Consider the following 55,058-nt stretch of genomic DNA (forward strand, 5'->3'; position numbering starts at 1 on the left):
TATCCGGATGAGAAGGCTTACTTGCCGCGGTTGTTGATGTCGTCGTAGGGGATTCGGAAGACCTTGTCGTCCATCGGGATGCCGTTCTTGACGTTGAAGATCATCACCGACGTGTCCTTCTTCTGCGCATCGGTGATCGTCCACTGGCGCAGGTCGTAGGTCTTCGGATCGAACATCAGGGTGATCGTCGAATCGCCGAAAACGCTGCGGTCACCGAGCACGATGGTGATCAGGTCGGCCTCTTCCTTGACGTCGCGTACCATCTTGCCGGTGAGGTCGATTTCATCGGACAGCAGCAACTTCAGCGGTGTCTTGGACAGCGGATAGATGTCCCAGGTCTTCATTTTCTGATTGCCGATGACGACTGACTTGCCGTCGGCGATCACCCGCATCGGCGAGGGGGCGTCATAGTTGAAGCGGATCTTGCCGGGGCGGCTGATGAAGAACTTGCCGCCGGTCTGCTCGCCGCGCGGGCCGAACTGGACGAACTCGCCGCTCATGGTCTTCACCGAGGCGAAATGATCGGCGATCTTCTGGGCGACGGCCGTCTGTGCCCGGGCGGGTTCCAGCGGCAGGCCGATGACGGCAAGCGCTGTCACAACCGCGAGACCACCGACAAAGGCGCGGCGCGACAGGGGCGCAAGCGTGCTGTCCTGTCCAAGGTGGCCGTTTACGGTGTCTGTCATCGCGATCTCCTTCATTTCCAGTGTGATGTGGAGCGCAAGTGCGGCGCCTTCAAGGCGTGACTTGCGCACTTCTTTGCGATTGCCGGTAAGTTCAGCACCCGCTGCCGGGCCGGGCTTGCCGACCGGATATGCCTCCGATGGGGCGGCTGGTCGTGGTCAGTGGTCGCTTTCGGTGGGGACGAGGATCTCGCGCTTGCCGGCATGGTTGGCGGCGCTGATGATACCTTCCTGCTCCATACGCTCGATCAGCGATGCCGCACGGTTGTAGCCGATGCCGAGGCGGCGCTGGACATAGGAGGTCGAGGCCTTGCCGTCGCGCAGCACGACGGCCACCGCCTGATCATAGGGATCGTCGGATTCGGACAGGTTCGACGTGCCGGCTGGACCGCCGCCTTCGCCATCCTCGTCGTCTTCCTCAGTGATCGCGTCGAGATATTGCGGCGAGCCTTGGGTCTTCAGATATTTGACGACGTCCTCGACCTCGGTGTCCGAGACGAACGGACCGTGCACGCGCTGGATACGGCCGCCGCCGGCCATGTAGAGCATGTCGCCCATGCCGAGCAGCTGTTCGGCGCCCTGTTCGCCGAGAATCGTGCGACTGTCGATCTTCGAGGTGACCTGGAAGGAGATGCGGGTCGGGAAATTGGCCTTGATCGTGCCGGTGATGACATCGACCGAGGGGCGCTGCGTCGCCATGATGACATGGATGCCGGCGGCGCGCGCCATCTGCGCCAGGCGCTGCACGGCGCCTTCGATGTCCTTGCCGGCGACCATCATCAGATCGGCCATTTCGTCGATGATGACGACGATATAGGGGATCGGCGCCAAGTCGAATTCTTCGGTCTCGTAGATCGCTTCGCCGGTCTGGCGATCGAAGCCCGTCTGCACGGTGCGGCTCATCACCTCGCCCTTGGCCAGCGCCTGCTCGACGCGGCTGTTGAAGCCGTCGATGTTGCGCACGCCGATCTTGGACATCTTCTTGTAGCGCTCTTCCATCTCGCGCACGGTCCATTTGAGCGCGACGACGGCTTTCTTCGGATCGGTGACGACCGGTGTCAGAAGGTGCGGGATGCCGTCATAGACCGAGAGTTCCAGCATCTTCGGATCGATCATGATCAGGCGGCACTGTTCCGGTTTCAACCGGTAGAGGATCGAAAGGATCATCGTGTTGATGGCGACGGATTTACCCGAGCCGGTGGTGCCTGCGACCAAGAGGTGCGGCATCTTGGCGATGTCGACGATGACCGGCTCGCCGCCAATGGTCTTGCCGAGCGCCATGGCGAGCTTGGTCTTCGAGGTCTCGAAATCGCGCGAGCCGATCAGTTCGCGCAGGTAGACGGTTTCGCGGCGCTGGTTCGGTAGCTCGATGCCGATGGCGTTGCGGCCGGGCACGACGGCGACGCGGGCGGCGATCGCCGACATCGAGCGGGCGATATCGTCGGCAAGGCCGATGACGCGCGACGACTTGATGCCCGGTGCGGGCTCCAGTTCATAGAGGGTGACGACCGGGCCGGGACGCACATGGATGATCTCGCCCTTGACGCCGAAATCCTCCAGCACACCTTCCAGCATGCGGGCATTCTGCTCCAGCGCATCGGCCGACAGCGTTGCGTCACGGGTGACATTCTTCGGCTCGGCGAGGAAGTGCAGCGGCGGCAGGGTGAAATCGTCGTCGTCGGTGACGAAGGAGGACTGTGCCTCGCGCTCCATGCGCTGCCCGGTTTTCGGACGGGGGGCTGCGGGAACGACGCGGGCGGTGGCGGCAGGTTGCGCCGGGGGCTGCTTGCGCGGTGCCGAGACCGGTGCCCAGTTCGAAGGGCCGTCGATATCGTCGTCCTCGTCGTCGGACATGATGCCCGCGGGCAGGCGGCCGGTATCGCGCAGGTCGTCGTCCTCATCGTCGTCGGCGGAAATCGGCGGGGCGGCGACGACGCGGCGCTCGCTGCGATCCAGCGACGGCTCGACCCGCTCGGAACGGGCAATGGCCTTCGGGCGAACGGGTTCGTTCAGCGTGCCGAATTCGTCGGTGTTGAAATCATAGGGCTCGTCATAATGACGTTCCGCCTGTTTGCGCCGGCCGCTGAGGCCGAACAGGCGGCGCATACGGGCATGGGCGGTAAAGCGCATATGGGTGATCGCGCCGGCCAGAACCATGAACAGGCCTTCCGATTCATCGTCCTCCGATTCGTCGCTGACGGTGCGGGCCTTGCTTGGTGCCGCAACCGGTACCGGGATTTCCTCGTCTTCGTCCGGCACGCCGATCAGGCCGGCGCTGTAGACCAGGAAATAGGCTGACGGCAGCGCGAACAGCGCCGCAAGCACCATGCCGAAGGTTCCGGTCGGATAGGCGCCGGTGAAGAGAGCCGGAAAACGCAGGATCATGTCGCCGAACACGCCGCCCAGCCCATTGGGCAGCGGCCAGGTGACGGGGGCAGGCAGGCAGCTGAGTGCGGCGGAAGCCAGCACGGAGCCCCCGAACCAGGCGGCGGCACGCTTGTGAATGCGGCCGAACGGCTTGCTGGTGATCAATACGAGGGCCCAGGCGACGACGGGCAGCAGCGCCACGACGCTGGCAATGCCGAAGAACTGCATGAAGATGTCGGCGAAGGCCGCGCCGGTATATCCAAGGATGTTGGTCGGCGCGTTGTTGGTCGCGTAGGAGAAGCTCGGATCGTTGACGTTCCAGGTCGACAGGGCCGCGACGGCGAAACCCAAGGCGACGAAGAGCGCAAATCCGGCCAGTGCGGCGATCTGTTTCCAGACGAATGTGGAAAGCACAAACTGGTTGGAACGGTTGTCATATACCGCCTGATTGCTTCTGCTCATGGTGACCTGCTGCCTGTTATTCTTCAAATCGCAATGCGCGCATGCTTCGACCGTAAGCTTGGGAGGGTTAAAGTCCTATTAACCTTGACGCTTCGTTTACCGGAAACATGGCCGCAGCGGCCGGGTACCCCCTAGATTTCGGGAGGCAGGCGGAGGGAGAAACGGCGCAAACAAAAAAGCCCGGATACGGGATCCGGGCCAAATGCGGTCCTGCGGGAAGCAAGACCGCGACGGGAAGAGATGCGGAGCCGTTTGTCCGGCTCCGCAAATTGCTCAGGAGTGGTAAGCGGCTTCGCCGTGCGAGGAGAGGTCAAGACCTTCGCGTTCGGCTTCGACGGATACGCGCAGGCCGACGATCAGGTCGACGATCTTGTAAAGGATCGCCGAGCCGATGCCGCACCATGCGAGGGTGACGAGAACGGCGTAGACTTGGGTCATGAACTGGCCGCCCATGGTGACGCCTTCGGCATAGCCGATGCCGCCGAGTGAGGACGAGGCGAAGATGCCGGTTGCCAGCGCGCCGAACAGGCCGCCCACGCCGTGGACGCCGAAAACGTCAGCCGTGTCGTCGTATCCGAACTTGTTCTTTACGACGGAGACGAAGAAGTAGCACAGCGGCGAGACGATCAGGCCCATGACGATGGCGCCCATCGGGCCGACGATGCCGGCGGCAGGCGTGATGGCGACGAGACCGGCGATCATGCCGGATGCAGCGCCGAGCATGGAAGCCTTGCCGCGGGTGAAGGTTTCAACAAGCGACCAGGAAACAATGGCTGCTGCCGTTGCGATGAAGGTGTTGACGGTTGCAAGCATTGCGCCGCCGGAAGCTTCGAGGTTGGAGCCGGCGTTGAAGCCGAACCAGCCGACCCAGAGCATGGCCGCACCGACGAGCGTCAGGGTCATCGAATGCGGAGCCATCATATCCTTGCCGAAGCCGGTGCGCTTGCCGACCATGATCGCGCCGATCAGGCCAGCCACGCCGGCATTGATGTGCACTACCGTGCCGCCAGCGAAGTCGAGGGCGCCCCAGCCGAAGATCAGGCCGTTTGCGTCCCAGACCATGTGGGCGATCGGGAAGTAGACGAAGGTGGCCCACAGGATGCAGAACAGCACGGCGGCCGAGAACTTGATGCGCTCGGCGAATGCGCCGACGATCAGGGCCGGGGTGATGGCCGCGAACGTCATCTGGAACATGATGAAGATATATTCCGGAATGACCGCGTCGGAGAACGTCGCAGCCGTGCTGTCAGGGGTGACGCCTGCGAGGAATAGCTTGGCCGTGCCGCCGAAGAAGGCGGACGTCGAACCACCGAAGGCGAAGGAATAGCCGTAGATGACCCAGACGAGCATCACGGCCGCACCGGCGACAGTGCACTGCATCAGCACCGACAGCATGTTCTTGGCGCGGACCAGGCCGCCGTAGAACAGGCCGAGACCGGGAACCAGCATGAACAGGACCAGGATGGTGCAGAGGAACATGAAAGCGGTGTCGCCCTTGTTCGGGACCGGGGCCACAGCGGCGGCGGCTTCGGTCGCGGCTGGCGCGGCTTCCTGCGCGAATGCGACGATCGGGGCGAGAACCGCCGCGGCCGTGGCGCCGAGGCGTCCGAGAGATGTGGAAAGTTTAAATGAGGACATTGTCAAATAGCTCCCTGAACGGCCGTGACTTACAGCGCTTCTGTGTCGGTTTCGCCGGTACGAATGCGAACGGCATGGTCAATCGAATAGACGAAGATCTTGCCGTCACCGATCTGGCCGGTCTTGGCCGACGCGGCGATCGCCTCAACGGCCTTGTCGACGAGCTCGGAAGAAACGGCGATTTCGATTTTCAGCTTCGGCAGGAAGCTGACGGCATATTCGGTGCCGCGGTAGATTTCCGTGTGTCCCTTCTGGCGCCCGTAGCCCTTCACTTCGGTCACGGTCAGGCCTTGGATGCCAACGGCGGTGAGGGCTTCGCGAACCTCATCGAGCTTGAACGGCTTGATAATGGCCATCACAATTTTCATCTGGTTTCCCATCCTTGTGTTCATCTGCGGCGCGGGGCCGTCTCTCCTTGCCGCTCAGCACAATTCGCCTACGACCGCGCATTCCTATTCAAGGCGCGTGCCAGTTTGGGGCTGGGGCGGTAAGTCACTGAAAAGACATGGAAACGCCACATTCCTCCGAGACCCGGAATGGGAATGTCAAAAAATCGTCAATTTAAATGATGAAAATATAAGCAAAAATAAAAAAGTGGCTGCTTTTTATTCAGATGCCTTTTTCCGGATCAAGCCTTCCTGCGCGACAGAGGCGATCAGCACGCCGGAACGATCGAACAGGCTGCCGCGCGTCATCCCGCGCGCGCCAAACGCGCTCGGGCTGTCCTGGGTATAGAGCACCCAGTCGTCCAGTTTGCAGGGTCGGTGGAACCACATGGAGTGATCAAGACTCGCCACCTGCAGGTCACGGTCGAACACCGAAGTGCCATGCGCATAGAGCGCCGTGTCGAGAAGCGTCATGTCGGAGATATAGGCGAGCACCGCCGCCTGGATGTGGCGCTCGTCGGGAACCGCGCCGGTGGTCTTCACCCAGACGTCCTGGAGCGGTTCGAGCTTGTCACGCGAGAAATAATGTTTCAGCGACACGGGCCGGATCTCGATCGGCCGGGGGCGTTCCCAGTAGCGGCGGATGGCGTCCGGCGCGTTGACCAGGAATTTCTCCTTGATGTCCTGCTCGCCCATCAACGTTTCCGGCGGCGCGACCGTGGGCATGGCGATCTGGTGCTCGAAACCCTCTTCGTCGAACTGGAACGAAGCCGACATGGAAAAGATCGCCTTGCCGTGCTGAATGGCGACGACGCGGCGGGTGGCAAAGCTCGATCCGTCGCGGATGCGGTCGACATCGTAGATGATCGGCACGGCCGGGTCGCCGGGGCGCATGAAATAGGCGTGCAGCGAATGCACATAGCGGCCCTCGCTCACCGTGCGCTGTGCAGCCACCAGCGCCTGGCCGATCACCTGCCCGCCGAAGACGCGTTGCCATCCCACCTGCGGGGAAAGGCCGCGAAACAGGTTCTCTTCCAGCTTCTCCAGATCCAGCGTCTGCAAGAGCACATCCATTGGGGCTGGCATCGGGGCGGGGGCGTCATCGGGGCGCGACATTTCGGCAATCTCCAGCGGTCGGACGTTCCAGAGGTAGGAACGGGCGCATCGTTGATCTATATAACGGGCAGGAAATGCTCAAGGGTGACGGGAGAACGAGAGATGATCGATGTGCTGATTGCAGGCGGCGGTTATGTCGGATTGTCGCTGGCCGTGGCCGTCAAGAAGGCGGCGCCGCATCTGGCTGTAATGCTGATCGATGGCGCGCCGGACAATGCCTGGAAAAAGGACGAGCGCGCCTCGGCGATCATCGCCGCCGCCTCGCAGATGCTCGACGTTCTCGGGCTGTGGAACGAGATCGAGCCGGAAGCCGAGCCGATCAAGCGCATGGTCATCACCGATTCCAACACCGCCGACCCGGTTCGCCCGGTCTTCCTCACCTTCGAGGACGAGGCGGTCGAAGGCCGGCCGTTCGCCCATATGGTGCCGAATGTCGTTCTGGTCGGCGCCTTGCGCAGGGCGGCTGGCGAACTCGGCGTCGAAATCCGCCAATCCACCGTGGCGAAGGATTTCAAGAGCGGCGATCACGCCGTGTCATTGACGCTGTCGGACGATGACGTGCTCGACGCTCGCCTGCTCGTCGCCTGCGACGGCGTGCGCTCGAAACTGCGCGATGTCGCCGGCATCAAGACCGTCGATTTCGATTATGGCCAGTCGGGCATCGTCACGACGGTCGAGCATGAGCGCCCGCACGAGGGCACGGCGGAAGAACATTTCCTGCCGGCCGGCCCGTTCGCGACACTGCCGCTGCGCAACAACCGCTCCTCGCTCGTCTGGACGGAGCGGACCCGCGACGCCGACCGCCTGATCGCCAGCGACGATCTGGTGTTCGAGGAAGAGCTCGAGCGCCGCTTCGGTCACAGGCTCGGCACGCTGAAAGTCGTCGGCGGCCGCCGCGCCTTTCCGCTCGGCCTGACGCTGGCGCGCGATTTCATCGCCCCGCGCTTCGCCCTTGCCGGCGACGCCGCCCATGGCATTCACCCGATCTCCGGCCAGGGCCTCAATCTCGGTTTCAAGGATGTCGCGGCGCTGGCCGAAACCATCGTCGATGCCGACCGTCTCGGTCTCGACATCGGCTCGCTTGCGGTGCTCGAACGCTACCAGAGCTGGCGGCGGTTCGATACGTTCCGCATGGGCGTGACGACGGACGTGCTGAACCGGCTGTTTTCCAACGACATCACCCCGATCCGCGCGCTTCGCGATTTCGGCCTCGGCATCGTCGACCGCCTGCCCTCGGTGAAATCGTTCTTCATCCGGCAGGCTTCTGGGCTTGGCGGGCAGAGCGAACCGAAGCTGCTGGGTGGTTTGCCGATCTGATCGGCTGACTTCGGCAAAGGTCCCAGTTTCTCCGTCATGCCTGTGCTTGTCACAGGCATCCAGCCACCGCGCGTCCGCGCGGTGAGACAACCCATATCGAATATTAAAAAGCTTTTCACGCACGGACGTTGCGTGGCTGGATTTCTGTGACAAGCACAGAAATGACGGGAGTGTGGGGACGCTTCTGAGGGCTTCCCTCAATCCTCGATCTTGCGTGCCTCGGAAATCAGCATGATCGGGATGCCGTCGCGGATGGGGTAGGCGAGGCGGGCCTTTTCCGAGATCAGTTCGTTATCAACAGCGTGGTAGCTTAGCCGGCTCTTGGTCAGCGGGCAGACGAGCAATTCGAGCAGTTTGGGATCGACGCGGCTGGTTCTATCTTCCATGGCCGAGACTTTACTGCAGCATGGTTTCGATGTCGCCAAAATTGCGGGCCAGAACGATCTCGGTAATGGCAATCAGCGTTTCGGCCCGTGTCTTCAGGTCCGGCGCTTCCAGCAGCGCCTGTTTTTCCGCTGGCCCATAGGGCGACATCATCGCCATGGAGTTGACCAGGGTCACATTGCTCGCCCGTTCGACGCTTTCCCAGTCGGCTTCCAGCTTGTTGGCGTCGAGATAGGCCTTGAATGCGGCGAGCAGAGCCGCGCGATCGACCTGCGCCTCGTCGTCGGGGCCGCTCAGGTCGGTGACAAACGGCGCGATGCGGAAGGAGCGGTAGCCTTTCACCTGCGGCATTTCCTCAAATAGCCGGAACCGGCAGATGCCGGTCAGCGAAATGATATAGCGACCATCCTCCATTTCAGCGAACGAGGTGATCCGGCCGACACAGCCGACCTGGCAGAGCGCCTGCACATGCGCCTGGCCTGCCTCGTCGCGAATTTCGCCGAAGGAGGGCTGGATCATGCCGATCAGACGGTTTTTCGTCAGGGCGTCATCGACCATGGCCAGATAACGCGGCTCGAAGATATTCAGCGGCAATTGGGAGCCGGGAAGCAGAAGCACGCCGGTCAGCGGAAAGACCGGAAGCGTTTCCGGCAGGTCCTGAGACTTCAGATATCGTGCATTTCCAACTTGCATGTCTTGCAACACCCCATTGCTCTCAGGCGTTTTTCCGGCGATTTCGGCCCAATCCGTCGCCTATCGACAAAAGATGGAGCGCACGCCTGAAAACTCAAGAGAGGGCGTGCGTGGCGTCAGGAGAACAGGATGGACGACAGCTTGCGCCGCGCCGAAAGCGTGGCCGGATCCATCGGTCCCCAGATGTCGAAAAACTGCAGAAGCTCGCGGCGGGCGCCGTCGTCCTGGAATGTCCGGTCACGCTTCATCACCTGCAGAAGATGGTCGGCGGCGGTCTCCCGGTCGCCCTCGACATTGCGGATCTTGGCGAGCTTGATGCGCGATTCGTGATCGTCCGGATTGGCGGCAAGCACCTGTTCCAACGCATTCGGATCGCCGAGCTTGCGTGCTTCCTCGATCTGGTCGAGCTTTTTGACAACTGCGATCATGCCGGCATCCTTGGCGAGTGCTTCCGGCAGGTCCGTCAGCATTTCGCGCGCCTGCTCCAGGTCGCCGGCGGTGATCAGGCAATTGACCAGACCGGCCAGTGCCACGGCATTTTCAGGCTCGGCCTGCAGCACGGCGCCGAACAGGCCGGCCGCATTCTGCAGGTCGCCCTGTTCCAGCAAGCCCTTGGCTTCGGCAAGCGCCGCTTCGATCTCGGCGGCCTGGTCGTCCACGGCAGGGCCGGCGACCTTGTCGATGAACTGGCGGATCTGGCTTTCCGGCACGGCGCCCATGAAGCCATCGACCGGGCGACCGCCGACAAAGGCGATGACGGCGGGGATCGACTGGATGCCGAGCTGGCCCGCGATCGACGGGTGATCGTCGATGTTCATCTTGACCAGCCGCACGCGTCCCTGCGCTTCCGTCACGACCTTTTCGATGACCGGCGTCAATTGCTTGCAGGGGCCGCACCAGGGGGCCCAGAAATCGACCAGCACCGGTTGGTGGCGGGAAGCTTCCAGCACGTCGCGAGAGAAGGTGGCGGTCGTCGTTTCCTTGATCAGGTCTGCAACGGGCGCGGATGCTGTCGGTGTTGCCGCCGGCGCGCCGCCATAATTGGCCGTCGCCGTCATCTGGCTGCCGTAGGAACCTGAATAGGGATTGTCGCTACCGCTCATCGTGTCTCCTCGCGGACATCGGCGTCCGTCTGACTTCCTTGCGTCAAAGATCGTATGTCAGGCCGTCACTTTCAAGACAAGCGGTTCATGTCCCGTCGCCTCGATAAAGCGCAGGAGGTCCTTCGACGCGATCGAGGTCGTGGCGTCGTTCGACAGCGGATGGCAGTTGACGATCTCGTCGCGCATCAGGTCCTGGTCGATGATGATCTTCACATTCTGGCCGGCATCGTTGATCACGCCGAAGGCGGTGACAGCACCGGGAATGACGCCCAGATATTCCATCAGCTTTTCCGGACGGCCGAACGACACCTTGCTGGTAGCGCCGATGATCGTGTGCACGGTCTTCAGGTCCACGGTCGCATGTTCCTCGACGGTCAGAAGGAAATAATTGTCCTTCTTGTCCTTCACGAACAGGTTCTTGGTGTGCCCGCCCGGGATTTCGTCGCGCAGCGCCACCGATTCGGCCACGGTGAAAACCGGCGCGTGCTGCTTGGTCGTGTGGGTGATACCGAGGCTGTCCAGAAACTGGAACAATTCGTCTTGCGTCTTCGGCTGTGCGTTGCTCATGGCCTGTTCCTTGGGAGTAAAAGTGCCGTCTGCTTTACGGCCAAGCCCAGACAAGCGCAATCGCGTCGATTGCAAAGGCGGTAAAACGCCTTGTTTTCAGGGTCTTGCGACATTTCCGAAAAATTTCTCGGATCCGGCGTCATTTCCCTGTTGCATTTGGAAAATGGCTGGGCCATATAGCGCCCGTCGCCGCAAGCAACAATGCAGCGACGCCACGGTCCACCGACTACCCCCGGACCGAGGTTGATGAGCGGGTGTAGCTCAGGGGTAGAGCACAACCTTGCCAAGGTTGGGGTCGGGCGTTCGAATCGCCTCACCCGCTCCATTTTTTCTCCCGAGAAAAAATTGCCTTGTGCCGCCAAATGAACCACTATCGATTCTGGCGCACGTTTCCGTGTCTGTCGCGGCGAAACTCAAGCTCTGCATCCATGATCGGTAGATGAGTTTCCACGCCAAGCCGAATCGCAAGCCGGCCCATGGATCGGCAAGGCATCGTATGCACATCTTTGCTATTTCTGGACGGTCTGCGTTTTCCGGTCAACCGCGCCCGACATAGGGCATCTGTGTTGCCATGACGGTCATGGTCAGCACATTGGCATCAAGCGGCAGTCCGGCCATGTAGACGACGGCGTCGGCTATGAGATTGGCCGGAATGGTCGGCTCGCTGGCCATCTCGCCATTGGCCTGCAGCACGCCGCCGCTCATGCGGGAGGTCATCTCGGTCGAGGCATTGCCGATATCGATCTGGCCGCAGGCGATGTCGAACGGGCGGCCGTCGAGGGCGGTCGATTTCGTCAGGCCGGCAACCGCATGTTTGGTCGCCGTGTAGGGCGCCGAAAGCGGTCGCGGCGTCGAAGCGGAGATCGAGCCATTGTTGATGATACGGCCGCCACGCGGCGTCTGCGCCTTCATCAGCTTCATCGCCTGCTGGGTGCACAGGAAGGCGCCCGTCAGGTTGGCCGCGACGATGGCGTTCCACTGTTCGAAGGTGATGTCTTCCATCGGCACGGCCGGCAGGCCCATGCCTGCATTGTTGACGAGCAGGTCGAGACGGCCAAAATCATGGGCGACGGTCTTGAACAGCGTGGCGACGGATTGCGGATCTCCGACATCGGCGGCAAAGGCGCGGATCGTGCCGCCCGTTACCTCGGCGATCTCATGCGCGGCCTTCTGCAGAACGTCATAACGGCGGCCGGAAATGACGACGGTAAAGCCGCTTTTCGCCAAGGCCTCGGCAATGGCCCGGCCAACGCCGGTGCCGCCGCCAGTCACAAGTGCGATCTTGCCGTGGTTCCTTGTCGTGTCGGTCATCGTCGCTTCCCTCCCTGAATGCGTTTGATCGCTGCCGTGATCAGCTCTTGGTGAAGACGTAATCCGTTTCCTGCCGCAGCGTCTCGCCCGGCCGCAGGACGCCTTCCGGAAAATTGGCATGATTGACGGCGTCCGGCCAGATCTGGGTTTCCAGGCAGAAGCCGGCGAACGGTCCGTAACGACGGCCTTCGAGCCCCGGCACCGGCACGTCCATCTTGAAGCCGGTATAGAATTGCACGCCCGGCTCCGTCGTGCGGACCTCCAGCGAGACACCGGAATTGATGCTGCGGACGAGTGCGACCGACTGCTTCGGCCCCCGCGCCTCGGCCAGGCAGAAATTGTGGTCGTAGCCAATCTTGTCGCCTTCCAACTGGCGACGCATCGACGTCATGGTGCGCAGGTCGAAGGCGGTTCCCTCGACAGGGCGGACTTCGCCCGTCGGCACCAGCCGCTCGTCCGTCGGCAGATAGTCGTTGGCGGCGATCATCACGTCATGGCCGAGCGCATCGGCGGTGCCGTCGAGGTTGAAATAGCTGTGCTGGCAGACGTTGCAGATCGTCGCGCGATCGGTGCTGCTCTCATAGAGAACATTGAGCACACCACCGTCTTCAAGCGTATAGGTGCAGGTGACGGTGCAATTGCCCGGATAGCCGGCGCGGCCATCGGGATCGGTGATCCGCAGGACCACACGGTTGTCCGCCTGCTCGACGATATCCCAGATGCGCTTGGCCAAGCCGTCGCTGCCGCCATGCAGATGGGTGACGCCGTTCTCGTTGTTTTCCAGCTGGTATTCGGTGCCGTCGATCGAGAAGCGGCCTGCGCCGATGCGGTTGGCGTTGCGGCCCGGCGTCGCGCCGAAATAGGGGGAATGGTCCAGATAATCGTGGAAAGTGTCGAAGCCGAGCACAAGAGGTGCGACATGGCCATCGAGCCGCAGATCCTGGATGACCGAGCCCCAGGTCAGGATATGTGCCGTCAATCCGCCGCCGGTAATGACCACGCGATGCACGGCCTGCCCGGACGGCAGATGGCCGAAAATATCTGTCTGTGTCTGCACGGCCGTTTTCCTCCACTGCCCCGGCGGCAACCTGCGTCATTTCGCTGGGGTCGGCAACCGAAAAGTCATACAATTCACCGCGGCGTTTCCGCTGGCAGTATTTCCTCACCCGTCATTGCCTGAAAGACGCTGCCGGTTGGCTCAAAACGTCTTCTGATAAACGATGAATGGCGTCTTGTCTGCGATCCGATCGTAGAGTTTGCGCGCTGTCGCATTGAAATCCTGGGTCATCCAGTAAACTTCCTCAGCCCGCTCGGCGTTCGCACGCGCATAGACCGCCTCGATCAGAGCCCGACCAATGCCCTGTCCGCGCACTTCCGGATCGGCATAGAGGTCCTGCAAATAGCAGATCGAATGTTCATGCCAGCACGAGCGGTGAAACAGGTAATGCGCAAGGCCGACCGGCTTGCCGTTCAGCACCGCGAGGAAACCCGCATATTCATGCGCCGCCCCGCTCGTGACTCGCGAGAAGGTGAGGGCATGGATGGCTTCCGGCAAGACCGTTTCGTAGAAGGCGAGATAGGCCTTCCACAGACGGTGCCATTCGGTCTCGTCGCTGATCTGGATGGGGCGGATGACAAGATGTGTGCTCACCGTCTGTCCTTCCCGATATCCGCCGGATCATAGGGCGTGGTCTGGTAGATATCGTTGATCCAGTTGCCGAACAGCAGATGTGCGTGGCTGCGCCAGCGGTTCTGCGGCGGCAGGTCCGGGTCGTTGTGCGGGAAATGGTTGTGCGGCATCTTGATCGGCACGCCGGCATCGATGTCGCGGAAATATTCGTCCGACAGCGAGGTCGAGTCATATTCGACATGGTTGAAGACATAGAGCCGGTTGCCCGCCTTCTCGTGCACGAAGCAAACGCCCATCTCCTCGGATTCCATCAGGATTTCAAGCGCGGGCACCTTTTCGATATCGGCGCGGCGCACCTCGGTCCAGCGCGAGACAGGGATCTGGAAATCGTCGGAGAAGCCGGAAAGATAGGGCGAGGATGGATTGAGATTGTGGTGGCGATAGACGCCGAAGGCCTTTTCCCGCAGCGTATGCTTCGGCACGCCGTGGAAATGGTAAATCGCCGCCATTGCGCCCCAGCAGATGTTGAGCGTCGAATGGACATTGGTGTGTGTCCAGTTGAGGATGTCCTGCATTTCGCCCCAATAGGTGACGTCCTCGTATTCCAGCATCTCGACCGGGGCGCCGGTGATGATCAGGCCGTCAAACGTGCGGTGCTTCACCTCTTCCCAGGTTTCGTAGAAGGCCAGCAGGTGTTCTTCCGGCGTGTTCTTGGCCTTGTGACCGCCGAGCCGGATGAGGGAAAACTCGACCTGCAGCGGCGAGGCGCCGACAAGGCGCGCCATCTGCACTTCGGTCTTGATCTTGTTCGGCATGAGGTTGAGCAGCCCGATCTGCAGCGGGCGGATATCCTGACGGATCGCCATGGTTTCGGTCATCACCCGCACGCCCTCTTTGACAAGGGTTTCGAAGGCGGGCAGCGTATCGGGAATCTTGATAGGCATGGACAACACTCGGTCAAACGAACAGGCGGACAAGCCGGAATAAAAAAACCGGCAACGATGAATCGCTACCGGCCCCGCTGCTTGCGCACGCACGGCCCTTTAGCGACTTATTTAACGTGGCTGCAAGCCGGCCGGCCAAATCACCACGAGATGCTTAAATAGCGCCGCTCGACACGAAAATCAATGTCGGTCCGCACGACCTCTTTGCCTGCCGACGCCCCGTTCACGCCGATGTGTAATTCCACGATGAAACTCCAAGTCAGTGGTCCGCGTACTCCCGGTGTCTCAGGAGGACATGCCATGACGAGTCTTGCCTATCAGATCAGCCCGGCGGACTTCCGGCAGCGCCGGATGTTGCAGGTAACGATCGCCGTTCTGGCGCTCCTGCCGGTGTTTGCCGGCCTTTGCGGTGTGGTGACCGGTGCCGGCTTCCTCGGCGTCAAGGCTGGTCCTACCGATCTCGACAGTCATGTTCGATTCCTGTCCGGCCTGTTCCTCGCCTTCGGCGTCGGCTGGTACACATGCATTCCGGCGATCGAAAAAAAGACCGAGCGTATCCGGCTCCTGGCTATTCTGACGTTTTGCGGCGGACTGGCACGGCTCTCGTCGCTGGTCATCGCCGGCGTGCCTTCGATCGGGCATCTGTTGGGGCTCGGAATGGAACTGCTGGTGGTTCCATGCATCGTGCTGTGGCACGGTCGTGTCTCGCGACTCGGTCGTCGATAGGTCACTTCATGCCGGAAAGCCGGCGTAGATTGTCGACCTCATCATCCGTCAGCGCGCGGACGGCCCCCTTCTCCAGATCACCGAGGACGAGGTTGCCGATGGCGACGCGGACAAGCCGCAGGCATGCGATATTCACCGCTTCCAGCATACGCCGGATTTGCCGGTTGCGTCCCTCGTCGAGCTCGATTTCGACCCACGAATTCTTGCCGCCTTCACGCAGCATCCGTGCCGATTTCGCCTTGAGAAACTCGTCGTCTTGCCGGACGCCGCGCATCAGTGCTTCCATCGTATCCTGATCGGCGATATTATCGATCTGCACATGATAGGTCTTGGAGACATGGGTTTCGGGATCGAGCAGGGACTGGGCAAATTCCGTGTCGTTGGTGAAGAGCAGCAGGCCCTCGCTCGCCTTGTCGAGGCGGCCGACCGGCGAGAGGTGGGCGTGGTCCATATTCTTCAGGCAATCGAACACCGTCGGCCGGCCTTCCGGATCGTGGCGGGTGGTCACCAGTCCGCGCGGCTTGTTCAACATCAGGTAGACCGGCTGTTCCGCCACCACCGTCTTGCCATCGACGGCAATCGCGGCATGGGAAAGATCGACCCATGTGCCGGGATCGGTCACCACCCGTCCACCGAGCGTCACGCGACCGGCGGCGATCATCTCCTCCGCTTGCGTGCGCGAACAGAAGCCGAGTTTCGACAGGGCGCGCGGAAGCGTCACCCGCTTGCCGCCCGGGGCTTCGGCCTGTCGCTTGCCGGCGAAATTGCGTCCCTTGCGGACCTGTTTCATCACACTATCCTTCAAGCCACGCGGGACTGTTGACCTGCCGGCCCCCGCCGTTCTAGAGCGAAGCTCAACCCGAGTGCAGTTATCGCCGCATCGTCCGTTCATCAACGGCAATAAGCGAGGCGGCGACCGTTTGGAAGCGAGACCATGGTGAACACAGACGATATTGCGCGTGACCTCGTCACCCTCAGGGACTACTGGCGCTATGCGATTTCCCGTTTCAATGCGGCCGAGCTGAGCTATGGCCATGGCACCACGACGGCGGTCGACGATGCGGCCTTCCTGTTGCTCGACAGCCTCGACCTGCCGATCGATACGCTCGATCCCTTTCTCGATGCCCGCCTGCTCACGACCGAACGCCAGCTGCTGGCCGAGCGGATCGAAGCGCGCGTCTCCACCCGCAAGCCGACGTCCTACATTACCGGCCATGCCTATATCCAGGGCATCCGCTTCCATGTCGACGAACGGGTGATCGTGCCGCGCTCGCATATCGGCGAAATCCTGTTCAACGAATATGCCGGCGATATGGGCTCGTCCTTCCTGCCCGATCCCCTGAGCATCGAAAGCGCGGTGGATATCTGCACCGGCTCTGGCTGTCTGGCGATCCTCGCCGCGAAATTCTTTCCCGGGGCCACTGTCGATGCGGTCGATTTGTCGCCCGACGCGCTGGACGTGGCGAAGATCAATGTCTCCGAGCATGAGGTCGAAGATCAGGTGACCCTGCATGAGGGCGATCTTTTCACGCCGCTCGAGGGCCGCAAGTACGACCTGATCATCACCAACCCGCCCTATGTCGATCACGTGGCGATGGACGCCTATCCGGCCGAATTCCGCGCCGAACCGGCCATGGCGCATGACGGCGGTGTGGATGGCCTCGATCTCGTCCGCGAAATCCTGGCAAAGGCGGCCAATCACCTCAATCCCGGCGGCGGCATGATCTGCGAGATCGGCACCGGCCGCGAAATCCTCGAGGCGGAGTTTCCCGATCTGGAATTCCTCTGGCTGCAGACCGCGGAAGAGGAAGAGTCGGTGTTTTGGATCTCGGCGGAATCGCTCGGCGTGGAGGTTTAATTTCTCGCTTTCAGCACGTCGGCAAGCACGTCGAATACCTTTGTATCAAGGCATTGCGAGACGTTGAAACGCATGAAGCCTGTCGCGGCCTGTGACAGGCTGAAGGCATTCCCCGGCGCCATGACGATACGCCTCTTGATCGAGGCATGGGCGACAGCGGTCGCGTCGATCCCCTCGGGAAGACGGCACCACAGAAACATCCCTGCCTGCGGCTCGATCCATGGCGTGACGCCGAGCGGCTTCAGTTTGCCGGCGACCTCGGCCCTTGCCTGCGCGAGTCTCGCCCTCAGAGCCTCGACATGCTTCCGGTATCCGCCGTCGCTGAGCACGTTCAGCACCAGTTCTGCATCCAGGCGTGCACCACCAAACGAGGTGGCGATCTTCAGGTCGGTCAAACCCTCGATCCATTGCGGCCGGGCGGCGATGAATCCGCAGCGCGCCGATGCCGAGAGCGTCTTGGAAAAACTGCCGATCAGGATGACTCGTTCCAGACCATCGAAGGCCGACAGGCGCGGGGCAGGCATGTGCTCGAAATCGGCGAAGATATCGTCCTCGACAATGGTGAGATCGAACTGTTCGGCAATCTTCAGGACACGGTGGGCAACGACGGGGGACAGCGTTGCGCCCGTCGGATTATGGATGCCGGCATTGGTGATGTAGAGCCGCGGCCGATGCGTGGCGACGATTTGTGCGAACATTTCGATGTCGGGGCCAACAGGCGTATAGGGCACGGCGACCAGGTTTGCCCGGTGGGCGCGCAGCAGGGCATGGAAATTGAAATAACAGGGATCATCGACCAGCACGGTGTCGCCGGGTTCCAGCAGGAAGCGGCAAAGAAGATCGATCGCCTGCGTGCCCGAATCCGTCAGCATGATCTGGTCCGGTGATGCTTCGATGCTGCGCTCGGCAAACCGCCGGGCAAGAAGTTGCCTCAAGGCCGGCAGGCCCAGCGGCGTGCCATAGTCGGCAAGGCTGGAGGCAGTGCCGCGCGACAGGTTTCTCAACGCCCGGCGAATGCTGTCCTCGGGCAGCCAGGACGGCGGAAGCCAGCCGCATCCGGGCTTGAGATCTCCCTCGCTCGCCTCCAGCGATTGGCGCGAGATCCAGAACGGATCGACGGCGCGATCAAGCTTCGGCCCTGTTTCCGACAGCGCGAAGGGGGCGATCTGGTTGGCGACGTAGAAGCCGGAGCCCGCCCGCGATACGATCGCCCCTTCCGCCACGAGCCGTTCATAGGCATCGACCACCGTCGAGATCGAGACTTTCAGCGTCGTCGCCAGCGAGCGGACGGATGGCAGCTTGGCGCCCGGTGTCAGGCTGCGTCCGGCGATGCGCTGCCGGATCGTGTCCATCACCATCACGACGCGGGTGCGTCCCTTGTTTTCATCGCTCATCTGTATTGCCATATGATCCATAACAGTTTTGCCAAACTGTATCAGTCTGTCGCTGGCGGGAACAGTGCTTGCGGAGGATAAGGAAGTCATCGAAGCAGGGGAATGACAGATGGATCGATCGACGGCCGGATGGCTCAACGGATTTATGGGCGTGCTGATCTTCAGCGGCTCGCTTCCGGCTACGCGCGTTGCCGTGATGGATTTCGATCCGGTGTTCCTCACCGTGGCACGGGCGGTGATCGCCGGCATCATCGGCTTGCTGCTTCTGGTTCTCCTGAAACAGAAGCGGCCGGCGGGCCGGGAGATCGTGTCGCTTCTAGTCGTGGCCGGTGGCGTCGTGGTCGGCTTTCCCTTGCTGACGGCGCTGGCGCTGCAGCATGTGACCTCGGCCCATTCCATCGTCTTCATCGGCTTGTTGCCGCTTGCCACCGCCACTTTCGGGGTCATCCGGGGCGGGGAACGTCCCAAGCCCGCCTTCTGGTTCTTTTCCATTCTTGGCAGCGTCCTTGTCGCAGGCTTTGCGGCGACGCGCGACCTGAATGCCTCGCCGGTCGGCGATCTGCTGATGCTGGCGGCGGTTATTGTCTGCGGTCTCGGTTATGCCGAGGGCGGCAGGCTGTCGCGCACGATCGGCGGCTGGCAGGTGATCTGCTGGGCGCTGGTCCTGTCGCTGCCGCTGATGATCGTGGTCACCTTCGCCCTGATGCCGCCGAGCTTTGCCAATATTGGAATGCCGGCTTTCGTCAGCCTGGGTTACGTTTCGCTGTTCAGCATGCTCATCGGCTTCGTCTTCTGGTATCGCGGCCTGTCGCAGGGCGGCATCGCCGCCGTCGGCCAGTTGCAGCTCCTGCAGCCTTTTTTCGGCCTCGCCCTCGCCGCCACGCTGCTGCACGAGAAGGTGACGTGGAGCATGCTCGCGGTCACCGTCGCCGTCATCCTCTGCGTGGCCGGCGCGCGGCGATTTGCGCGGTAATATAACGACAAAGCCCCCCGCCGTGGCTGGAGAACGGCGGGGGGCTTGTCATGCGTGTTTCGTTTACAACAGGAAATCCGAGCTGGAGACGCTGGTGATGCCGATCAGGTCGATGCGGAAATCGGCCGTGCCGTCGCCGTTGATGTCGCCGTAAACGGTCATGTTGCCGTTGGTCTTGCTCGTCCACAGGGTGCCGTCGTCAGCGGTCGCCGGTTTGGCGGCGGTGAAGGTGAAGGCGTTGTTGCCGGAAACCTGGCTGCTGGCGTCGATCGAGGACAGGTCGATCTTGTCGAGACCGCGTTCCAAGTCCTTGATCGTGTCCCAGCCGGTCATCGCGCTGTCGGAGACGGATTTGAATTTGAACGTGTCGGCCCCGGTGCCGCCCCAAAGGCTGTCGCCAAGTGCTCCGCCGATCAGCGTGTCGTTGCCGGCGTCACCGTGCAGCGCGTCGATGTCGAGGCCACCGTCGAGCTTGTCGTTACCGTCGCCACCCCAGAGCACGTCGATGCCGACGCCGCCATTGACGAAGTCGTTGCCGGCGCCGCCATGGAGGTCGTCATAGCCGCTTTCGCCGTTGATGATGTCGCCGCCGGCGCCGCCGTCGACCCGGTCGTTGCCGGTGCCGCCCCAGATGAAATCGATGCCGTCATTGCCCCAGAGGGCGTCGTCGCCGTTTTCGCCATAGAGCATGTCGTCGCCATTGCCGCCGGAAATGCCGTCATTGCCGTCGCCGCCATGCAGCGTGTCATTGCCGTTGATGCCGAAGATCGTGTCGTTGCCGGCCATGCCGTCGATATAGTTGTTGCCTTCGCCGCCGGAGAGGCTGTTGTCATAGGCGTTGCCGTAACCGATCTGGTCGCCGGTGCCGCCGAGCGAGAGGTTTTCGATATAGCTGCCGATCGTGTAGCTGGCCACTTTCGAGATGACCCGGTCGCTGCCGCCGCCGCCATATTCGATGGCCTTGTCCGACAGGGTGTCGATCACGAACGTGTCGTTGCCCATGCCGCCCCACATCGTGTCGGCGCCCGAGCCGCCATCGATGATGTCGCTGCCGTCGCCGCCGTCGATGCGGTCGGCGTCGCGGCCGCCGTTGAGGTTGTCGTTGCCGGTGCCGCCATAGAGATTGTCCTTGCCGTCGTCGCCGAAGAGCGTGTCGCTGCCAGAATCGCCGTGCAGGTTGTCGTGGCCATCCTTGCCGCTGATATAGTCGTTGCCGGCCGCACCTCGGAAGGTCTCGTCGCGGCCGGCGCCGGTCATGCGGTTGTTCAGTTCATTGCCCTTCAGCTCGCCGCCGCCATCCGGCGTTTCGAAATCGACGAGCGTCAACGTGGTCTCCTCGTAGACGTGACCGTCCACCTCCAGGTTCTCGACATTGGCGCCCAGCGTGTAATCGACGCCGAGCACGACGCGCACGGTGTCGGTGCCGCCATTGGCATCCTCGTGGACGATGTTGATGGAATCGCCGCCGAGGTTGAGATAACGGTCGTCGCCGGCGCCACCATGGAGATCCATGGTGAAGTTGTCATCGACATCGTCGACGACGAACGTGTCGTTGCCCTCGCCGCCATAGGCCTTGCCGCCGCCGTTGAGAACGAACGTGTCGTTGCCGTCCTCGCCGTAGAGTTTGGCGTTGGTGTCGGAATAGTTCTGAATGATGTCGTCGCCGGTCCCGGCATAGACGATGCCCTCTCCGTCCCGGAGGATATGGGCATAGTTGCCGATCTGGATCTCGTCATTGCCGGCGCCGCCATAGATCATGTCATAGCCGTCGCCCGATTTGAGGATGTCGTTGCCTGTGCCGCCGAAGATGTAGTCGTCGCCGTCACCGGTGGTGATCGTGTCGTTGCCGCCTTCGCCTTCGATATAATAGTTGTCGTCGTCGGGCGCCGCCCACTTGTTGTTGCCGGCGCCAAGCTTGATCTGAAACTGTCCCATTTTAATCTCCATCCCTTTGTTTGGAAAATCCACATGCCGGTTCGTCCGGCTGGAATGGGAGGGTTATCGTTCGTTTCTGTTTCAGTATGAGTTCGTTTGGCCGGCGAAATTGTTTCAATTGTTTCAGTCGTGCGGCGGAAATGGGATTTTTAATTGCTTTCCGCGTGCGGAGCAGGGGATTACGCTTCGTTTGAAAGAATCGGCCAGGCTCCGCACGAAGGTATTGGCTGGCGACCTTGAAGGTGTTTGGGACGTGCGGTTTCGCCTTCCTCTCCGTCATTCCTGTGCTTGTCACAGGAATCCGGCCAGCCCAAGTCCTTGGGCTGAAAGAGTCTTTTGACCCGACAGACGTCGGGTCACTGGATACCCGCCACGAGGGCGAGTGTGACGGAGTGTGAGGTGCCCGTTCGGTGTCAAATAACCGGCTTCAGAAGCCATAGCCTTGCGTTTCGCTTTCGTATTTTCACTTGAAACGCAGAGTTCGGCGACGCCACAACGCCCGACGGCCACGCGCGAGAGATCACCGTGGGTATGCAGCAGTTCGGCCGGGACACATCGTGTGCCTCAGTGAGTAGTAGTTGGTGACACGCGATGTGCCCCGTTTCAGTGTCTTTTGCCGCGCTTCTCAGGTCTTCTGCGCCTCTCTTTTGATGGAGAGGCCTCCAATGCCCCGGCCCGCTGCTTATCCGCTGGGCCTTTCAATCTGGCGGGGATCAGCCCTGGACCCTTGGACGGCAGAACCGTCCGGCGGCGTGAGCTGCTCGTGGCGTGGCTACCCGGCACGCCCGGTTCATTCGCGAACCGGAGGAGAACCGCCTTTCACGCGGCCCCGGGGATTTCGCGCGCGTTCCGCCAAACCATCCGGGCACCGGCCCCGCCTCGCCGGCAACGCTTTCCGGTGTATCCGTGACGGGACGAGAGGATGATGGCACGGGTGATGGGGGCGGGGATTTGCGGGGATGAGGATTTTGCGGGGGTGGCCTTTCCCCAAGTGGGCATAGACACCGCCTTTTCCTCTCCGCAAAGACGCCCATATTATGAGTTAGTGTTGCAAGCTCCCAAATGTTGCAGTTCAGCCCATCAGGCTCGCGCAATCGCGGGCGTGAGAGAAACATGATTGCCATGCACTGCGAATGTGTTTTTATGGAGCTTCCGTTGAAAGGATACCGGCATGAATGAACCGCTTAAAACTCTCATTGAGGCCGCTCGCAAAGCCCCCCAGACGAAGAGTGATCTGGAGGTTCAGCGCCGCAGCTTCGCTTATGGCAATACCCATTTCGAAAACAACAGGATAACGCGCGAAATGGTGGACAAGATCGCCGATGAAATGCCGTTTTCCGACGACCTGAACCTCGGAGCGAAGCGCGCCGATGAGTGAGGAGGAGCGCCGCCACAGCGTGGCGAGTGAAGCTTATCTGATCCAGGACGAGCAGCTCAGGGCCGAAGCTGAAGCCAGAAATGGCCTTATCCAGTTCGACCGTGCGTGCAGCATGATCGTAGATGCGATCGAGAAGGGCGAGGGCTGGAAACTTCGCCCCTCCGCCATTCTGACGCTTCATCGGGCAGCTCTTGAGGGTATCAGCAGCTATGCGGGCAATTTCCGCCCGGCAGGCGTTGCCATTTCGGGAAGCGCACATAAACCTGCAGATGCCCACCTTGTGCCCGAGCTGATCGAAGATCTGTGCGACTATGTAAACGGGCACTGGGACGACAGAACCGCCATTCACCTCTCCTCCTACATCATGTGGCGTCTCAACTGGATTCATCCGTTCAGCGATGGCAACGGACGCACGTCCCGCATGGTGTCCTATCTCGTTCTCTCCGTGCGGCTTGGCATGCTCCTTCCGGGACGGAATACCATTCCCGATCAGATCGTCGATAATCGACATCCCTATTTCGACGCGCTTGAAGACGCGGACCGATCTGCTGCGGATGGCGAGCTCGACCTCGGAAAAATGGAAGAGCTGATAGAGAACATGCTTGCAAAACAGCTTATGGGCGTCATGGAATCGGCGACTGGAAAGCATTTTCTCTCGGGGGACGAAGGTAATTAGCACGCGAGAGCTAGACGGAGGCTCCAAGAAGATCACTTCATGGTCGGCGTCCAATGCCTCGCCGGCTTCTTTTCCGCTGCTTTCAATGACATAGAACGTAAAAAGGCGACTTGGTGCATCCGGCGCGGTCGGACTGAAGGAGCCATGGGAAACAGGCCGCCCAAGGCGCGGAGCGTCAAGGGGCCTTTGGCTGCAATAGTGTATTGGCTTGACGTTGCAACTTGACTCTACTCCCTTATAAAATTCAATCTGTTGCTGAAGTTTTCATTGGGGGATTAGACATGCCAGACGACAATAATAGAACTACTGAACCCGAACTTAGCGAAGTGGCGCTACAGCTTATGGCTGAGCGCGAAGACGGGCGGGCTGCCTTTCAGGATCTGATACGGCTGATACCGACTCGATTAACCCTAACGGCAGAAGATCGGCAACCATCTCCCACGCGTCCAAATGAGGAAATCTGGGAACAGCGCGTGCGGAACATCAAGTCGCACGATACGGCTTTTGGAAACATAATCGCGGAAGGTTACGCTGTCTCAATAGCCGGTGGTCTGGAAATTACACCGGCCGGTCGCCGACGCGTAGCTCGTCAAAGATAGTCGTCCGTTTTTTCGAGCGATTTGCGGCATGGCGGCACCCAAGACAGTCTTGGGTGTTCGCCCTGTTTCTCGTTTTCCCAAACAAACCAAGCGTATCCGGTCGCTGTTGATGCCTTGGCATCTACGCGGCCTTTAACCATTGGGACGCGCTCGGCAAATTGAGCAAAAACAGAGGGTGGTCTTTTTATGAAGATATTTTCGTATCGGCCCACGCTTTCCAAAAACACAGTTCTGGCGAGGATCGCCACTCCCTTTCGCGCAACAGTGAGAGCTGTTTCCACGAACTCTTCTGCCAACCGAAAGGGTGGATTGGTGATCACCCAGTCGTGGGATAGGGCCTCATAAGGAAAGGTCAAGAAATCGCGTATTGGACAAAACCCATACGGATATGCGTCCGCGCTGTGCACGGTTTTAAAGTATTCTGCCAACGCGCGAGCCATGTATCCGCGCCCTGCTGCAGGTTCGAGACAAGTTAGTCCGCTGACGTTCTCCGGGCCTATCACTTTCTCGATAAGCGCTCTCGTTGCCCATGGTGGGGTCGGGAAGTCATCTGGACTGTCTGCAGCCTCATAACGTTGCGCCATTACCGCATGTGAAGTGTTTTGCATGGAACCCCCTGTTCAAAGCAACACTATAGGGAAGGTTTGCGCGAGTAGGAATCCCCAAAGCGTGTTCGAGAGTCTCGGGCTTTTTTGATAGCCGGTCTAAGCTCAACTCTCCTTGCTATTCTTGACAGCGTGACCTCACGTACGCCAAGGCAAGCAAGAATAGGCGCTATTGCGGTTGATTCAGTCCCCGTTTAGGAGAAGTTTACCCCTCCAATTCCTCCCGCAACATTTCCAGCTCCAGCCATTCCTCTTCCATCTTCGTCACCGAATCCCGCAGCTTTTCCAGCTCGCTGGCGAGCGTTGAAAACCGTGCCGGGTTCTTGGTGAACAGGTTGGGATCGGCCATTTCCTTTTCGCGTTTGGCGATTTCGGTTTCGGCTTTTTCCATCTCCTTCGGCAGGTTTTCGAGCGCGAATTTCTGTTTGAAGGAGAGTTTGCCCTTGGCCGCCTTGGGGGCCTGGGGGGTGGTGTCGGTGGATCTGGCTTTTTCGGCCTTTTCGGCGCGCTTCTTCTCGTCGGCGGCGCCCTTTTTCTGGGCCATCATGTCGGAATAGCCGCCGGCATATTCGATCCAGCGGCCGTCGGGGGCATCCGGGTTGGCGGGGGCAATGGTCGAGGTGACGGTGCGGTCGAGGAAATCGCGGTCGTGGCTGACGAGGATGACGGTGCCGGTGAAGCCGGCGACGATTTCCTGCAGCAGGTCCAGCGTCTCGATGTCGAGGTCGTTGGTCGGTTCGTCGAGGATCAACAGGTTGGTCGGGCGCGACAGGATGCGGGCGAGCATCAGCCGGGCGCGCTCGCCGCCGGAGAGATTCTTGATCGGGGTACGCGCCTGTTCGGGCTGGAACAGGAATTCCTTCATATAGCCGGTGACATGGCGCTGCTCGCCGTTCACCAGCAGGTTTTCGCCGCGCCCGTCGGTCAGGTAATGGGCGAGCGTATCCTCAAGGTTCAGGTCCTCGCGGCGCTGGTCGAGCGTCGCGATCTCGAGGTTGGTGCCGAGCTTGACCGTGCCGGAATCCGGCTCGATCTGGCCGGTCAGCATCTTCAGCAGCGTCGTCTTGCCGGCACCGTTCGGGCCGACGAGGCCGATGCAATCGCCGCGATGGACGCGCATCGAGAAGGGCGAGACGATCGCGCGCTCGCCATAGGTCTTGGTGATCTTTTCCGCTTCGATCACCAGCTTGCCCGATTCCTGCGCGTCGCTGGCGCTCGCCTGCACGGAGCCCTGCGGCCCCTTGTGGCCGCGATATTTCGAGCGCAGGTCCTGTAGCGCGCCAAGACGGCGCATGTTGCGCTTGCGCCTTGCGGTGACGCCGTAGCGCAGCCAGTGTTCCTCGCGCTCGATCTCCTTGCCGAGCTTGTGCTGTTCCAGCTCTTCGGCCTCGAGGATCTGGTCGCGCCAGGCCTCGAAATGGGCAAAGCCCTGGTTCAGCCGTCGCGACAGGCCGCGATCGAGCCAGACGGTGGCGTTCGACACTTTTTCGAGGAAGCGGCGGTCGTGGGAAATGACGACGAGGGCCGAGCGGCTCTTGATCAGCTCGCCTTCCAGCCATTCGATGGTCGGCAGGTCGAGATGGTTGGTCGGCTCGTCGAGCAACAGGATATCCGGCTCCGGCGCCATAACGCGGGCGAGCGCCGCCCGCCGCGCCTCGCCGCCGGAGAGCTGCGCCGGATCCTCGTCGCCGGTCAGGCCCAGATGTTCGAGCAGATAGGCGACGCGGTAGGGATCGTCGCTGGGGCCAAGGCCGGCTTCCGCATAGGCGCGCACGGTGGAAAAGCCGTCGAAATCCGGCGCCTGGTGCAGGTAGCGGATGGTGACGGAGGGATGGCGGAAGATCTCGCCGGATTGCGGCTCGGCGAGGGAAGCGGCCATCTTCATCAGGGTCGATTTGCCCGAGCCGTTGCGGCCGACAAGGCAGATGCGGTCGCCCGGCTCCACCTGCAGATTGGCGCCGGCCAAGAGCGGCGTAGCGCCGAAGGACAGGACGATATCGTCGAGTTTCAGAATGGGTGGCGCCATGGTCAGGCTCCCGAAAGGTCTTGCGGGCGGGCGAGGATCAGCGCCCGGCCGGAGGAAAGGGTGAAGCGGACGGTGCCCTCGGCGACATTGGAAACGGTGCGCGAGGAGCCGAACGGCAGATGGAAATCATGAAGCGGATAACGGGCGCCTTCGATACAAAGACCGGTCAGCGTGTCGAGCCCTAGGATGGAAAACAGGCTGCCCTTCGGCAGGTCGATGGCGCGGTTGCCCGGCAGCAGCGGCCAGGCTTCCTCCTCGCCGGAGGTGAGTAGCACGTCGAGCCCGTCCTCGGCCAGCTTTGCCGCATAGAGCAGGTGCATGAAGGCATGATCGCTGCGTTCGCCACCCAGCGCGCCGGCCAGGATCAGCTTTTTCGCGCCGCGCTCGAGCGCCGCCGCGACCGCGATCTCGCCATCGGTCTCGTTCTTGGCGGGCGGGTAGGGCTCGCGGTGGACGTCCGGCCATTGCTCGACCAGCGCTGCCGGGGTGGAATCGAAATCGCCGACCCAGAGTTCGGGGGCAAGACCAAGCGTCCGGGCATGCCGCATGCCGCCATCGGCCGCGATGACGCGCGCGCGTGTCAGCTGCGCCGCCAGTCGCTCCGTCGGCACCAGCGCACCGCCCATCAGGATTGCAAAAAACCGTTCGTCCATGGCGCAAGGCCATAGCGTAAATGAGGGGACGAGGGGAAGGGGTGCGGGTGGAATTGGGTGAGGGCGTGGCGTGGCCTTCGGCCCCCTCATTCGGTGCTGCGATCCCCTCTTCTCCCCGGTGGGGAGAAGAGGGGATCGCATATGCCGCGCCTTCTCGCTTCTGGAACGCCGAAGCTGGCCGTTAGCTCTTCTCCCCGCCGGGGAGAAGAGGGGATCGCAGCACCGAATGAGGGGGGCGAAGCCACCTTGAAGCGGTGTAAGCGTTATGTGCCGCCGCCGCGCCCGGCACTTTCCCGGTTCTGGTAGAACGTCTCGAAATCGCCGACAAAGCGGTCGAACAGGTGGGCGAAGGCGCTGACGTCGTCTTCGGGCCAGTCGGCAAGGATGCTTTCGATGACGCCGCGCTTGACCGCCTTGATCTCGCCGATCAGCCTGGTTCCGAGATCGGTCATGACGACGATGATGCGGCGGGCGTCGGCTTGCGAGGCTTCGCGCTTCAGGGCGCCGCGGGCCACCATGTCGGCGACGATGCGGCTGGCGCGGGACGGATCGATGCGCATGATCTCGGCGATGGCGCCGACCGTGACCTCGCCTTCGCTGCGGGCCCGCCAGACGGCGTCGAGCACGTCGAGATGGGTGAGTTCCAGGCCCGGCGCGATCGTGTCGATGGCAAGCCGGGCCATGACCCGCCGGCCGACCATCAGCCGCCAGCGTCCCATCGACTGGCCGATCGAGGCGCGGCTCGCCTCCATCTCGGACTGGTCAAGTTCGGTTTGTGTCACTGCGTGTTCCATGATGCCGAGCATAGCAAGAGTTTGGCCGCTTAGAAAGTGCGATCTGCTGTTGTCATAAATATGCTATTGACAATTATATGCTGAAGGCACATAAATTGCCGAAACAAACCGGAACCTCTCCCATGGATATGCACGTGACCCCGGCGCCGCTCGTTTCGAGCCATGCGCTCCGCCTGACGCTTTTCTTTTTCCTGATGACGGCGCTGTTCATGGCGACGCTCGACCACCAGATCGTCGCGACCGCGCTGCCGACCATCGTCGGCGAATTCGGCGAGATGGAGCGTTTCGGCTGGATCGGCTCGTCCTACCTGCTCGCCACCTGCGCGGTCATGCCGGTCTACGGCAAGCTGGGCGATCTGTTCGGCCGCAAATATGTGATGATCGCGGCGATTGCCATCTTCACGCTGGGCTCGATCGCCTGCGGCCTGGCGACCTCGATGAACACGCTGATCGCGGCGCGCGTGCTGCAGGGCCTTGGCGGTGGCGGCATCATGGTGTCGATCTTTTCCATCAATGCCGACCTGTTCGAACCGCGCGAGCGCGCCCGCTACCAGAGTTATTCCAGCCTGGTGCTGATGGCATCCGGCGCCGTCGGCCCGGTGCTCGGCGGCACGATGAGCGACCTGTTCGGCTGGCGCTCGATTTTCCTGATCAATATTCCGATCGGTGCCGTCGTGATAGTCGGCCTGTTCTTCTTCCTGCCCTATCGCCGCCCGACCCGGCGTCCGAAGATCGATTATGCCGGCGCGCTGCTGCTCGCCACCACCGTCACCTGCATCGTGCTTTTGGGCGACAGCGCCGAACTGTTTGGCGCGCTCGTGTCAAAAGGCAGCCTCGCCGTTGCGGCGATCGCGATCGCCTCGGCCGTCGCCTGGGTGTTCGTCGAACGCCGTGCGCCGGAGCCGGTCGTGCCGCTGTCGCTTTTTTCCAACCCGACTTTCAGCTTGATGCTGGTGATTTCGCTGGCAAGCGGCGCCATCGGCATCGGAATGGTCAATTATTATGCGCTGTTCCTGCAGACCACGACCGGACTTTCCCCGTCCGTTGCCGGGTTGATGTTCATCATGCTGACGGGCGGTATCGTCTGCGGCTCGCTGACGGCGGGCCGGCTGATCTCGATGACCGGCCGCTACAAGCCGTTCTCGATCATCAGCGCCAGCCTGATGATGCTGGCTTTGATCCTGTTTTCCCAGGTTCATCCCGGCACGCCGCTGTTCCTGATCTGCGCCATCATGGGCCTGCATGGCATCGGCGTCGGCTTCGGCCAGCAGGTACCGATCATTGCGGTGCAGAATCTCGCCTCGCGCGGTGATGTCGGGGCGGCCACCGGCGCCATCACTCTGTCGCGCATGGGCGGCGCCTCGATCGCCATCTCCATCTACGGCGCCATCATCGCCAGCGGTTTGGTGCGCGGCGCGACGGTCATACCCGGCGTCGCCGATATTGAAAAGCTGACTCCGTCGGTGCTGTCTACGCTGCCGGAAACGACGCGCCATCTCGTTGCCGAAAGCTATACGGCGGCGTTTCATCCGCTGTTTTTGACGGCGGTTGGGATCGCGCTGGTGGCGCTGGTGTCGGCGGTGAGTTTGAAAGCGGTACGGCTACCGCAGAAGGCGGTCGGGTAAGGGGGGTAACCCTCCCCCTTGTGGGGAGGGTCGGAGCGAAGCGGAGGGGAGGGGTTCTTCGCCGTGGCTAGGAAGGCGCTTCTCTGGTTGCTGTGAACGTAAAGACCGGCGTCACCATTCACGCTGACGAGGCATCGCGCTGGGATCATCCGGCGGTCTACTTCCGATAAAGCGCTGCCATCACGAATCAAACGACACCCAAAACACGATGGCAATGGGTGCCGTAGCGATTGCGCCGAAGTCTGGTCACTGGCGCGAATGGCAGTGCCGGGACCCAAACCTTAATTATGCCGGTCTAAATTTTGGCCGGATCGCGGATGTGATGAAGGGGCGCTTGTTTCCCGAAATCCCGCCCGCAAAGCAGCTTCCTGCCGACTTCCCAGCGGCTTAAATAATGACGGGGCGGCCTAGGGCGTGTCGTCAGTTGAGTGAAATGAAGGCAGCGATGAACTGAACGGCTCCGAGAAAAGTGTTGGCAAGCTTGTCGTATCGCGTTGCAATGGCTCTGAACTGCTTGAGATTATTGAAGAAACGCTCAATGAGATTGCGCTCGCAATAAAGCGCGAAGTCTGTTGACCTCGGCTTGATGCGATTGGCTTTTGGTGGAATCACCGGGTTGATATGTCGTTCTTTGAGATGGTCGATAAGCGCGTCGGCGTCATAGGCTTTGTCCGCAAGGAAGGCTTGGGGATCAACCGCTTCCAGAAGAGGCTCGGCCTGCGCAAGGTCTGATGCTTGGCCCGGAGTTAGGGATATCGCCACCGGATTGCCGAGCGCATCGACGATCACATGAATCTTTGTCGTCAATCCGCCTCGGGATCGACCGATCGCCTGGCACCCCCTTTTTGCGCGCCGGCACTATGCTGGTGGGCGCGCACGATGGTAGAATCCAGCATCATGTACTCGTTGTCGTGGTCGGCAGCCAAGTGTTTGAAAATACGCTCGAAGACGCCGCTTTCGCACCATCGCCGAAGCCGCCTGTGGACATTCTTCCAGTCTCCGAACCGCTCGGGAAGATCGCGCCAAGGTATCCCGGCGCGGTATCGATAAAGCACCGCTTCCACGAACAGGCGATTATCCGCCGCCGTACCCCCAACATGACCTTCACGCCCAGGCAGAAGGTCCTTGATCCGATCCCACTGATCGTCCCGCAATCCATAACGACGTGCCATAACCAGCCCTCCAATAGCCGGTCTGCTATGAATCACATCAAAGTTGATTTGGGAATCTCAAGCCCGAAACAACTCAACTGACGACACGCCCTAGCGGTCGCCCCGTTTTGATGTCAAATAGCTTTTTGGACTGTTGTGATCGTGGTCTTCGGTCCACCTCCATTTCTGAAAGTCCCCTCCCCAACCCCTCCCCACAAGGGGGAGGGGCTTAGCCGCGCATGACATAGCCCCCCTTGCCAAGCATATCACCCGCGTCTAAATCTCATCCCGCTCTAACGGGGTGCCCTTTGTCTTTCGAGATGAATGGCTGAGAGGCTTCATGCCAACCCGAAGAACCTGATCCGGTTTGTACCGGCGGAGGGATTAGACGGCACGGTTCAGCGCCCTATTCCCAATTTTTGGATTTGAAGGAGGCGCTGATGCGCAAGGTTGTTATTCCATTCATGGCGGCACTGGCTGCCCTTTCCACCTCGTTTTCGGCCCGCGCCGAAGACAAGGTGCTGACCGTCTATACCTATGGGAGCTTCACCACCGAATGGGGCCCCGGCGCCAAGGTCGCCGAGGCTTTCGAGAAGACCTGCGCCTGCAAGGTGGACTATGTCAGCGTCGCCGATGGCGTCGAACTGCTGACGCGGCTGAAGCTCGAAGGGGCAGCGTCCAAGGCGGATGTGGTGCTCGGTCTCGATACCAATCTTGTTTCGGAAGCCAAGGCGACCGGCTTCTTTGCGCCGCACGGGCTCGATCTCTCGGCGGTCAAGGTGCCCGGCGGGTTCAGCGACGATACGTTCGTGCCCTATGATTACGGCCATTTCGCCGTGATCTACGACACGGAGACACTGAAGGAGCCGCCGAAGAGCCTGAAGGAACTGGTCGAGGGCGATCATGCCCAGAAGATCGTCATCGAGGATCCCCGTACCTCGACGCCGGGTCTCGGCCTGCTGCTCTGGGTAAAATCGGTCTATGGCGATCAGGCGGGTGCGGCCTGGGCAAAGCTCAAGGATCGCGTATTGACGGTGACGCCCGGCTGGTCGGAAGCTTACGGCCTGTTCACCAAGGGCGAGGCACCGATGGTGCTGTCCTACACGACCTCGCCCGCCTATCACATGGTTGCCGAAAGCACCGACCGCTATCAGGCCGCCGCCTTCTCGGAAGGGCATTATATCCAGATCGAAGTTGCCGGCATGACCAAGAACGCCAGGGATCCGGCGCTTGCCAAGAGCTTCCTGTCCTTCGTCACCGGCCCGGATTTCCAGTCGATCATCCCGACAACCAACTGGATGATGCCGGTCGCCGCCGGTAACGAGCCACTGCCGGATGCCTTCGGCAAGCTGGTCAATCCGGAAAAGACATTCCTGATGTCCTCGGATGAGGTTGCCGCCAACCGCAAGGCCTGGATTGACGAGTGGCTGGCTGCGATGAGTGTGAATTGAGGCGAGCTTGAAAGGCGGCTTTTTCGGAGGTTGCCGAGACTCACCTCCCTCTGTCGGCGACGCCGACATCTCCCCCACAAGGGCAGGGCAATCGCATATGGAAAAGTCCCCTCCCCAACCCCTCCCCACAAGGGGGAGGGGCTTAACCCGCCGCCCCGTCTGTCATCGGAAAGGAAGGCCGGCGGCTGGGTCTCTCCCCCCTTGTGGAGGAGATGGCCGACAGGCCAGAGGGGGTCTTTTTCCATATGCGATAGCCCTGCCCTCAAGGGGGAGATCAGCCGAAACTGATGTGGGCGAAAATGGAAAAGGATGATCTCCCCCCTTGAGGGGGAGATGTCACGAAGTGACAGAGGGGGGGGACTTTCGGTAGCCTCCGAAACCTGACCGGAAACTGTAAGGACAACATGATCGAGCGCATCGAGAGACGTTTGACGCTTGCGGCCGGCAGCCTCTGCCTGGGCGGCATCGTGCTGTTTGTCGTTCTCGCGGCCGGCGCGCTGTTGGCTTTCGACGAACCGGGAACGGCGAATGACGGCGCCACTTTTGATGCCTATGTCTGGCGTGTTGCCCGGTTCACCTTGTTGCAGGCCTCGCTGTCGACCGCCCTGTCGATCATCTTCGCCATTCCGGTGACGCGTGCATTGGCCCGACAGCTTTCTTTCCCCGGCCGGGTCTGGGTGCTGCGGCTGATGGCGTTGCCACTCGGGCTGCCGGCGCTGGTGGCGGCGCTCGGGTTGATCGGGATCTGGGGGCGGCAGGGTGTGCTGAACTCTGGGCTTGCCTGGCTGGGGCTCGCGCAGCCGGTCAGCATTTATGGCTTGTCCGGCATCCTGATCGCCCATGTCTTCTTCAACATGCCGCTGGCGGCGCGGCTGATGCTGGGCGGGCTGGAGCGTATTCCCGGCGAATACTGGCTGGTCGGCACCAATCTCGGCATGCGGCCGTGGTCGATCTTCCGTTTCATCGAATGGCCGGCGATCTGCGGGCTCTTGCCGGGCATTGCCGGCCTGATCTTCATGCTCTGCGCCACCAGTTTCACCCTGGTGCTGACGCTCGGCGGCGGACCGGCGGCAAGCACGATCGAGGTGGCGATCTATCAGGCGCTGCGCTTCGATTTCGATCCGCCGCGCGCCATTGCGCTCTCCATGCTGCAGATCACCGTGACGGCGGTGCTGTTGATCTCCATCCGCATGCTGACGCCAAAGGCGGACGAAGGGCATGGCAGTGGACGGATGGTGCGCCGTTTCGATGGTCGCCGTGGTCTTGGCAGAGCCGGCGACGGGCTGGTGATCGCCATTGCCGTCGTGTTTCTCGTGCTGCCGCTTGCCTCCGTCGTTTCCTCAGGGCTGCGTTCCGACCTGACGAAGCTGGTCACCGATCCGCTGGTGCAGCGGGCCTTTCTGACCAGTCTCGTCATCGCTGTGGTTTCGGGCCTGTTCTGTGTCGTCGCAACGGCGGCGATGATCCAGGCGCGGCAGACCGCGCTGGCATCACGGCATCCGACAAAGCCATTGCGCGGCCTTGCCTCCGGCATTTCGGCCAGCACGTCGCTGGTCCTGCTGGTGCCGCCGGTCGTGCTGGGCGCCGGCTGGTTCCTGTTGCTTCGGCCGTTCGGCGATGTCGCACTGTTCGCGCCGCTGCTTGTGATCCTTATCAACATGCTGATGGCCATGCCCTTCGTCTACCGGGTACTGGAGCCGGCAATCGCGACGCATTCGGCCCGCACCGGCCGGCTTGCGGCGAGCCTCGGGCTCGGCGGCTGGAACCGGCTGCGCTTCATCGACTGGCCGGGGCTGCGCAAGCCGTTCATGATGGCGCTGTCCTTTGCCTGCGCGTTGTCGCTCGGTGATCTCGGTGCCGTCGCTCTGTTCGGCTCGCAGGACATGGTGACGCTGCCCTGGCTGCTTTACAGTCGCATGGGCAGTTATCGCTCCACCGATGCGGCGGGGCTCGCCCTGTTTCTTGGCCTCATCTGCCTGATGCTGACGATTGCCGGGACACCGGCGGCCGATAGAAACGACAAGAGGAAACCGGATGCCGCCTGAAGCCGATCAAACGGAGATCGCCGTCCACCTGCGCAATGTGCTGGTGCGGTTCGACAGGACGGAACTGCGGTTCGATTGCGCCTTGCCGAAGGGGCAGATTATCGCAATCACCGGCGCCTCCGGCTCGGGCAAGTCGACGCTTTTGAATGTCATTGCCGGTTTCGAGACGCCGGATGCGGGGCAGGTCGATATCCTCGGCGCTGATGTTGCCGGCCGCGACCCGGCCGAGCGTCCGGTCTCGGTGATCTTCCAGGAACATAACCTGTTTTCGCATCTCGATGTCGCCACCAATATCGGGCTCGGCATCGATCCGGCGCTGAAGCTCGGCGTCAAGGAACGGGCGCGGATCGCGGCGGCGCTGGGCCGCGTCGGGCTCGATGGTGTCGCCAAGCGTTTGCCGCCGACGCTGTCTGGCGGCGAGCGCCAGCGTGTGGCGCTGGCCCGCGCGCTGGTGCGGAAAAAGCCGATCCTGCTGCTCGACGAACCCTTCGCGGCTCTCGATCCGGGTCTGCGCGCCGGCATGAGCAGCCTGCTCCTCGACCTGCACCGCCAGGAGGGCAATACGATGCTGATCATCACCCACCATCCTGATGATGTCCGCACGCTGGCCGACAGTGTCCTGTTCCTCGACGAGGGCCGTATCCTGTTGCACGAGCCCACGGAAACCTTCCTCGCCCACCGCGATCTTCCAGCCGTCGCGCGCTTTCTCGGCCGGTGATCATCGCTTGCGATGCTTTTTGCCACAATTTGAACGCCGGCCCATGCGACGGGCGTTGGATGCCGGTTGCGGTCACCTTCGCGTGTGCGTTGCCGGGATACAACGGGGCAACTATTTCTATGCATATAAGCTAGGCACGCGTAGCGCGAATAGGCTACAGCAGGCATTGCTGAAACGGTCGCCGGGCCTATGTACGTGGCTGTAAAAACAAGAATTTTCGCGCGGTCTTGGCCGGAACTTCGCGGGGCTGCACAAAGACTGGAAACGAGCTGAGGCATGACGACAGGGACACGTACGGATAGGCAATCTGCGGAGAAGCGCTCCGGCCTGCGTGTTCACATGGTCGCGGCCCTTGTGGGCATCCTGCTGCTCTCCGGTTGCCAAACCGCGATCGAGCAGAGCTACGAGCCGAGCGTCTCGCCCTCCTCCAATCCGCAGATCGTCGAGGAAGTGCAGAAGAACGATCCGCGCGCCAAGGTCGGTGCCCGTGAGCATCCGCGCATCGTCGCAAGTTATGGCGGCGAATACCAGGACGCCAAGACCGAGCGGCTGGTGGCACGCATCACCGGAGCCCTGACGGCGGTGTCGGAAAATCCGAACCAGTCCTATCGGATCACCATCCTGAACTCGCCGGCGATCAACGCCTTCGCGCTGCCGGGCGGTTATCTCTATGTGACACGCGGGCTTCTGGCGCTCGCCAACGACGCCTCGGAAGTGGCGGCGGTGCTCAGCCACGAAATGGCCCACGTCACCGCCAATCATGGTATCGAGCGGCAGCAGCGTGAGGAGGCGGAAGTCATCGCCAGCCGCGTCGTCTCGGAAGTCCTGTCCAGCGATCTCGCCGGCAAGCAGGCCTTAGCACGCGGCAAGCTGCGCCTCGCGGCCTTCTCGCGAAACCAGGAGCTGCAGGCCGACGTTATCGGCGTGCGCATGCTGGGCGAAGCGGGCTATGACCCCTATGCGGCGGCGCGCTTCCTCGATTCGATGGCGGCCTATAGCCGTTTTTCCTCGGTCGATCCCGACAGCGACCAGAGCCTGGACTTCCTGTCGAGCCATCCGAGCGCGCCGCAGCGCGTCGATCTCGCCCGCCGCCATGCCCGCGCCTTCGGGGCGGAGGGAACGGTCGGCGATCGCGGCCGCGACTACTATCTCGCAGGCATCGACGGCCTGCTCTATGGCGACAGCCCGCAGGAAGGCTATGTGCGAGGACAGACCTTCCTGCACGGCAAGCTCGGTATTCGTTTCGACGTACCGGCAGGCTTCCAGATCGACAACAAGGCGGAGGCGGTGCTCGCCACCGGCCCGGGCGAAACCGCCATTCGTTTCGATGGTGTCGCCGATACGCAAAAACGCAGCCTGACCGATTATATCGGCAGCGGCTGGGTGACCGGCCTGAAACCCGAAACGATCCACGCCATCACCATCAACGGCCTTGAGGCCGCGACCGCGCGGGCGTCCGCCGAGCGCTGGGATTTCGACGTGACGGTTATCCGGATCGACACGCAAATCTACCGCTTCCTCACCGCCGTGCCGAAGGGCGCCCCAAGCCTCGAGCCAACGGCCGAAACCCTGCGCGCCTCCTTCCGCCGCATGACACCGCAGGAAGCAGCCGCGCTGAAGCCGCTGCGCATCCGCATCGTCATCGCCAAGCCCGGCGATACGCTGGCAACGCTGTCGTCGCGGATGATGGGCACGGACCGCAAACTCGATCTCTTCCGCCTGATCAACGCCATGCAGGTTACCTCGACGGTAAAGCCGGGCGACAAGGTGAAGATCATTTCGGAGTAATCAGCCTCCAATCCACGGGTTGATGACCGGCACGCCAGCGGCCTCAAAGGGGCCGGTATCGCGCGTTGCAACCGCAAACCCGTGCGCTGCCGCCGTAGCGGCGATGTATCCATCCGCCACGCCGATGGCGAGGCCAGCTGTTTTTGCATGGGCGCGAATGGATGCGTAGGCATCTGCCGCCGCGGTACCGAACGGCAGAATGCGTGGGCCAAACCAGGTGACGATATGATTTTCCAAGGCGGCCCGAAGCCCTGCCTTGCGTTTGCCGTCCGGCAAAGCGGCGACACCGTAGCGCAGTTCTGCCAAGCTGATCGCCGAGAGAAACAGCGTCTCGAAATTCTGCTGATCCAGCCAAGCTATTACGTTTGCATCACCCATTGGGCGAAGCGGCTCGGAAATGACGTTGGTGTCGAGGACGATCATTCGAAATCGACTGTCGTCGCCGGCGTCTTGTCGCGCTCGATGTCGAGTTCGGCGCCACCAACGTCTAGGCCGATCGCCGCCAATTCGGAGCCAAGCTTGAAGCGTTCCGCAGGCTGCACAGCGTCTTCGATGATGGCACGGATTTCCGCTTCTGTGCTGCGGCCGTGCCGTACCGCTTGCGCTTTGAGGGCTCGATGTGTTGCTTCAGGCAAATTTCTGATGGTGACGGCCGGCATCCTGATCTCCGAAAACTTTATCCAATGATATCATCATTGCAATGATGATATCAATCATTCGTTCAACGCCGGGATACGCTGTCGGCCGCTTAACAAAAACAAAGCCCGCGAATGGCGGGCTCAGACTGCTGACAAACCCCTTTGGGGTCTCGGCGCAGCTTCTTTGATTCCAATCCGTTCACCTTTCGATTCAGAGACGTTCCGTGAATCTGACACCAAGGAAGAAGGCCCGTAGGGTTTGTCAGCAAGCTGAGCCCGCGAATGGCGGGCTTTGGGTGTTCGATCTTGTCTTTGTAAGCCGATCAATGCGCCATCGCCAGCACCGGGGCTTCCGCCACCAATGCGATCCGGAGCTTTTCCAATGCGCGGGTTTCGATCTGGCGGACGCGCTCCTTGGAGATGCCGAGGTCGGCGCCGAGTTCTTCGAGGGTGGCGCTGTCTTCGGAGAGGCGGCGGGCGCTGATGATCTTCATCTCGCGCTCGTTAAGCTGGCAGAGTGCGTGGCTGAGCCAGACGCGACGGCGTTCGCCGTCGATCATGTCGCAGACCTGCTCATCGGGAAGCGGTGCTTCGCAGGCCAGCAGGTCGAGGCGCTCGCCGCTGTCGCTGTCGCTTGACGAGATCGGTGCTTGTAGCGAGGCGTCATTGCCGGAAAGGCGCGCATCCATGGTCTGGACATCGGCGAGGCTGACGCCGAGTGCAATGGCGATTTCCTCATGCACGGCGCGCGCCGTGAGCTGGCGGTCGCCCTGGGCGAGCTTGGCGCGCAGACGGCGCAGGTTGAAGAACAGCGCCTTCTGCGCCGAGGACGTACCACCGCGCACGATCGACCAGTTGCGCAGGACGTAGTCCTGCATGGAAGCGCGAATCCACCAGCTGGCATAGGTGGAGAAGCGTACCTCACGGCTTGGTTCGAAGCGGGCCGCGGCTTCCAGCAGACCGATATGTCCCTCCTGTATAAGATCGCTCATCGGCAGCCCGAAATTGCGAAATTTCGAAGCCATCGAAATCACCAGCCGCATATGGGCCATGGCAATCTTGTTGCGGGCTTCCTGGTCCTGATGATCTTTCCACGCAAGAGCGAGCGCATGCTCCTCCTGTCTTTCCAGATAGGGGGCCGCCATGGCGATCTTGATCATGCGCCTGTCTGCTGAGAGGGTTTTCATCGGCTACTCCATGACGGGCACGAGAGTGTGCCGCTGAACGATAAGTCGATCGTGTTTTCGGGATTTCGTCTCTGAAGGTTGACCAGCACGCGAAACGCCCTACTTCCTGATGAGGAGCTGGTCCCGACCCGCAAACGCTGCGATGGGACCAGACGTGTCCAAACACGTGACCATGCGAAAAGTTCCATGCTGTCGTCATATTTTATGAAGACGGCGCGACTTTTCGCGCGCCTGGCGCAGACCACCAAAAATATCGGAAAATCAAGGGTGTGGGTGGTGCAAGAAGCTGATTCGCCTGGATTTTGCAGCGATTTGCGAGGGTTGCGATGCTTTTGTTGTGCGGCGCACTTTTTGCCGCTTGCCCGAAAAGTTAAAAAAGCGTTAACTTTTGACCGTTGTCCCCACATGTAGCCTGTGAGTTTGCAAGGACTTGAGGTTGCGGCGGGATTCCTGTTCGCACGGCATCGGTCTAGAGTTGCGCTATGAAAACATTATCCATCGAGGTGCGGCCCGGCGAGCCGAGAGATGCTGCCTCCATTTCGGAGGTGCATCGGGTCTCCTGGCTGCAAGCTTATAGCGGCCTCATTCCGCACAGACCCTTGAACCAGATGGTCAACCGCCGCGACTTCACCTGGTGGCGCAAGGCCACACGCGGACCGTCCACCCTGCTCGTCATCGAGGTTGCCGGCGTCATCGCCGGTTATGCCACGCTCGGCCTAAACCGCGCCCGCGCCTTGCCGCAGGAAGGTGAGGTCTATGAAATCTACCTGCGTCCGGAATATCAGGGCATCGGCCTTGGCCGCATCCTGTTCGGCGAGGCGAAGAACCTGCTGAAATCGCTGGGCTGCCAGGGCCTTGTCGTCTGGTGCCTGGAAGACAGCCACCATGCCGACCGCTTCTTCCGCATGGCCGGCGGCCGCGACATGTGCGAGGGCATGGAAGATTTCGGCGAGAAGAACCTGAAGAAGATCGGCTATATCTGGGACTAGAGCATCGTTCCCTTAATACGCCCCATTCTGCTGGAAGGAATTTTGGCCAGAAGCAAGGCGGCTGGCGAAAAGCGCAGCAAAAGCTGCGGTTGAGACGGCCACCGCCGGTAGTGGCCAAAATTCATCCAGCCCTTCGGGTTGGCTGAAAACGGCCGCCCACTGCGGCGGATGGCTGGACCGATGGATGTCGCATCGCTCTGCGCCATCCTTCTTGTGGATCGGCCGTTTTGAGCCAACAGAATGGATCGTATTAAGGGAACGATGCTCTGGGACAGCTTCTACCGCGGGAAGTTGCGCATGGGCGTGCTCGCCTTTTCGCCACGCTTTCCGTGAAAGACAGCCTCGTCCACAGCACATTCGAAGCCCGGCGCGATCTCGTCCGCCACTTGCCGTGCCAGCACGTTCGGTTCGGGATTGGAGAGCGCATCGACATAACCGGCAATGCAGCCGATGCCATCAGCCTGCGCCACCTTCGAGACGACCAGAACCTGGCCTCGCAGTGCCTTGGTCGGCATGCCGGTGTCCGGATCGGAATTTTCGATGAACCAGCGCAGGATCGTTGCCACCGGCACGTCCCCATCAATACGCCATTCGATTTTCCTGCCGACATGGTTGAACGGTCCGAACGTCTCGAAAGCGCCCTCCGTATAGGCCTTGCCGAGCTTGCCGAAGAACACGCTCTGGCGCAGGTCGCCTTCCTTGAAGGTGACCGGATAATCCTCGAGCCCCTTGCACAGGAGCGTGATGCCGCCGCCTTCCTCTTTCTCCGGGCCGATCGTCTTGCAGTGATCGGTATCGAGATCGGTATAGGTGCTTTCGTTCGCCAGTGCGGGCGAGGTCCCTGTCAGGAGCAGGGAAGCAATCAGGAAGAAGCGTGTGCGCATGCCGGGTTCCTCAAGACTGACGGTCTCGCCATCGGTTCCCTGATGACGTATCGCGATAACAGCTTATTCGCCGAAACATCCCATTTTCGGGCCTCCGGCGAAAGTCATGTTGCATCGCGTTATTTTTCCCGTTATCGGGGACGCCAGCCAATCACCAGACCCTTGGGGGAACAAATGCGTATCGATGCAATTTCCACCGGCAAAAATCCGCCGGAAGATGTCAACGTCATCGTCGAGGTTCCGGTTGGCGGTCATCCGATCAAGTACGAGATGGACAAGGACGCCGGCACCCTCGTCGTCGACCGCTTCCTCTACACGCCGATGACCTATCCGGGCAATTACGGCTTCGTGCCGCATACGCTTTCGGAAGACGGCGATCCGATCGACGTTCTGATCGCCTCGACCCGTCCGCTGGTTCCCGGCTGTGTCATCAATGTGCGCCCGATCGGCGTGATGATGATGGAAGACAATTCCGGCAAGGACGAGAAGATCGTCGCCGTGCCGAACTATCACCTGACCAAGCGCTATGACAAGGTCAAGGAATATACCGACCTGCCGGAAATCACCCTGCAGCAGATCGAGCACTTCTTCGAGCACTACAAGGATCTGGAGCCCGGCAAGTGGGTGAAGATCTATGGCTGGAAGGATTCCACCATCGCCCAGCAGCTGATCGTCGAGGCGATCGAGCGCGCCAAGGCTGGCAAGTAATTTCCGCCTCGGTCTTGCGGCCGGCGCAGATCAATAAAAAACCTCCGGATTGTCGCGATCCGGAGGTTTTTTATTGAGAATTCAGGAGCTTCGTGCAGGCCGAATTAGCTCAGCAGCGCTGCGGCGACCGTCGTGTTGAGCAGATACCAGATGAAATAGAGGATCACCAACACCACCAGCGGCGACAGGTCCACGCCGCCCATGTCCGGCAGCACGCGGCGGATCGGACGGTAGAGTGGCTCGGTCAACTGATAAAGCGAGCGGCCGATCATGTTGATCGCCTGGTTGTTCACGTTGATCACGTTGAACGCGTAGAGCCAGGAGAAGATCGCCGAAGCAATGATCAGAAACCACGCAATGTTGATGATGAAATTCAGGGTCGCAATGACAGCAAGCATGCCGGTCTCCAATTCGTTGTTGACAGACATGTAGACATTGACGACTTAACCGGCAAGTCCGTGCTTTGCGCCGGGCGGAAACATGTTTAATACGGCGGCCCGACACAGTGTCCGCCTACCGAAAGATCGCAGCATGTCCGTCATTCAGAGTGCCGACCGGTTCGCCGCCTTTCGGCATGTGTCCTACGAGCGGTTCTTCTTCGCGCGGTTCCTTGCCTCCTTCGCCATCCAGATCATCAGCGTGTCCGTCGGCTGGCAGATGTACGAGCAGACGCAGAACACGCTTTATCTCGGCCTGATCGGCCTTTTCCAGTTTCTGCCGTCGCTGCTGCTGATCCTGGTTACCGGATCGGTCGCCGACCGGCATTCGCGGCGCATGATCGTGTCGATCTGCATGATCATCAGCGCGCTTTGCGCCGCGGCCCTTCTGGGCCTGACGATCGCCGACGCCTTCTCGCCCTGGCCGGTCTTTGCCATTCTCGTCGTGTTCGGCATCGAGCGCGCCTTCATGGCGCCGGCGGTGCAGTCGCTCGCCCCCAATCTGGTGCCGGCCCGCGACCTGTCGAACGCGATTGCCTGGAATTCCTCGTCCTGGCAGACGGCGGCCATCCTCGGCCCGGTCGCCGGCGGCCTGCTTTACGGGCTCGGCGCGGTCGTTGCCTATTCGGTGGCGCTCGGCTTCCTCATCCTGTCGACCGTTCTCGTCGGCATGATCGAAAAACCGGCGCAGCACAGCCTCAGCGAACCGCGTGACTGGACCTCCGTCTTGGCTGGCTTCCGGTTCATCCGCTCCGAAAAGGTTGTGCTCGGCGCCATTTCGCTCGATCTCTTCGCGGTCCTGCTCGGCGGCGCCGTGGCACTGATGCCGGTCTTCGCCAGCGAAATCCTCGTTCTCGGCCCGCTCGGCCTCGGCCTGTTGCGCGCCGCGCCCGGCATCGGCGCCATCGCCGTGGCGATCACGCTTGCCGCCTATCCGATCCGTCACAATGCCGGCGTGCTGATGTTTGCCGGTGTTGCGCTGTTCGGCATCGGCACGGTGATCTTCGGCCTGTCGGATGTCGCCTGGCTGTCGATCGCGGCGCTGATGCTGATGGGCGGTTCGGACATGATCTCGGTCTATGTCCGCGAAACGCTGATCGCGCTGTGGACGCCGGATGCCGTTCGCGGCCGCGTCAACGCCGTCAACATGGTGTTCGTCGGCGCTTCCAACGAGCTTGGCGAATTCCGCGCGGGCACGATGGCGCATGTCATCGGCGCGGTCCCGGCCGTGGTCGTCGGCGGTGTCGGCACGCTCGCCGTCGCCGTGATCTGGGCTCTGGGTTTCCCGCAGTTGCGCAAGATCGATTCGCTGGATGCGCCGGGGGAGAAGGGGTGAGGAGCTTTCAGGCTTCCGATGACGGGAGCCTGAACCCTGCATCAGTCAAGCCAGCTTTCCAGGTCGCGGGCACCATAAACAATGGCGACCACGAAGATGCCATAAGGCATCGGTTCATAAATCGTAATGTAGCGTCCTTCAATCAGAATCCGGGCCGTGGGACTAAGTTCGGGCCGTGGCGAGCCCATATTCGGATGCCGCGCAGCCAATTCGGCCTTGTCCATTATACGCCGCAACAGCGCATCCGCTGCTCGCTCATTGTCGGGCGCAATCGCGCGCCAGATATTACGCAGATCTTCTTCTGCACGCGGGCTGAGAATGTATTTAGCCACGCTTGCGGGCTTCCGCTTTCAATTCCGCCAGAAGCCCGTCGGCGCTGATCTCGCGGCCTTCGCCGCTGGCCATGCCTTCGTCATAGGCCTTTTTCAGTCGCGCCAGCTCCAGTTCGCGGACCTCCTCACGCTGTTCCCATAGACGCAGCGCATCGCGCACGACTTCGCTGTTGGAGGCATAGCTGCCTTTTTCAACGGCGCTCTGCATCATCTCCGCCTGGCGCGGTGTCAGGGATACGGTAAGGGTGCGCATATTCGTGGCCTTCATGACGACTATTCTAGCATGGCTTCATAAAGGCTAACAATCTTTGTTGGGCGTTCAAGACCCTTGACGAAATCAGGCAATCACCGTCTCGCCCTGCCGCTGAAAGATATGCGTCAGAAAACGGTCCATCCATGCGCGCAGAGGTGCGTCGTAATCCATGCGGCCTTCAAGATGGGCGCGGCCGATCTGGGCGCCGGGAAGGTCGAAGCGGTGGGCGCCGTGGACGACCCAGCGGTGCATCATCACCCGCGTCAATTCGCCGTGAAACTGGATGCCCCAGGCATTTTCGCCGTAGCGGAAGGCCTGGTTGGGATAAGTACTGCCGGCGGCGAGCAGTTCGGCGCCTCTCGGCAGGTCGAAACCCTCGCGATGGAACTGGTAGACCATGGAAGGCCAATCCATCAGCGCGCGGCCTTTCTCGGTCGTGTGCAGCGGATACCAGCCGATCTCCGTCATACCCTCGCGATGCGGGGCGACGAGACCGCCGAGATGCCGGACCAGCATCTGCGCGCCGAGGCAGATGCCGAGGAAAGGCTTGTTTTCGCTGAGCGGTACGGACAGCCAGTCGATCTCGCGGCGGATATAGTCCTCGTCGTCATTGGCGCTCATCGGGCCACCGAAGACGATGGCGCCGGCATGTTTTTCCAACGTCCTCGGCAGGGGATCGCCGAGCACGGGGCGGCGGATATCGAGGCTGAACCCTTTTTCAAGCAGGATCTGGCCGACACGGCCAGGGCTCGAACGTTCCTGATGCAGGATGATCAGGACGGGATTTTCGGTCTTGCGGGTATAGAACATGCGGTCGTCGAAAAGCATGTCATTTTTCCTGTTCGGCGGCCGTCTCCTCCACCACGTCCAGTTTCGCGGCCGCCTCCTGCCGCTTGATGATCCTGTCCCGTCCGGAAACGCCCAGAAGGTCGGCGATGCGCCAGATGACATGATCCTCCATCTCGCTGCGCTTGCCATCGGCATAGACAATCTCCCACAGCATGCCGACCAGGTCTATCCGCTGTTCCTCGGTAAAATGCCGCTTGATGTCGGACGTGAACCGGAAGAAGTCGATCGCCTGGCTTTCGGCCGTCTCGCCGGCGGCAATCAGCGCATCCAACGCCGCGTCGTCGAGCTTGTAATGCTCCTTGATCATGGAGCGCACCTTGCGGCGCTCCTTTTCGTGAATCTCGCCATCCGCCTCCATCACCTGGATGCAGAGCGCCATGATGGCGATGCGGGGATCGCCGGGCTCGATCGAGGGGCCGTCGCCGGTCAGGCTGTCGAGGAAGCTGCGAAATCGTTCAAACATGTGCGTCCGTTAAAAATCGGGGTCGGTTTTCAGAACAAGCGGAAGGTGGTTTTTTCCAGAGGCTTGGCGCTATCGTTGCGCACGCCCGGATCATCCGGTGGCCGGCCGAAGAAAGGCTCGACCACGGGTTCCTCGGTTTTTGCCGGCGCGGGTTTCGTCTCGGTTTTCACCGTCTCGGGCACGATGACCGATTCGGTGGGAACCGGCACGGCGATCGTCTTGACGGCGGGTTGTTCCACGATCTCCTCGACCTTCACCGGTGCGGTGGCCTTGACCGGGGTCTCGACCACCTTTTCAACCGGCTTCTGGACCGGCTCATCGCGGTGATGGGCGATGGCGACGGGCGGCAGGCTGCGGATGGCTTCGTCGGCCATATCGACATTGCCATCCTCGACCGGACCGGCAATCTGTGCCACCGGCATCTTCCATTCAAAGGCATCGAGCTTTCCGCTGACCGGCGAGACCGGCAACCATTCCGGCGCGGTGACGCCGTCGGCGGTCCAGGCCGGATCGCGCGGGCTTTTCAGAGCCTGGTTCATCCAGTGGCGAATGCGGCCGTCATCACCGGTATCGGCCTCCTCGATATCGGCGAGCAGCAGGAAGATGCCTTCACTCGGCTGGATGCGAGCGGCGGCTTCCGCCTTGGCGCGGGCGAGCTGCAGTTCACGGGCCTCCAGCGCGCTTTCCGCAACGGTTGCGAGCGAAACGACATTGTTCGGCTTCAGGGCCTCCAGCTTGTTGGCGCGCTTCAACCGGTCGATGGCCGAATCGCCGCTGCGGGCGCGGACATAGACTCGCGCCACTTCCGGGTGCGGCTCATGCTTCCAGAGCTTTTCGAGGATGGAGGCGGCCTTGCGCAGATTGTCCTCGCGAAACAGCGCCTTGGCGGCGATGAGCCCGGCCGGCACGAGCGTTTCGGACAGTTTGAGGGCGGCCTGTGCGTCGTCGCGGGCGCCCTTCGGGTCCGATTCGAGCTTTTCAGCGGCGCGGGCTGTGAGCAGCACGGCTTTCTTGCGGTCGGCTTCCTTGCGGTCGATGACATGGGCGGCGCGGCTCTGGTCAAGCAAGCGGATCGCCTCGTCCCATTGGCCGGTCTGGCTGCGGTAATCGAGGGCCGCGAGCGTCGCCCAGGGCAGGTGCGGGGCCTTGTCGGCGGCACGTTCGGCATATTGGCGGGCGGCTTCGTTGGCGCCGAGACGCTTGGCCTCGAGATAAAGGCCGCGCAGGCCGAGTTCCCGCGTTTCGGGATCGTCCGCCATCAGTTCGAACTTCTTGCGCGCATCGTCGTATTTGCCCTCGATCAGCGCCGTCTGGGCTTCGAGAAGGTGGATCAGCGGTTCCTGGTCGGCGCTCAAAAGGCCGTGGGTGCGCGCCGTCATCTTGCGGGCCAGCGCCGAATCGCCGGCGCCGGCGGCGATCAGGCCGGTCGACAGCGCCTGGTAGCCACGGTCGCGCTTGCGGGCGCGGAAATAGCGGGAGATCGAGTGCGGCGACAGCCAGACAACACGCACCAGCCAGACGACGATCAGGATGGCTGATATCAGCGAGGCGAGAAGCGTCGCGGCGACCATCAGGCTCATCTCGATGCGCTGTCCCTGCCAGATCAGCGACAATTCGCCCGGCCTGTCCGCCAGCCAGGCAAAGCCTGCGCCGAGAGCCAGAACAATGAGGATGAAGAACAGAATGCGGATCATGAAGTCTTCCTTAGCCCTGGTTGGCCGTCACGGCACCGGAAACGGCGGCGTCGATCAGTCCCTCGACCCGGATGCGCTGGTCGAGCCTGGTCTTGAAATCGGCGCCAGCTGTCTTTGCCGGTTCCGGTAGGGCATCCCATTCGAGGCTCGCGCTCTTGAGATCGCCATTCACCAGCTTGTCCTCAATACGCGCAATAACGGCTTCCGGTCCTTCACCCTCGACGCTGCCGACGGGGCGGACCCGGATCGCGGAGGAAGCGCTGTCCATCAGCCGGGAGAAGACGCCCTGGTTGGGATCGTTATGCTCAGTGGCTTCGAGCATGGCATCGGCCGTTGCCGAGAAGTCGCGGGTCAGGTCGGCGCGGGGTGCTACCCCGATGGCCGCATCCTTGGCGAGGCCGGTGACCGCCGGATCGGTGGCGGCGATGCTTTTCAGGGCGTCGAGTTCGGCCAGGAACGGACCACCCCGGTCGATCGCCGTCTTCAAAGCCGTCACGGCGATGGCGCGGGCCAGCTGTAGGTCGCTCGCCGGTTCATCGATCTTCTTTTCGGCGGCGTCGATGCGGGTCGAGAGTTCTGTTTTCGCGGCCTCGGTCGATTGTTGTGCGTCGGCGAGTGCCGATTTCAAGCTGGCGATCTCGCCGGTCAGGTTGGTGATCTGAGCTTCGAGACCGGAAACATCGGCGGCCGTGCCGGTGCCGGCTTCCGACGCAGTCTTTTCCAAGGCCGCGAGGCGGGTTTCCAGCGGGCCGAGATCGGCGGTCTGGGATGAGGGCGCTGCCGCCAGCTGCGCCTTGATCGATTCAATATCGGCCGACAGGCTTTGCTCGATGGTGCTGTTATCCGTTGCCGGGCCAAGCGCCGGCAGGACGCCGGCATATTGCAGGCCGCCAGCGGCAAGAAGGGCGATCAGGCCGCCGAGAATGCCGGCGGCCAGCGGTCCGGCATTGGACGGACGCTGGTAGGATGGCGGTGCGGCGGCGGTAGGCTGTTCCGTGTAGGTGGTCGCCGCCGGCTCTTCGGCAAAGGCGGCGGCGGCCGCTTCGGCGCGAGCATCCTCGTCAACGGGCGCGGCCGCTTCCACGGGTTCTTCGGTGTTCACCGGTTCTTCGGCGTCCACCGGGCGTGCATCTTCGGCAGCCTGTACCACAGCCTCGTGCTCAACCTTCGGGCCGTCCGTCGCGGTGTCATCCGCCGGGGCCGCATTGGCTTCCAGATCGATCGTCAAAGGTTCCTGATCGGACTTCGAGCGGCGCGGAGGATTTTCCGGTCCCATGATGATCTCTTTCCGTTATCGCATGAACTCAGGCACTGATCTTAAACCTAGACACGGACTTGGGATAGGGAAAGCCCCCAAGCGACAATTCCTTGACTGCGCGATGACGCGTCCTGGCAAAGGGACGGCTCGATGGCGGGTTCAGAGAAGCGCCAGCAGGCTGTCTTCGCTGGGCGTTGCGGCGATGGCCGTCTGGCCCAACCCGTTCGGCATGGCGTCCGCGACCTGGCTACTCATGCACAACAGGCGGATATTCCTGAGATCGTTGAGCATCGACGCGGGCACGAGCCGGAAGAATCGCCGCACGGTTTCCTGCGAATAGAACAGGACGGCCAGCGGCTTTAAAGCCAGCCGAGCCTTGATGTCGTCTGGCCGGTACTCGATCGGCTGCATGCGGTAGACCTCCGCAACCCGACAAGCGATCCCGACCTGCGCAAGTGCGTTTTCGAAATGCGGCGAGCGAGGTTGGCCGGCGAGGTAGAGAAGCCCGGCTCCGTCACGTGTCGCCGAGGCGCGGATGATCAGGTCGGCAAGGCTGGCGCCGGTCCCGGTGCCGGCGATGACGGATTGGAATCCGGATCTCCGAGCAATGTCGGCGGTGGCTGCGCCGACGCAATAGATGGGTGTCGTCAGGTGCGGCGTCAGGTCGCTGCCCAGGCCGGCAGCCAAGGCCCGGATCGCCTCGGCGCTGGTGACGGCAAGGGCCGTGTGCGGCTGCGCCAACGCATCCATTGCCGCCTTTGGGTCATGGATCGCCTGCATCAGCGGCAGGAGAATGGCCTCGTGTCCCAGTGCCTCCAGTCTTGCCGCCGTTGCCGCCGCCGCCGGTTGCGGCCGGGTGACGAGGACGCGCATCTTTCAGGTCCAGCTCGAAAAGAAATCCGGTCCCGCGTCGATGCGGATGTCGTTGCCGGCCCGGGCGCCGAGCTGTTCGGCATCGGATGCCTTGCCCTCGGTCGCGACGCGGAAAGATTGGCTGCCGTCCGGGGTCAGGATCATGCCGGAAAAGCGGAGGGCTTCGCCATCCGATATCGCGTAACCCGCGATCGGCGTGCGACAGGAACCGTCGAGCGTGGCGAGGAAGGCGCGCTCACAGGTCACCGCCTCATGGGTGCGGATGTCGTTGATGGCTTCGAGCAGCGCATTGACCTTCTCGTCGCCGATCCGGCTTTCGATGCAGATCGCACCCTGCGCTGGTGCGGGCGGGAAGATTTCGGGGTCGAGCAGTTCGGTCGGCACATCGTCCTTGCCGAGGCGCTTGAGGCCCGCAAAGGCCAGCAGTGTCGCATCCACCTGCCCTTCCGCCAGCTTGCGTAGCCGTGTATCGACCTGCCCGCGAAAGATGACGACCTCGATATCCGGGCGCAGCCGCTTGATCAGCGCCTGGCGACGCAGCGACGACGATCCGATCGTGGCACCCTGCGGCAGGTCGAGCAATTTCGCGGCCGTGCGCCCGACGAAGGCATCGCGGGCATCTTCGCGCGGCAGGTAGGCGGACAGAAACAGTCCATCAGGCAGTTTCGTCGGCATGTCCTTGGAGGAATGCACGGCGAAATCGAGCCCACCGGAGGTCAGCATGTCCTCCAGTTCCTCGGTGAAAAGACCCTTGCCACCGATCTCGGACAGCGAGCGATCGGTGATCCGGTCGCCCATGGTGGAGAGCACGACGATCTCGAACATTTCGGCCGGCAGGCCATGCGCCGCCATCAGGCGGTCCCGCGTTTCGTGGGCCTGCGCCAATGCTAAGGGACTGCCCCGCGTGCCGATCCGGAAAGGTTTTGTTTGCATCCACTGCGATCCGTTGTTACCGGAGTTTCCTGTACGTAGAGTTCCTGTATCCGCCTTTCCCCGCGACCGCAATATTCGAGTAAACCGCCCCATGTCCGCCCGCCTGTGCATTCTCGGCATCGAAACAAGCTGCGATGAGACCGCCGCTTCGGTGGTGCTGCGCGACGAGGACGGCCGTGGCGAAATCCTTGGCGACGTGGTGTTGAGCCAGTTGGAGGAGCACAGCGTCTATGGTGGCGTCGTGCCCGAAATCGCGGCGCGCGCCCATGTCGAGGCGCTCGATACGCTGATCGAGGAAGCGCTTGTGCGGGCCGGCGTCACGCTGTCGCAGGTCGACGCCATCGCTGCCACCAGTGGCCCCGGGCTGATCGGTGGCCTGCTGGTCGGCCTGATGACCGGCAAGGCGATGGCGCGCGCCAGCGGCAAGCCGCTCTATGCGGTCAACCACCTAGAGGGCCATGCGCTGACGGCGCGGCTGACGGACGGGCTGGCCTTTCCCTATCTCATGCTGCTTGTCTCGGGTGGCCATACCCAGCTGATCCTGGTGAAGGGTGTCGGCGAATACGAGCGGTGGGGCACGACGATCGACGATGCGCTCGGCGAAGCCTTCGACAAGACGGCAAAGCTGCTCGGCCTGCCCTATCCCGGCGGCCCGGCCGTCGAGCGTGCGGCAAAAAGCGGCAACCCGGATCGTTTCGCTTTTCCACGGCCGCTGGTCGGCGAGGCGCGGCTGGATTTTTCATTTTCCGGCCTGAAGACGGCCGTCCGGCAGGCGGCGCAGTCGATCGCACCCGTCACCGAACAGGATATCGCCGATATCTGCGCCTCCTTCCAGAAGGCGATTTCGCGCACGTTGAAGGACCGGATCGGTCGGGGGCTGGCGCGGTTCAAGGAACAGTTCGCCGGATCCGTCGAACATCCTGCTCTGGTCGTTGCTGGTGGTGTGGCGGCAAACCAAGTGCTGCGCGCTACCTTGCAGGAACTTTGCGATAAAAACGGGTTCCGGTTCATCGCGCCGCCGCTGCAGCTCTGCACGGACAATGCGGCGATGATCGCCTGGGCCGGTGCCGAGCGCATGGCGGCGGGTCTGCCGGCCGATGATCTCGATGTCGCGCCGCGGTCGCGCTGGCCGCTGGATGCGGATGCAAAAGCCCTGATCGGCTTCGGCAAACGGGGAGCAAAGGCTTGAGATGACAGAGATCGCGCAAACCGATCGTATCGTCGTTGTCGGTTCCGGCGCCTTCGGAACGGCGCTGGCCGCCGTCGCCGCCGCATCGGGCAAGGTGCCGGTGACGTTGCTCGCGCGGCGCGAAAGCATCGTCGAGGATTTCAAGCAGACCGGCCGCAACGACAGCGCGCTTCCGGGCATCGACCTGCCGGAAACGCTCACCGTCACCGACGACCCGACCGCGCTGGAAAGCGCCGGCATCGTGCTGTTTGCCATGCCGTCGCAGGCCCAGCGCGAGGCGGGCGTCTCGCTGCGCAGCTTCATCGGCAAGGGCGCCGACGTCGTGATCTGCGCCAAGGGCATGGAACGCGCCGGCGGCCGGTTGCTGACGGATGTGGTGGGAGAAGAGTTGCACCAGCAGAATGTCGCGGTGCTCTCCGGTCCCGGTTTCGCCGCCGATATCGCCAAGGGCCTGCCGACCGCGATGGTGATCGCGGCTGGTGACATGCAGCGGGGGTCGCGTCTTGCCGAGGCGCTGTCCGGCGCGACGTTCCGGCTTTATCCGTCGGCCGACCGGATCGGCGTGCAGTTGGGCGGCGCGCTCAAGAACGTGCTGGCGATCGCCTGCGGCATCGTCGAGGGCGCCGGTCTCGGCGATTCGGCCCGGGCGGCGCTGATCTCGCGTGGGCTTGCCGAAATGTCGCGCTTCGTCGCCGCGCGGGGCGGCGAGGCCGATACGGTGCGCGGACTGTCAGGCCTCGGCGATCTCGTCCTGACGGCGACCAGCCACCAATCGCGCAACCTGCGCTACGGGATCGCGCTCGGACGCAGCGGCAGCGCCAAGGGCCATAGCGGCGAGCTGGTGGAAGGTGCGTTCGCGGCATCGGTCGCCGCCGACGTTGCCCGTACACTTCAGATCGACATGCCGATCACCGAGGCGGTGGCCGCGATCATCGACGGAAAAATGGACGTGAGGACGGCGTTGGAACAGCTGATGTCCCGCCCCATCACCCAGGAATAATCATCAGGAGAAAATCATGCTTTTTGCCGTGTTGTGCACTGACAAGCCGAATGCCCTGCAGCTGCGGATGGATACCCGCCCGGAGCATGTCGCCTTCCTCAACGACCTCAACGCCAAGGGCGTGCTCACATTCGCTGGTCCGTTCCTCGACGATGCCGGCAAGCCGAACGGCAGCCTGGTGGTCATCAAGGCGGAAACGATCGAGGAAGCTGGCGCCATCGCCGCTGAAGACCCCTATGCCAAGGCCGGTCTGTTCGCCCATGTCGACATCAAGCCCTGGAACTGGGTCTTCAACAATCCGGAGGCTTGAGGTGGGGTACTGGCTGTACAAGTCCGAGCCGTTCAAGTGGTCCTGGGCCATGCAGAAGGATGCGGGCGAGAAGGGCACGGAATGGACCGGCGTGCGCAACTATCTGGCGCGCAACAACATGCGGGCCATGAAGATCGGCGACAAGGGCTTCTTCTACCATTCCAACGAGGGCCTGGAGATCGTCGGGATCACCGAGGTCTGCGCGCTGTCTCATCCGGATTCGACGGCTGAGGGCGATGCGAAGTGGGATTGTGTCGACATTCGCGCCGTCTGCGATCTGCCGGTGCCGGTGTCGTTGAAGGACATCAAGGCCAATCTGAAATTCGAGAAGATGGCGCTGGTGACGTCGATGCGGCTGTCGGTGCAGCCGGTGACGGAGGACGAGTATCTTGAGATCTGCCGGCTGGGTGGGTTGGAGAATCCGCCGCGGTAATCCGGTTGAACAAGCCCCTCATCCGCCCCTCCTTGTCTACGAAGGATGGCGGCCACCTTCTCCCCGTTTTGACGGGGAAAAGGGACAGGCGACTGGCTCTGTCTCCCTCTTCTCCCTATCGGGGAGAAGTGCCGAACGAAGTGAGGCGATGAGGGGGGTGACGGCGGAGCCGGCACCATACCCGACGCTGAAGGTAGCCTTCGGCCCCCCTCATCCGGCGCTACGCGCCACCTTTTCCCCGATGGGGAGAAGAGGAGCAACCGGAACTCCCAACCATGAAAACCGATCCCCAAACCTTCATACGCGCCAATACGGATATCATGGCGCCGCCGCATGTGCCGGAGATCCGATTGCATCTGGCTGGCGAAGCGCACGAGCTTTGGTTGAAGACGGAGGAGGAACTGGAGGAGATCGGGCTGCCGCCGCCGTTCTGGGCCTTTGCCTGGGCGGGCGGGCAGGGGCTGGCGCGGCACGTGCTGGATCATCCGGAGCTTGTGGCCGGCAAGCGGGTGATCGATTTTGCCTCAGGCTCCGGGCTGGTGGCGATCGCGGCGATGAAGGCGGGGGCGGCCGACGTGCTGGCGGTCGATATCGACCCGTGGACCGGAATGGCCATCCGGCTCAATGCGGAACTCAACGGCGTGGATGTTGTTTCGTCGGCTAAGGATATTATCGGCAATAGGCGCGAGGCGGATGTCTATCTTGCCGGTGATGTCTTCTACGACAAGGCGTTTGCCGACAGGCTGATCCCGTGGTTTTCAGCGCTTGTAGGCGAAGGGGCCGATGTTCTCGTCGGCGATCCCGGCCGCGCCTACTGCCCGCGCAGACGGCTGGACATGCTGGCGACCTATCAGGTGCCCGTCACCCGGGCACTGGAGGACAGCGAGGTCAAGAAGACCAATGTCTGGCGCTTTGCCGCCCCGCCCGTCAGCGGCGGATGACGCAGACGCCGGATTCCCAGGAGCAGGCCCGTCCCGCGCTCGATGGGTTCACATGGATGATCTTGGCCCGATGGCCGCGATAGCCATTATTGTCCTCGTATGGCTGGTATCCGTGGTCATAGCCGTAGCGCTCGGAGCTGAAATAGGTGCCGTTGCCCGGCTCGCGCCAGGCTGACAGTCCGCCGAGATAGGCGCCACCCGTCCCCTCGCGATAGGCGGGTTCCCAGTAGTTCCGGTTATCGCCGCGATATTGGCGCGGAATGATCCGACGGTTAGGGCGGCGATCGGGCGAAAACCGCGTCTCGCCGTACCGATACTCGCCACGACGATGATAGTCGGTGCGTCCGACCAGCCGGTATTCGCCCTTCCGCTTGACGTGGCGACGGTCGCGGCGATCGTGATGATGGCGATGCCCGGCGGTGACGCCCGACAGCGTCTCGGTACGGTCGCGATGCTGCTGGGCATGATGCTGCGGCCGCCGGTGATGATTGCGGTCCCCATGACGGTCGCGGGCGTCCGCGAATCCTGTCAGCGAGACGACCAAGGCAAGTGCGGTGATCGAGACTTTCGTCGCATTGAGCAAGGTGAATGCACGCATGTCGCGGCTCCTCCGGATAACTCTTAACAAATCCTTAAGAAGCAATCTGAGGCAACGGCGCGCAAAAGTCACGATTTTCGTCGATTTTTCCGGTTCTATCGTTAACGCGGCAAAGTTTTCCGCGGTCGCGATGCCATAGTTTCGTCTAATCGATTAAAATCATTTTGCACTGCAAACACACTTGTCGTTCATGAATATGGTGATTAAACGTCGGCAGACTGAATTGTGCACAATCAGGTGCAATACCGGAGAAAAATAGTCCAGTTTCTGGACGTTCGACCGGTTCTTCCGTGAGGTTCAGATGACGAATGTCACCAAAAGCCGGCCGCTCTCGCCGCATCTGCAAATCTATAAATTCGTGCCGACGATGGCCATGTCCATCCTGCACCGCATCACCGGCGCGGCGCTCTATGTCGGCACCATCCTCGTTGCGGCCTGGCTGATCGCAGCCGCCTCCGGCGCCGAGCATTTCGACCGGGTCAACTGGCTGTTCGGCAGCATTATCGGCCAGCTGGTGCTGATCGGCTATACCTGGGCGCTTATCCACCACCTTATCGGCGGCTTGCGCCATATCCTGTGGGATGTGGGAATGGGCTACGAAAAGCATTTCGCCAACAGGCTGGCGGTCGCCAATCTCGTTGCCTCGGTCGTCCTGACGCTGCTCGTCTGGGCAGCCGTGTTCTTGTTCGTTTAAGGAATTCTGCTGATGGATATGCGCACGCCACTGGGCAAGGTTCGCGGGCTCGGCTCGGCCAAA

At 61.8% G+C, this 55,058-nt stretch carries 56 protein-coding genes, 1 tRNA gene, 1 pseudogene and 2 riboswitches (2 of these 60 cut by a window edge); of the genes and pseudogenes, 23 read left to right on the forward strand and 35 right to left on the reverse strand.

Annotated features, from left to right (window positions below; all coding sequences use genetic code 11):
• Window positions 1-11 carry the end of a GNAT family N-acetyltransferase gene (locus ACST81_RS03470; protein ID WP_438751446.1) on the forward strand. The gene continues 496 nt to the left of window position 1, outside the view, so only the last 11 of its 507 coding nucleotides appear in the window; its start codon lies beyond the left edge, outside the window; it ends in the stop codon at window positions 9-11.
• Between the two features lie 6 nt (window positions 12-17).
• Here the strand turns inward: ACST81_RS03470 and ACST81_RS03475 are convergent, their stop codons facing one another.
• From ACST81_RS03475 to tesB, 5 genes are all read right to left on the reverse strand, one after another.
• On the reverse strand, window positions 18-686 hold the full coding sequence (locus tag ACST81_RS03475; RefSeq protein ID WP_438751448.1) for an outer-membrane lipoprotein carrier protein LolA: 669 nt from the start codon (window positions 684-686) through the stop codon (window positions 18-20).
• Window positions 687-842: 156 nt separating this feature from the next.
• On the reverse strand, window positions 843-3,512 hold the full coding sequence (locus tag ACST81_RS03480) for a DNA translocase FtsK (RefSeq protein WP_438751449.1): 2,670 nt from the start codon (window positions 3,510-3,512) through the stop codon (window positions 843-845).
• A gap of 273 nt (window positions 3,513-3,785) precedes the next feature.
• On the reverse strand, window positions 3,786-5,150 hold the full coding sequence (locus tag ACST81_RS03485) for an ammonium transporter (RefSeq protein WP_438751451.1): 1,365 nt from the start codon (window positions 5,148-5,150) through the stop codon (window positions 3,786-3,788).
• A 29-nt stretch (window positions 5,151-5,179) separates the two neighbouring features.
• Complete coding sequence (locus ACST81_RS03490; protein ID WP_438751452.1) at window positions 5,180-5,530, reverse strand: P-II family nitrogen regulator; 351 nt, start codon at window positions 5,528-5,530, stop codon at window positions 5,180-5,182.
• Between the two features lie 225 nt (window positions 5,531-5,755).
• Entirely contained in the window at window positions 5,756-6,652 is an 897-nt protein-coding gene (gene tesB, locus ACST81_RS03495) for an acyl-CoA thioesterase II (protein ID WP_438751453.1), read from the reverse strand.
• Window positions 6,653-6,754: 102 nt separating this feature from the next.
• Between tesB and ACST81_RS03500 the strand changes: the two genes are divergently transcribed.
• Entirely contained in the window at window positions 6,755-7,969 is a 1,215-nt protein-coding gene (locus ACST81_RS03500) for a ubiquinone biosynthesis hydroxylase (protein ID WP_438751454.1), read from the forward strand.
• Between the two features lie 197 nt (window positions 7,970-8,166).
• Here the strand turns inward: ACST81_RS03500 and ACST81_RS03505 are convergent, their stop codons facing one another.
• The 4 genes from ACST81_RS03505 to ACST81_RS03520 form a co-directional block, all read right to left on the reverse strand.
• On the reverse strand, window positions 8,167-8,355 hold the full coding sequence (locus tag ACST81_RS03505; RefSeq protein WP_438751455.1) for a Trm112 family protein: 189 nt from the start codon (window positions 8,353-8,355) through the stop codon (window positions 8,167-8,169).
• A 10-nt stretch (window positions 8,356-8,365) separates the two neighbouring features.
• Entirely contained in the window at window positions 8,366-9,046 is a 681-nt protein-coding gene (locus ACST81_RS03510; RefSeq protein ID WP_438751456.1) for an LON peptidase substrate-binding domain-containing protein, read from the reverse strand.
• A 116-nt stretch (window positions 9,047-9,162) separates the two neighbouring features.
• Window positions 9,163-10,149 (reverse strand): thioredoxin, encoded by a 987-nt coding sequence (gene trxA / locus ACST81_RS03515; RefSeq protein WP_438751457.1) that lies wholly within the window; start codon window positions 10,147-10,149, stop codon window positions 9,163-9,165.
• A 57-nt stretch (window positions 10,150-10,206) separates the two neighbouring features.
• Window positions 10,207-10,716 carry a prolyl-tRNA synthetase associated domain-containing protein gene (locus ACST81_RS03520; protein ID WP_438751458.1) on the reverse strand — a complete coding sequence of 170 codons (510 nt, stop codon included), beginning with the start codon at window positions 10,714-10,716 and terminating at the stop codon, window positions 10,207-10,209.
• A 250-nt stretch (window positions 10,717-10,966) separates the two neighbouring features.
• Between ACST81_RS03520 and ACST81_RS03525 the strand changes: the two genes are divergently transcribed.
• Window positions 10,967-11,041: transfer RNA gene (locus ACST81_RS03525), tRNA-Gly, on the forward strand.
• Between the two features lie 212 nt (window positions 11,042-11,253).
• Here the strand turns inward: ACST81_RS03525 and ACST81_RS03530 are convergent.
• The 4 genes from ACST81_RS03530 to metA all read right to left on the reverse strand — a co-directional run bounded on the left by ACST81_RS03530 (window position 11,254) and on the right by metA (window position 14,601).
• The gene (locus ACST81_RS03530) at window positions 11,254-12,027 is read right to left on the reverse strand and encodes an SDR family oxidoreductase (protein ID WP_438751459.1); all 774 of its coding nucleotides are present in this window, start codon (window positions 12,025-12,027) and stop codon (window positions 11,254-11,256) included.
• Window positions 12,028-12,067: 40 nt separating this feature from the next.
• Window positions 12,068-13,084, reverse strand: a complete 1,017-nt coding sequence (locus ACST81_RS03535; protein WP_438751460.1) for an aldose epimerase family protein — start codon at window positions 13,082-13,084, stop codon at window positions 12,068-12,070.
• Between the two features lie 141 nt (window positions 13,085-13,225).
• A complete protein-coding gene (locus ACST81_RS03540; RefSeq protein ID WP_438751461.1) occupies window positions 13,226-13,678 on the reverse strand; it encodes a GNAT family N-acetyltransferase in 453 nt (150 codons plus the stop codon).
• Window positions 13,675-14,601 (reverse strand): homoserine O-acetyltransferase MetA, encoded by a 927-nt coding sequence (gene metA, locus ACST81_RS03545; protein WP_438751462.1) that lies wholly within the window; start codon window positions 14,599-14,601, stop codon window positions 13,675-13,677. The genes ACST81_RS03540 and metA overlap by 4 nt, the downstream gene beginning before the upstream one ends.
• A gap of 79 nt (window positions 14,602-14,680) precedes the next feature.
• Window positions 14,681-14,758, reverse strand: a riboswitch (SAM riboswitch).
• Window positions 14,759-14,901: 143 nt separating this feature from the next.
• On the opposite strand from metA, the gene ACST81_RS03550 reads away from it, so the two are divergent.
• Entirely contained in the window at window positions 14,902-15,327 is a 426-nt protein-coding gene (locus tag ACST81_RS03550; RefSeq protein ID WP_438751463.1) for a DUF4345 domain-containing protein, read from the forward strand.
• 1 nt (window position 15,328) lies between these two features.
• Here ACST81_RS03550 and ACST81_RS03555 read toward each other — a convergent pair whose 3' ends face one another.
• Window positions 15,329-16,117, reverse strand: a complete 789-nt coding sequence (locus ACST81_RS03555; protein WP_438751464.1) for a pseudouridine synthase — start codon at window positions 16,115-16,117, stop codon at window positions 15,329-15,331.
• Window positions 16,118-16,261: 144 nt separating this feature from the next.
• Here ACST81_RS03555 and prmB point away from each other — a divergent pair, with 144 nt between their 5' ends.
• Window positions 16,262-17,185: a 50S ribosomal protein L3 N(5)-glutamine methyltransferase gene (gene prmB / locus ACST81_RS03560; RefSeq protein ID WP_438751465.1), complete on the forward strand. Its 924-nt coding sequence runs from the start codon at window positions 16,262-16,264 to the stop codon at window positions 17,183-17,185.
• On the opposite strand, the gene ACST81_RS03565 is transcribed toward prmB, so the two are convergent.
• Entirely contained in the window at window positions 17,182-18,600 is a 1,419-nt protein-coding gene (locus ACST81_RS03565; RefSeq protein ID WP_438751466.1) for a PLP-dependent aminotransferase family protein, read from the reverse strand. The genes prmB and ACST81_RS03565 overlap by 4 nt on opposite strands.
• 88 nt (window positions 18,601-18,688) lie before the next feature.
• Between ACST81_RS03565 and ACST81_RS03570 the strand changes: the two genes are divergently transcribed.
• Window positions 18,689-19,552 (forward strand): DMT family transporter, encoded by an 864-nt coding sequence (locus ACST81_RS03570; protein WP_438751467.1) that lies wholly within the window; start codon window positions 18,689-18,691, stop codon window positions 19,550-19,552.
• Window positions 19,553-19,615: 63 nt separating this feature from the next.
• Here the strand turns inward: ACST81_RS03570 and ACST81_RS03575 are convergent, their stop codons facing one another.
• Window positions 19,616-21,487, reverse strand: a complete 1,872-nt coding sequence (locus ACST81_RS03575) for a calcium-binding protein (protein ID WP_438751468.1) — start codon at window positions 21,485-21,487, stop codon at window positions 19,616-19,618.
• Window positions 21,488-22,658: 1,171 nt separating this feature from the next.
• Here ACST81_RS03575 and ACST81_RS03580 point away from each other — a divergent pair.
• Both ACST81_RS03580 and ACST81_RS03585 read left to right on the forward strand, forming a co-directional pair.
• Entirely contained in the window at window positions 22,659-22,865 is a 207-nt protein-coding gene (locus tag ACST81_RS03580; RefSeq protein ID WP_438751469.1) for a hypothetical protein, read from the forward strand.
• Complete coding sequence (locus ACST81_RS03585; RefSeq protein WP_438751470.1) at window positions 22,858-23,541, forward strand: Fic family protein; 684 nt, start codon at window positions 22,858-22,860, stop codon at window positions 23,539-23,541. The genes ACST81_RS03580 and ACST81_RS03585 overlap by 8 nt, the downstream gene beginning before the upstream one ends.
• A 589-nt stretch (window positions 23,542-24,130) precedes the next feature.
• Here ACST81_RS03585 and ACST81_RS03590 read toward each other — a convergent pair.
• From ACST81_RS03590 to ACST81_RS03605, 4 genes are all read right to left on the reverse strand, one after another.
• Window positions 24,131-24,748 (reverse strand): SAM-dependent methyltransferase, encoded by a 618-nt coding sequence (locus tag ACST81_RS03590; RefSeq protein WP_438751471.1) that lies wholly within the window; start codon window positions 24,746-24,748, stop codon window positions 24,131-24,133.
• 202 nt (window positions 24,749-24,950) lie between these two features.
• Window positions 24,951-26,771: an ABC-F family ATP-binding cassette domain-containing protein gene (locus ACST81_RS03595; RefSeq protein WP_438751472.1), complete on the reverse strand. Its 1,821-nt coding sequence runs from the start codon at window positions 26,769-26,771 to the stop codon at window positions 24,951-24,953.
• A 2-nt stretch (window positions 26,772-26,773) separates the two neighbouring features.
• Window positions 26,774-27,424 carry a thiamine diphosphokinase gene (locus ACST81_RS03600; protein ID WP_438751473.1) on the reverse strand — a complete coding sequence of 217 codons (651 nt, stop codon included), beginning with the start codon at window positions 27,422-27,424 and terminating at the stop codon, window positions 26,774-26,776.
• Between the two features lie 263 nt (window positions 27,425-27,687).
• Window positions 27,688-28,176 (reverse strand): MarR family winged helix-turn-helix transcriptional regulator, encoded by a 489-nt coding sequence (locus tag ACST81_RS03605; protein WP_438753360.1) that lies wholly within the window; start codon window positions 28,174-28,176, stop codon window positions 27,688-27,690.
• Window positions 28,177-28,340: 164 nt separating this feature from the next.
• On the opposite strand from ACST81_RS03605, the gene ACST81_RS03610 reads away from it, so the two are divergent.
• On the forward strand, window positions 28,341-29,843 hold the full coding sequence (locus ACST81_RS03610; protein ID WP_438751475.1) for an MDR family MFS transporter: 1,503 nt from the start codon (window positions 28,341-28,343) through the stop codon (window positions 29,841-29,843).
• Window positions 29,844-30,263: 420 nt separating this feature from the next.
• Here the strand turns inward: ACST81_RS03610 and ACST81_RS03615 are convergent.
• A pseudogene (locus tag ACST81_RS03615) lies at window positions 30,264-31,015 on the reverse strand (IS5 family transposase).
• Window positions 31,016-31,281: 266 nt separating this feature from the next.
• Window positions 31,282-31,395, forward strand: a riboswitch (TPP riboswitch).
• A 39-nt stretch (window positions 31,396-31,434) separates the two neighbouring features.
• Between ACST81_RS03615 and thiB the strand changes: the two are divergent.
• From thiB to ACST81_RS03635, 4 genes are all read left to right on the forward strand, one after another.
• On the forward strand, window positions 31,435-32,445 hold the full coding sequence (gene thiB / locus ACST81_RS03620; RefSeq protein ID WP_438751476.1) for a thiamine ABC transporter substrate binding subunit: 1,011 nt from the start codon (window positions 31,435-31,437) through the stop codon (window positions 32,443-32,445).
• Between the two features lie 428 nt (window positions 32,446-32,873).
• The gene (gene thiP, locus ACST81_RS03625; protein WP_438753362.1) at window positions 32,874-34,490 is read left to right on the forward strand and encodes a thiamine/thiamine pyrophosphate ABC transporter permease ThiP; all 1,617 of its coding nucleotides are present in this window, start codon (window positions 32,874-32,876) and stop codon (window positions 34,488-34,490) included.
• Window positions 34,480-35,208: a thiamine ABC transporter ATP-binding protein gene (locus tag ACST81_RS03630; protein ID WP_438751477.1), complete on the forward strand. Its 729-nt coding sequence runs from the start codon at window positions 34,480-34,482 to the stop codon at window positions 35,206-35,208. The genes thiP and ACST81_RS03630 overlap by 11 nt, the downstream gene beginning before the upstream one ends.
• A gap of 339 nt (window positions 35,209-35,547) precedes the next feature.
• Complete coding sequence (locus ACST81_RS03635; protein WP_438753364.1) at window positions 35,548-36,996, forward strand: M48 family metalloprotease; 1,449 nt, start codon at window positions 35,548-35,550, stop codon at window positions 36,994-36,996.
• On the opposite strand, the gene ACST81_RS03640 is transcribed toward ACST81_RS03635, so the two are convergent.
• From ACST81_RS03640 to ACST81_RS03650, 3 genes are all read right to left on the reverse strand, one after another.
• Window positions 36,997-37,419 carry a type II toxin-antitoxin system VapC family toxin gene (locus tag ACST81_RS03640; RefSeq protein ID WP_438751478.1) on the reverse strand — a complete coding sequence of 141 codons (423 nt, stop codon included), beginning with the start codon at window positions 37,417-37,419 and terminating at the stop codon, window positions 36,997-36,999.
• Entirely contained in the window at window positions 37,416-37,655 is a 240-nt protein-coding gene (locus ACST81_RS03645; RefSeq protein WP_438751479.1) for a FitA-like ribbon-helix-helix domain-containing protein, read from the reverse strand. Before ACST81_RS03645 ends, ACST81_RS03640 begins: the two co-directional genes overlap by 4 nt.
• Window positions 37,656-37,957: 302 nt before the next feature.
• Window positions 37,958-38,821, reverse strand: coding sequence for an RNA polymerase factor sigma-32 (locus ACST81_RS03650; protein ID WP_438751480.1), 864 nt, complete (start codon window positions 38,819-38,821; stop codon window positions 37,958-37,960).
• A 482-nt stretch (window positions 38,822-39,303) separates the two neighbouring features.
• Between ACST81_RS03650 and ACST81_RS03655 the strand changes: the two genes are divergently transcribed.
• Window positions 39,304-39,810, forward strand: coding sequence for a GNAT family N-acetyltransferase (locus tag ACST81_RS03655; RefSeq protein ID WP_438751482.1), 507 nt, complete (start codon window positions 39,304-39,306; stop codon window positions 39,808-39,810).
• Window positions 39,811-40,088: 278 nt separating this feature from the next.
• On the opposite strand, the gene ACST81_RS03660 is transcribed toward ACST81_RS03655, so the two are convergent.
• A complete protein-coding gene (locus ACST81_RS03660; RefSeq protein ID WP_438751483.1) occupies window positions 40,089-40,694 on the reverse strand; it encodes a hypothetical protein in 606 nt (201 codons plus the stop codon).
• A 174-nt stretch (window positions 40,695-40,868) separates the two neighbouring features.
• On the opposite strand from ACST81_RS03660, the gene ppa reads away from it, so the two are divergent.
• On the forward strand, window positions 40,869-41,402 hold the full coding sequence (gene ppa, locus ACST81_RS03665; RefSeq protein WP_438751484.1) for an inorganic diphosphatase: 534 nt from the start codon (window positions 40,869-40,871) through the stop codon (window positions 41,400-41,402).
• Window positions 41,403-41,506: 104 nt separating this feature from the next.
• Here the strand turns inward: ppa and ACST81_RS03670 are convergent, their stop codons facing one another.
• Entirely contained in the window at window positions 41,507-41,800 is a 294-nt protein-coding gene (locus ACST81_RS03670; protein WP_325462859.1) for a YggT family protein, read from the reverse strand.
• 133 nt (window positions 41,801-41,933) lie between these two features.
• On the opposite strand from ACST81_RS03670, the gene ACST81_RS03675 reads away from it, so the two are divergent.
• On the forward strand, window positions 41,934-43,175 hold the full coding sequence (locus tag ACST81_RS03675) for an MFS transporter (protein WP_438751485.1): 1,242 nt from the start codon (window positions 41,934-41,936) through the stop codon (window positions 43,173-43,175).
• A gap of 41 nt (window positions 43,176-43,216) precedes the next feature.
• Here ACST81_RS03675 and ACST81_RS03680 read toward each other — a convergent pair whose 3' ends face one another.
• The 8 genes from ACST81_RS03680 to hemC form a co-directional block, all read right to left on the reverse strand.
• On the reverse strand, window positions 43,217-43,507 hold the full coding sequence (locus ACST81_RS03680; RefSeq protein WP_438751486.1) for a type II toxin-antitoxin system RelE/ParE family toxin: 291 nt from the start codon (window positions 43,505-43,507) through the stop codon (window positions 43,217-43,219).
• Window positions 43,500-43,775: a type II toxin-antitoxin system ParD family antitoxin gene (locus ACST81_RS03685; RefSeq protein WP_438751488.1), complete on the reverse strand. Its 276-nt coding sequence runs from the start codon at window positions 43,773-43,775 to the stop codon at window positions 43,500-43,502. The genes ACST81_RS03680 and ACST81_RS03685 overlap by 8 nt, the downstream gene beginning before the upstream one ends.
• Window positions 43,776-43,844: 69 nt before the next feature.
• Complete coding sequence (locus tag ACST81_RS03690; protein ID WP_438751489.1) at window positions 43,845-44,588, reverse strand: glutamine amidotransferase; 744 nt, start codon at window positions 44,586-44,588, stop codon at window positions 43,845-43,847.
• Window position 44,589: 1 nt separating this feature from the next.
• Window positions 44,590-45,072: a TerB family tellurite resistance protein gene (locus ACST81_RS03695; protein WP_438751490.1), complete on the reverse strand. Its 483-nt coding sequence runs from the start codon at window positions 45,070-45,072 to the stop codon at window positions 44,590-44,592.
• A 29-nt stretch (window positions 45,073-45,101) separates the two neighbouring features.
• Window positions 45,102-46,766, reverse strand: a complete 1,665-nt coding sequence (locus ACST81_RS03700) for a heme biosynthesis HemY N-terminal domain-containing protein (RefSeq protein WP_438751492.1) — start codon at window positions 46,764-46,766, stop codon at window positions 45,102-45,104.
• Window positions 46,767-46,776: 10 nt separating this feature from the next.
• Window positions 46,777-48,042, reverse strand: coding sequence for a COG4223 family protein (locus ACST81_RS03705; RefSeq protein WP_438751493.1), 1,266 nt, complete (start codon window positions 48,040-48,042; stop codon window positions 46,777-46,779).
• Window positions 48,043-48,183: 141 nt separating this feature from the next.
• Window positions 48,184-48,897 carry a uroporphyrinogen-III synthase gene (locus ACST81_RS03710; RefSeq protein WP_438751494.1) on the reverse strand — a complete coding sequence of 238 codons (714 nt, stop codon included), beginning with the start codon at window positions 48,895-48,897 and terminating at the stop codon, window positions 48,184-48,186.
• A 3-nt stretch (window positions 48,898-48,900) separates the two neighbouring features.
• Window positions 48,901-49,830, reverse strand: a complete 930-nt coding sequence (gene hemC, locus ACST81_RS03715) for a hydroxymethylbilane synthase (RefSeq protein ID WP_438751496.1) — start codon at window positions 49,828-49,830, stop codon at window positions 48,901-48,903.
• 91 nt (window positions 49,831-49,921) lie between these two features.
• Between hemC and tsaD the strand changes: the two genes are divergently transcribed.
• The 5 genes from tsaD to ACST81_RS03740 all read left to right on the forward strand — a co-directional run bounded on the left by tsaD (window position 49,922) and on the right by ACST81_RS03740 (window position 53,703).
• Window positions 49,922-51,019, forward strand: a complete 1,098-nt coding sequence (tsaD, locus tag ACST81_RS03720) for a tRNA (adenosine(37)-N6)-threonylcarbamoyltransferase complex transferase subunit TsaD (protein WP_438751497.1) — start codon at window positions 49,922-49,924, stop codon at window positions 51,017-51,019.
• A gap of 1 nt (window position 51,020) precedes the next feature.
• Entirely contained in the window at window positions 51,021-52,019 is a 999-nt protein-coding gene (locus ACST81_RS03725) for an NAD(P)H-dependent glycerol-3-phosphate dehydrogenase (RefSeq protein ID WP_438751498.1), read from the forward strand.
• A 16-nt stretch (window positions 52,020-52,035) separates the two neighbouring features.
• Window positions 52,036-52,329, forward strand: coding sequence for a YciI-like protein (locus ACST81_RS03730; protein ID WP_438751499.1), 294 nt, complete (start codon window positions 52,036-52,038; stop codon window positions 52,327-52,329).
• A 1-nt stretch (window position 52,330) separates the two neighbouring features.
• The gene (locus tag ACST81_RS03735; RefSeq protein ID WP_438751500.1) at window positions 52,331-52,762 is read left to right on the forward strand and encodes an EVE domain-containing protein; all 432 of its coding nucleotides are present in this window, start codon (window positions 52,331-52,333) and stop codon (window positions 52,760-52,762) included.
• 275 nt (window positions 52,763-53,037) lie between these two features.
• The gene (locus tag ACST81_RS03740; RefSeq protein WP_438751502.1) at window positions 53,038-53,703 is read left to right on the forward strand and encodes a class I SAM-dependent methyltransferase; all 666 of its coding nucleotides are present in this window, start codon (window positions 53,038-53,040) and stop codon (window positions 53,701-53,703) included.
• Here the strand turns inward: ACST81_RS03740 and ACST81_RS03745 are convergent.
• Window positions 53,690-54,301, reverse strand: a complete 612-nt coding sequence (locus ACST81_RS03745) for a hypothetical protein (RefSeq protein WP_438751503.1) — start codon at window positions 54,299-54,301, stop codon at window positions 53,690-53,692. The two genes, ACST81_RS03740 and ACST81_RS03745, sit on opposite strands and share 14 nt — an antisense overlap.
• 301 nt (window positions 54,302-54,602) lie before the next feature.
• Here ACST81_RS03745 and sdhC point away from each other — a divergent pair, with 301 nt between their 5' ends.
• Entirely contained in the window at window positions 54,603-54,995 is a 393-nt protein-coding gene (sdhC, locus tag ACST81_RS03750) for a succinate dehydrogenase, cytochrome b556 subunit (RefSeq protein ID WP_438751504.1), read from the forward strand.
• Window positions 54,996-55,007: 12 nt separating this feature from the next.
• On the forward strand, window positions 55,008-55,058 hold the 5' portion of the coding sequence (gene sdhD, locus ACST81_RS03755) for a succinate dehydrogenase, hydrophobic membrane anchor protein (RefSeq protein ID WP_056329928.1). It continues 330 nt past the right edge of the window; only the first 51 of its 381 coding nucleotides appear in the window; its start codon is at window positions 55,008-55,010; its stop codon lies off the right edge, out of view.

The sequence above is a fragment of the Pararhizobium sp. O133 genome (assembly GCF_051669845.1).
In the GTDB taxonomy this organism is placed as follows: domain Bacteria; phylum Pseudomonadota; class Alphaproteobacteria; order Rhizobiales; family Rhizobiaceae; genus Pararhizobium.

Coding starts and splice junctions, on each gene's coding strand:
- ACST81_RS03675 (WP_438751485.1), top strand. CDS start 41,934: ATGTCCGTCATTCAGAGTGCCGACCGGTTCGCCGCCTTTCGGCATGTG.
- ACST81_RS03480 (WP_438751449.1), bottom strand. CDS start 3,512: ATGAGCAGAAGCAATCAGGCGGTATATGACAACCGTTCCAACCAGTTT.
- ACST81_RS03645 (WP_438751479.1), bottom strand. CDS start 37,655: ATGCCGGCCGTCACCATCAGAAATTTGCCTGAAGCAACACATCGAGCC.
- ACST81_RS03530 (WP_438751459.1), bottom strand. CDS start 12,027: ATGACCGACACGACAAGGAACCACGGCAAGATCGCACTTGTGACTGGC.
- ACST81_RS03730 (WP_438751499.1), top strand. CDS start 52,036: ATGCTTTTTGCCGTGTTGTGCACTGACAAGCCGAATGCCCTGCAGCTG.
- ACST81_RS03650 (WP_438751480.1), bottom strand. CDS start 38,821: ATGAAAACCCTCTCAGCAGACAGGCGCATGATCAAGATCGCCATGGCG.
- ACST81_RS03695 (WP_438751490.1), bottom strand. CDS start 45,072: ATGTTTGAACGATTTCGCAGCTTCCTCGACAGCCTGACCGGCGACGGC.
- ACST81_RS03725 (WP_438751498.1), top strand. CDS start 51,021: ATGACAGAGATCGCGCAAACCGATCGTATCGTCGTTGTCGGTTCCGGC.
- ACST81_RS03595 (WP_438751472.1), bottom strand. CDS start 26,771: ATGGCGCCACCCATTCTGAAACTCGACGATATCGTCCTGTCCTTCGGC.
- ACST81_RS03500 (WP_438751454.1), top strand. CDS start 6,755: ATGATCGATGTGCTGATTGCAGGCGGCGGTTATGTCGGATTGTCGCTG.
- ACST81_RS03570 (WP_438751467.1), top strand. CDS start 18,689: ATGGATCGATCGACGGCCGGATGGCTCAACGGATTTATGGGCGTGCTG.
- ACST81_RS03590 (WP_438751471.1), bottom strand. CDS start 24,748: ATGCAAAACACTTCACATGCGGTAATGGCGCAACGTTATGAGGCTGCA.
- ACST81_RS03640 (WP_438751478.1), bottom strand. CDS start 37,419: ATGATCGTCCTCGACACCAACGTCATTTCCGAGCCGCTTCGCCCAATG.
- ACST81_RS03580 (WP_438751469.1), top strand. CDS start 22,659: ATGAATGAACCGCTTAAAACTCTCATTGAGGCCGCTCGCAAAGCCCCC.
- trxA (WP_438751457.1), bottom strand. CDS start 10,149: ATGAGCGGTAGCGACAATCCCTATTCAGGTTCCTACGGCAGCCAGATG.
- ACST81_RS03520 (WP_438751458.1), bottom strand. CDS start 10,716: ATGAGCAACGCACAGCCGAAGACGCAAGACGAATTGTTCCAGTTTCTG.
- ACST81_RS03555 (WP_438751464.1), bottom strand. CDS start 16,117: ATGAAACAGGTCCGCAAGGGACGCAATTTCGCCGGCAAGCGACAGGCC.
- metA (WP_438751462.1), bottom strand. CDS start 14,601: ATGCCTATCAAGATTCCCGATACGCTGCCCGCCTTCGAAACCCTTGTC.
- ACST81_RS03610 (WP_438751475.1), top strand. CDS start 28,341: ATGGATATGCACGTGACCCCGGCGCCGCTCGTTTCGAGCCATGCGCTC.
- ACST81_RS03475 (WP_438751448.1), bottom strand. CDS start 686: ATGACAGACACCGTAAACGGCCACCTTGGACAGGACAGCACGCTTGCG.
- ACST81_RS03600 (WP_438751473.1), bottom strand. CDS start 27,424: ATGGACGAACGGTTTTTTGCAATCCTGATGGGCGGTGCGCTGGTGCCG.
- ACST81_RS03550 (WP_438751463.1), top strand. CDS start 14,902: ATGACGAGTCTTGCCTATCAGATCAGCCCGGCGGACTTCCGGCAGCGC.
- ACST81_RS03510 (WP_438751456.1), bottom strand. CDS start 9,046: ATGCAAGTTGGAAATGCACGATATCTGAAGTCTCAGGACCTGCCGGAA.
- ppa (WP_438751484.1), top strand. CDS start 40,869: ATGCGTATCGATGCAATTTCCACCGGCAAAAATCCGCCGGAAGATGTC.
- ACST81_RS03575 (WP_438751468.1), bottom strand. CDS start 21,487: ATGGGACAGTTTCAGATCAAGCTTGGCGCCGGCAACAACAAGTGGGCG.
- ACST81_RS03505 (WP_438751455.1), bottom strand. CDS start 8,355: ATGGAAGATAGAACCAGCCGCGTCGATCCCAAACTGCTCGAATTGCTC.
- hemC (WP_438751496.1), bottom strand. CDS start 49,830: ATGCAAACAAAACCTTTCCGGATCGGCACGCGGGGCAGTCCCTTAGCA.
- tesB (WP_438751453.1), bottom strand. CDS start 6,652: ATGTCGCGCCCCGATGACGCCCCCGCCCCGATGCCAGCCCCAATGGAT.
- ACST81_RS03705 (WP_438751493.1), bottom strand. CDS start 48,042: ATGGGACCGGAAAATCCTCCGCGCCGCTCGAAGTCCGATCAGGAACCT.
- ACST81_RS03670 (WP_325462859.1), bottom strand. CDS start 41,800: ATGCTTGCTGTCATTGCGACCCTGAATTTCATCATCAACATTGCGTGG.
- ACST81_RS03700 (WP_438751492.1), bottom strand. CDS start 46,766: ATGATCCGCATTCTGTTCTTCATCCTCATTGTTCTGGCTCTCGGCGCA.
- tsaD (WP_438751497.1), top strand. CDS start 49,922: ATGTCCGCCCGCCTGTGCATTCTCGGCATCGAAACAAGCTGCGATGAG.
- ACST81_RS03745 (WP_438751503.1), bottom strand. CDS start 54,301: ATGCGTGCATTCACCTTGCTCAATGCGACGAAAGTCTCGATCACCGCA.
- ACST81_RS03605 (WP_438753360.1), bottom strand. CDS start 28,176: ATGGAGGCGAGCCGCGCCTCGATCGGCCAGTCGATGGGACGCTGGCGG.
- ACST81_RS03490 (WP_438751452.1), bottom strand. CDS start 5,530: ATGGGAAACCAGATGAAAATTGTGATGGCCATTATCAAGCCGTTCAAG.
- sdhC (WP_438751504.1), top strand. CDS start 54,603: ATGACGAATGTCACCAAAAGCCGGCCGCTCTCGCCGCATCTGCAAATC.
- ACST81_RS03565 (WP_438751466.1), bottom strand. CDS start 18,600: ATGGATCATATGGCAATACAGATGAGCGATGAAAACAAGGGACGCACC.
- thiB (WP_438751476.1), top strand. CDS start 31,435: ATGCGCAAGGTTGTTATTCCATTCATGGCGGCACTGGCTGCCCTTTCC.
- ACST81_RS03635 (WP_438753364.1), top strand. CDS start 35,548: ATGGTCGCGGCCCTTGTGGGCATCCTGCTGCTCTCCGGTTGCCAAACC.
- prmB (WP_438751465.1), top strand. CDS start 16,262: ATGGTGAACACAGACGATATTGCGCGTGACCTCGTCACCCTCAGGGAC.
- ACST81_RS03660 (WP_438751483.1), bottom strand. CDS start 40,694: ATGCGCACACGCTTCTTCCTGATTGCTTCCCTGCTCCTGACAGGGACC.
- ACST81_RS03585 (WP_438751470.1), top strand. CDS start 22,858: ATGAGTGAGGAGGAGCGCCGCCACAGCGTGGCGAGTGAAGCTTATCTG.
- ACST81_RS03690 (WP_438751489.1), bottom strand. CDS start 44,588: ATGCTTTTCGACGACCGCATGTTCTATACCCGCAAGACCGAAAATCCC.
- ACST81_RS03630 (WP_438751477.1), top strand. CDS start 34,480: ATGCCGCCTGAAGCCGATCAAACGGAGATCGCCGTCCACCTGCGCAAT.
- ACST81_RS03685 (WP_438751488.1), bottom strand. CDS start 43,775: ATGAAGGCCACGAATATGCGCACCCTTACCGTATCCCTGACACCGCGC.
- ACST81_RS03485 (WP_438751451.1), bottom strand. CDS start 5,150: ATGTCCTCATTTAAACTTTCCACATCTCTCGGACGCCTCGGCGCCACG.
- ACST81_RS03655 (WP_438751482.1), top strand. CDS start 39,304: ATGAAAACATTATCCATCGAGGTGCGGCCCGGCGAGCCGAGAGATGCT.
- ACST81_RS03740 (WP_438751502.1), top strand. CDS start 53,038: ATGAAAACCGATCCCCAAACCTTCATACGCGCCAATACGGATATCATG.
- ACST81_RS03710 (WP_438751494.1), bottom strand. CDS start 48,897: ATGCGCGTCCTCGTCACCCGGCCGCAACCGGCGGCGGCGGCAACGGCG.